This window comes from Enterobacter cloacae complex sp. P13B, assembly GCF_014895915.1.
Classification (GTDB): Bacteria; Pseudomonadota; Gammaproteobacteria; order Enterobacterales; family Enterobacteriaceae; genus Enterobacter; species Enterobacter bugandensis.
Map to the genome: position 1 here is coordinate 1 of NZ_JADBQN010000006.1, position 56,016 is coordinate 56,016.

A 56,016-nucleotide genomic window follows, 5' to 3' on the forward strand; every position below is an offset into this window, starting at 1 on the left:
AGTTTAACTTCTATAAACCAAATGGTTTTACTAGTATTAATCAGATTATAGTTATGCCAGATCAGGCAGACTACCTAAAGAACGTTATTGATCCTAACTATGTTCGTAAACATGAATACAAAGTGGTTCCATATAAAAATGCTAGGTTGACCAAGCAGGGAAACATATCACAATTAAAGAACAAGGATAAATACAAACGAGTGAAGAGTAAGAACGGGAAAGAGTATCTTATTGACACTTCCAAAAACTCTAGCAAACGCGATCCAGTAATGGCACGTAAGAAAAGGGTAGTTGGGTACTATGGAAGTGTAGGAAGAAAACCATTGTTTGATTTCTATGACGACACAGAAAAAAAAGTAATAAAACAACTACGAACATTACGCGGTACGTTTAACTACCGTTGGAGATAAAAATGAACTACTTAGAACAATTCCCATGTTATGACTATACAGTACTAGATAGCTTTGCTTTCCAAAGCATTCAACCAGTGAGTGTTACACTACCATATGATAAAGCACTATCAGGTAAGATGATTAAGAAACAAGTTGATAAGGCTAAAGGTGATTTAATTGCATTCAGTTTTGAATTGACTAAAACACCAAATGTTAATAATGGTGATGTACTAACTGTAGATCTAATCGATGGTAAAAGTACTGTAACCGTACTTACTTCTTTCCAGCAGGTATATAAAGGACACCGCGTAATGTCGTATATTTGCCAAAAGGAACTATAATGTTTAGCATTATCGCAGAACTAATATCTAAGGGGATGGACTTCTTTCTAAAGAAACAAACCATAGCTAAAGATGTACAAACTACTAATGCCGAAGGGCAGATTGAAGTAAACAAGGAAGAGATAGAAAAAGTATCATTTCATTGGCGTAATGCCCTTGGTTTCGTGATCACCCTAATCATTCTCTACAACTGGATTATCGTACCAGTACTAGACGCGTTTGGAATCGTCGTGATCCAAGTGCCACTAGGTCAACTTATGCAAGTCTTGCTTATCATGGTTGGTGGTAGCTAATTTAAAGCCCCTTATGGGGCTTTTTTTGTGAATGCAGAAATAAGCATTATAACTATCAAAATCGCCAGTGTTACCAAATAGGCAATGGTATCATTACCTTTGATCTGGTCAGTAAACACACCATAGATAACAGCAATAATACTTAGAGCAATACATGCCGCACCCCAGATATCAGCTTTACCATTTGGGGAGTTTATATATTGAATTTTTTCTTTTACAAAATCAGTACCAGGTAGAATAGTCATTGATAGTGATACAACACCTAATGCAACTGGTAGTGAAGTATATGCTAATATAGTATAAGAAATGCCACATAGTACTACTGTATAAAATGTAGCCTTAAGTACAAATACAGTCCAGCCCAAAATATTATCCATAAATACCCCAAGAATTTAAAAAAGGGTATTTTATGGCAAGAGTCACAAAAAGAGAATCTACAAATCATAATAGGGTAATGGAGCTAGTTCACTCAGATAAACAACTATCACAAGATGATAAAGAATTCATTCTCAATAACTATCAGGGTGATGGTATAGGGGCTACTGGTGCTTTCTTTACCCCTGAAATGCTTGCATGGGATTTCATACTTGATGCTGGGTGTACTGCTGACTGTATCGAACTATGTGCGGGTATAGGTCGCCTCAGCTACTACCAGTACTTAAGAAACAACCCAACACACATTACCTGTGTTGAACTAAATCCAGAGTACGTAATGATCGGGAAGAGGGTACTACCAGAGGCAGAATGGGTCATTGGTGACGCTCTCCAGTACTCACCAGACCGTTTCTATCAGGTTGCCTATGGCAATCCACCATTCGGAAAGATCAACACATCAGAAGCGTATACAGGCCGTTATAAAGGCTCAGAGTTTGAATACAAGGTGATTGAACATGCGAGTACTTTCTCATCCTATGGGGCATGGATTGTTCCGCAAGGTTCAGCAGGGTTCAAGTACTCTGGACATAGGTACTATGACGCTTCAGTACAGACAGCTAAGTACCAGAAGTTTGTTAATGATACGGGGTATACACTCCATCCTGGGGTAGGGATCGATACGAGCATATATAAGGATGAATGGAACGGTACAAAGGTGATATGTGAAAGCGTGCTAGTAGATTATGATGGCACAAACTTTTGACGCTTATGAAGCCTGTACAGGTTGTACAGGCTTTTCTTTTATTCCCAAAAAATTTCAGGTTCTTTACGTCGTTCATTTACTTCAGTTCTTTTAACTGTAGCTACTACTTCTTTGGTTTTTTTGTCAACAACTTCATAAGTAATTACTTCAATTGAATCTTGAAAACCACCTTCTTTACGGTGTACACGATTCAAATCAAAATCTTTTGTTGGATACTTTTTAAAAAATTCTGATTCAGTCATAGTTATTCCCTCTATATTATAAAATTTCACTTTCAGGCACATTCACAAAGTACTGATTAATCACTTTAGCTATTCCTGCTACAGTATTGTCACCAATAACCAAATCAGCACAGGCTTTCACTTCATCAACGGCGTTACCCATTGCCACACCTAAACCAGCACTTTGTAGCATACTTAAATCATTGAAGTTATCACCAAAGGCAATAACCTGATTCATAGATAAACCCTGTGAGTTTACCCATTGTTCTAATCGTTTTCCTTTGCTGTTTCCAGTTTGTGCGATATCAACTTGATCATGCCACGACCATTCACAAGTCAGAGCTAGTTCTCTCTCAACTACCTTTGTGAATGTCTCTAATTTCAGCGTATCGGTATCAGTCAGGGCAAACTTCCAGATAGAATTAACATCTTCAACAGCCCTACGTAGTGAGGGTACTTGGGTGAAAGTTGGGCGTTGTGATTCTGGTAGGGATTTAGCCCAATTTTCTGTACGGGTAATATGTCCGGTTGGTACTTGGTAGTACATGGCATCATCGGCATACATCAAGCTATGAACATTGTAACTATCAAGCAGATCAACTAACTGGCTAGCTTGTTCGGGTAACAGTGGATCAGCGGTTAGTACTGTTTTATTGCTGTAATCGTACAATAAAGCACCGTTACAACAGATAGCGGGTGTATTAAGGGCTAATGCCTGATAAAAAGGATGGATGGCTACAAAATGCCGTCCGGTCACAATAACTACTTGTGCTCCAGATTCACGGGCTTTCTGTAGTGCTGTTATGGACTCAGGCAGAATCTTTTTTTCGGGGGTTAGCAAGGTTCCATCTAGATCAAGGGCTATTACTTTATGGTTCATGTGGTTCACTGTGATTTGGGGTAAATGTTTTCCGATAGTACACCGCAAATCAGGTACGTCAAACGGTCACAGTGAGGATAGATTTACAGCATTGGCGAGAAGATATTAACCATGCTTTTTGTAATGGTAATTTGTTTGTTTACTTTAGCCGTTACTCAAATAAGTGCCATTACAACAAATTGCAGGTGTATCCAGCGCCAGTGCCTGATAAAAAGGGTGAATGGCAACGTGATGACGACCCGTTACGATAAGGAGTTGATATCCCACTTCCTGCGCGCGTTTAAGCGCTTCAAGGGAGGAGGGGAGCAGGGTTTTCTGAGGGGTAAGTAATGTTCCGTCTAAATCCAGTGCAATCACACGCGATGTCATTTGTTCTTCCGGGTTAATGTTGAATTTTAGGTCTCAGGGGATGTTACACCGAGAGTAAATCGCTGCAAAATTCCTGGCTAAAATTCAGCATTCACCGTTAAAAATAATCACTTTCACGTGCAGTGAGGAAAGGAGTATTCATGAAACAAACCGTTTATACCGCCAGTCCTGAAAGTCAGCAGATCCACGTCTGGCGCTTGAATGCAGAAGGTTCGCTCACGCTGGTTCAGGTTGTTGATGTGCCGGGCCAGGTGCAACCGATGGTCGTCAGCCCGGATAAACGTTTCTTATACGTGGGTGTGCGCCCGGAGTTTCGCGTGCTGGCCTACCGCATCTCTCCTGACGACGGCGCGCTGACCTACACCGCTGAAGCGCCACTGCCGGGCAGCCCAACCCACATCTCGACCGATCGTAAAGGACGCTTCATTTTTAGCGGTTCTTACAATGCCGGTTGCGTCAGCGTGACCCGTCTTGACGATGGTATTCCGGTAGAAACTGTCGACGTGGTGGAAGGGCTGGAAGGCTGCCATTCGGCGAATATCTCCCCGGACAACCGCACGCTGTGGGTGCCTGCGCTGAAGCAGGATCGTATCTGCCTGTTCACCCTGAGCGACGATGGTCACCTGGTGGCGCAGAATCCTGCTGAAGTCACCACCGTTGAGGGCGCAGGTCCTCGCCATATGGTATTCCACCCGAACCAGCAGTATGCCTACGTCGTTAACGAACTGAACAGCTCGGTGGACGTATGGGAGCTGAAAGATCCAAACGGCCAGATTGAATGCGTGCAGACGCTGGATATGATGCCATCTGACTTCTCTGACACTCGCTGGGCGGCAGATATTCACATCACGCCGGATGGTCGCCATCTGTACGCCTGCGACCGCACCTCCAGCCTGATTACCGTGTTTAGCGTCTCCGAAGATGGCAGCGTGCTGGCTATTGAGGGCTTCCAGCCAACGGAAACCCAGCCGCGCGGCTTTAATATCGATCACAGCGGTAAATACCTGATTGCGGCGGGACAGAAATCCCACCACATCGCGCTGTATGAAATCAAAGGCGAGCAGGGCCTGCTGGAAGAGAAAGGACGCTATGCGGTAGGTCAGGGGCCAATGTGGGTGGTGGTTAACGCGCACTAAGCGGCTTAAAACAAAAAACCTCGCGAATGCGAGGTTTTTTTATGCCCGGTGGTAGCCGGGTGAGCACATCAAAACGTAACCAACAGGGCCATCATAATGTCGACTCAAGGCGATGTAAATTCATCGTCAACGAACAAAGGAGAACACGGAATGATCGGTGAATAGTATATAAATAATAATCAGACACTTAAGTGCTTTTGCTTTATAAATTCCTAAATTGGTTTTAACTGTTTTTATGTACAGTAGTGATTTGATATCATTCTGTGCGTTGGTTCGATGTGTTGCAATTCCGCAATTCAGGATCCTTTTTAAGTCCTGGCTGTCGGGTGGTGCCGACGGTGCCTAAACTGCGGAGCACATCAAAACATAACCAACACACCTCTGGTGACAGGCAGCGGAAAGGTAAACCAGAGGAGAAGTGCTCTATACCAAAGGAGTGGCGTATGAGCGGTGTGGAATGGGCAATTCTGTTCCTGCAACTCATGGTTGCGATTATGCAACTATTGGATGCGTATCTTAAGTTTGGAGCCTGACGCATTCAGTCGCAGTAAAAAGGGGGATTAAACTCCCCCTTTTACTCTCATCTCGTTACTGCTTCGGCTCAGCAACCACGTTGCTGCCCAGACCGCGGTTGTTGTATTCCCACATGCGGTTGAAGCTAGCATCGTTCAGGTTGCGCTGCACGTTTCCTTTATCGTCCACCGCACCAGTGTTGCCGGAGAACGGACGTTTGGAGACAGCCGCATCAGCCCACGGCTTCGCCACGTTAAAGCCTTCGTTGATCACGCTGTCGCGAATAACGACCTGGCCGTTGGTCGCAGAGTCCATGTCCAGGGAGCGGCCCAGCTGCGCCACGCCGTCACCGGCCGCGTTAAAGCGGCTGTTCACGGCCAGGAAGCCGTAAAACAGGTTAGACTGGGTTGCCGGAGCAAACACATAGCCTTCCTGCTGGGTACGGGAATTCACCACGCGGAAATCGGTGTTATCAAACACCACCGCGCCGCGACCGGACACCAGATCCACGTCACCTTCAACGTAGCTGTTGGTCACCAGCGTGCGGGTCAGACGGTTGTTCTGCAGCGTGTTCTGTACGCCGCTGTTGGTCACGAAGAAGGTGTTCTGACGGCCCAGAATATTGACGTTGTTAATCTGCACCTTATCGCCGTCGCTACGCAGCGCCACGGCCTGATGGTTACCGGCATCCACGCTGTCACCCAGGGTATTCTGAATGGTCAGGTTCTGCAGTTGCAGGCCATTATTCTGCGACCAGAACACCGCCGAGCACATCACACCAATGGTGGCGGAACGCTTGCTCTGGCAGTTATCAAACATATACCACGCCGGTTTGCCCGGCATATATTTGCCTGCCGGGTTCACCAGGTGACGCCAGGCGGTGCTGTCGATTTCGGAATCAATCGCCAGGCCGATTTTTACGTCGATGGCTTTTTCACCCAGACCGTAAATCGTAATGCTGCCAGGAGCCGCCGGAACATACACGGTGCCTTCGTATTCACCCGGCAGGATCGCGATGTACTGGCGAGACGCGCTGTGTTTAGTGATTGCCGCGTCAACCGCTGCCTGGATAGTGGTATGCGTTACGCCCTGCGCGCCAGCCGGGCCAACAACGAAGTCAGGCTGTTTAGGCAGGTTAATAGAAGACGGTGTCCACGGCGCGGCGTTAGGATCCATCGCCGAGAAGTAATGGGCGCGGTCGAAATTCTTCGCTTCATCCGCGGACAAAATCGGGCGGGAGGCGTTACCGGGCGCTACCTGCTCAGAAGGACGCTGATCCGGTGGTGTAGAACTGCATGCGGATAATGTCACGCCAAAGGCGAGCGCTAACGCCAGACGGGAAATCCTGGAAATGTTCAAGGTGAAGCTCCTGGGTATGCAAGTCTTTACGGGATAGACGAAATAGCCTGCTTTTTTATACTAAGTTGAGCGAAACGGGAAGATAAAAAGGGTAAAAGTTGTATTTTTTGCCCGGAGGTGACGGGAAAGTCATCACAAATAAATAACATTTTCCCTTAAGGCGGTTGACAGCAGACGAAGGATGCAAATAAATGTCTATACAACCCATGACAAGTGGAATGCCCATGCAGCTTCAACCTGACGATGTTATATGGCGAAATGCGCGCCTGGCAACAATGGTTCCCGGTACATCCGCGCCTTATGGCCTGAAAGAGCAGCACGCGCTGGTCGTGCGTGGCCAAACTATCCTTGCCGTGCTTCCTGAATCTGACCTTCCTTCCGGACACCGTCACGTCATCGATCTTGAGGGACGTCTGGTCACGCCTGGCCTGATTGACTGCCATACCCATCTGGTATTTGGCGGCGACCGCGCGGCGGAGTGGGAACAGCGTCTGAACGGCGTCTCTTACCAGACCATCAGCGCTCAGGGGGGCGGGATTAACGCCACCGTGACGGCAACGCGCAGCAGTTCCCTGGAAACCCTGCTGAAACTGGCGCAGCAGCGGCTCCAGCGTCTGATGAATGAAGGTGTAACGACCGTTGAAATCAAATCGGGATACGGACTCAACGCCGAGGCCGAAGAGAAGATGCTGCAGGTTGCCCGCCAGCTGAGCCTCAATAACCCGGTTGATATCAGCCCAACGCTGCTGGCGGCCCATGCGGTTCCGCCGGAATACCGACAGGATCCGGATGCGTACCTCACGCTGGTCTGTGAGCAGATCCTACCCACGCTGTGGCAAAAAGAGTTATATGAAGCAGTAGACGTGTTTTGTGAAAACGTCGGCTTTACCCCGTCGCAAACCGAGCGCCTCTTCCAGGCCGCCGCCGCGCTCGGTATTCCGGTGAAAGGGCATGTTGAACAGCTGTCGAATCAGGGCGGAGCGGCGCTGGTCAGCCAATATAACGGACTGTCGGCCGATCATATCGAATATCTCGACGACGCGGGCATTCAGGCGATGGCGCAAAGCGGTACGGTTGCGGTACTGCTCCCCGGCGCGTTCTATTTTCTGCAGGAACGCCAGCGTCCGCCGGTTGATCAGCTCCGAAAACGTGGTGTGCCGATGGCCGTCGCCACCGACTATAACCCCGGCACCAGCCCGTTTGCCAGCCTGCACCTGGCGATGAATATGGCCTGCGTCCAGTTTGGCCTCACCCCTGAAGAGGCCTGGGCTGGCGTCACGCGGCATGCGGCGCAGGCGCTGGGCCGCGGCGCAACGCACGGGCAGCTGCAGCCGGGGTTTGTCGCTGATTTTATCGTCTGGGATGCTCACCATCCGGTAGAGATGGTCTACGAGCCGGGACGCAATCCGCTGTATCAACGTATTTTCCGTGGGGAGGCAGTATGAAGTTATGGCGGCCCGTCGCCGAAACGGTCTGGCAGGGGCGAGACGACAGCGCCGAAGCCAGCAATGCAACGCGCATTTTCCAGACTATCCAACAGCAGGCGCTGTTCACGCCGCTTTCATCCGGCATCGCGCTGATAGGCTTTGAATGCGATGCAGGGGTTAAACGCAATCAGGGCAGGCCCGGCGCCGCGCAGGCCCCTGATATTCTGCGCAAAGCGCTGGCGAATATGGCAAGCCATCAGGGACACGAACGGCTGGCGGATATGGGCTCGGTGTACGTTGAAAGCGATGAGCTTGAACCCGCGCAGCGGGCGTTAAGCGATGCCGTGACGGCCTGCCAGCAGACCGGGATGCGCACGCTGGTGTTTGGCGGCGGGCATGAAACCGCCTGGGCGCATGGACGGGGTGTTCTGGATGCGTTCCCCGGCGAGCGCGTGGCGGTGATAAACCTGGATGCGCATCTCGACCTGCGCAAGGCCGACCGGGCGACGTCCGGTACGCCGTTTCGTCAGCTGGCTCAATACTGCGATGAATGCGGGCGCGAGTTTCGCTACGCCTGCTTCGGCGTCAGCCGCGCGGCGAACACCCAGGCACTGTGGGATGAGGCCGAACGCCTGAACGTCACGCTGGTGGAGGATCTTCATTTCAGACGCGAGGCATTATCGGCGCTGGAAAAGGTGCTGGCGCAGGCCGATCGTATCTATCTGACGATCGATCTGGACGTCCTGCCCGCGGGCGAAATGCCTGCCGTTTCCGCCCCTGCGGCGTTAGGCGTCCCGGCAATGGATCTAATGCCGGTTATTGAACAAATCTGCCGCAGCGGTAAGCTGCAGGCCGCCGATCTGGTAGAGTTTAACCCGCAATACGATCGGGACGGACAGGGCGCAAAGCTCGCCGCCCGTCTGGCCTGGCAAATTGCTCACTGGTGGGCATAACACTATTAAAGGAGTCACGATGTTTTCACGCTCACCCCTGCCGCAACCGAGCCCGCCCGCGCCTTTCTATGAAAAGGTGAAGCAGGCGATCAGCGAAAAGATTGCTACCGGCGTCTGGCGCCCGCACGATCGCATTCCATCGGAGGCCGAGCTGGTGGCGCAGTTCGGTTTTAGCCGGATGACCGTCAACCGGGCGCTGCGCGAGCTCACCGACGAAGGACTTCTGGTGCGCCTGCAGGGCGTGGGGACGTTCGTGGCGGAACCGAAAGGGCAATCTGCCCTGTTTGAAATCCGCAGCATTGCCGATGAGATAACCTCGCGTAATCATCAGCACCGCTGCGAAGTGCTGGTGCTGGAAGAGACCCAGGCCAGCGCCGAGCAGGCCGTTGAGCTAAATGTCAAAGAGGGTAGCCGCATCTTCCACTCTGTGATGGTGCATTTTGAAAACGACATTCCGGTGCAGATTGAAGATCGCTGCGTCAACGCAGAGCGGATACCGGAATACCTGAACCAGGATTACACCCACACCACGCCGCACGCGTATCTCTCGCTCGTCGCACCGCTCACGGAAGGGGAGCACATTGTAGAGGCCGTACGCGCGACGCCGCAGGAGTGCGAGCTGTTGCGCATTAAAGAACACGATCCGTGCCTGCTGATCCGCCGTCGTACCTGGTCATCATCGCATATCGTGTCGCATGCCCGACTGCTTTTCCCGGGGAACCGTTACCGGCTGCAGGGCCACTTTATGTCATAAGTTTTATAAGCGTGATCGCTAACGCAATATAACAAAATTGTATCTTTTTTGTTAAATCCGACCTTGTGTGTGCTTGTCTATACAAGTATATCTAAATGCATCATCTGTCCCTTATGAGGAGCACACAATGTCGTCAGGTAAATACCGCCAGCAGGACGTCCGCGCCGCGCGCGGCACCACGCTTACTGCCAAAAGCTGGCTCACCGAAGCCCCGCTGCGCATGTTGATGAACAACCTTGATCCTGAGGTGGCGGAAAACCCCCACGAACTGGTGGTCTACGGCGGCATAGGCCGCGCCGCACGCAACTGGGAATGCTATGACGCAATTGTAAAATCCCTGACCGAACTCGAAAACGACGAAACCCTGCTGGTGCAGTCCGGCAAGCCGGTTGGCGTGTTTAAAACCCACAAGAACGCGCCGCGCGTGCTGATCGCCAACTCTAACATCGTGCCCCACTGGGCCACCTGGGAACACTTCAACGAGCTGGACGCGAAAGGGCTGGCGATGTATGGCCAGATGACCGCCGGGAGCTGGATCTACATCGGTAGCCAGGGGATTGTGCAGGGCACCTACGAAACCTTCGTGGAAGCGGGGCGTCAGCATTATAACGGCTCGCTGAAGGGGCGCTGGGTACTTACCGCCGGTCTGGGCGGGATGGGCGGCGCGCAGCCGCTGGCCGCCACGCTGGCCGGCGCGTGCTCGCTGAACATTGAATGCCAGCAGAGCCGCATTGATTTCCGTTTGCGCACCCGTTACGTCGATGAACAGGCCGACAACCTCGATGACGCGCTGGCGCGCATCAAAAAGTACACCGCTGAAGGCAAAGCGGTGTCGATTGCCCTGTGCGGCAACGCGGCGGATATTCTGCCGGAGCTGGTTGCCCGCGGCGTGCGTCCGGACCTGGTCACCGACCAGACCAGCGCCCATGACCCGCTGCACGGTTACCTGCCGAAAGGCTGGACGTGGGAAGACTACCAGCAAAAAGCGGAAACCGACCCTGAAGGCACGGTACTGGCGGCTAAGCGTTCGATGGCGGAACACGTCTCCGCGATGCTGGCCTTCAGCCAGTTGGGTATTCCAACCTTTGACTACGGCAACAACATCCGCCAGATGGCGAAAGAGATGGGCGTGAATAACGCCTTCGATTTCCCCGGCTTCGTGCCTGCCTATATCCGTCCGCTGTTCTGCCGCGGCATCGGCCCGTTCCGCTGGGTGGCCTTGTCCGGCGATCCGCAGGATATCTACAAAACCGACGCCAAAGTGAAGGAGATCGTCGCCGACGACGAACACCTGCACCACTGGCTGGATATGGCTCGCGAACGCATCAGCTTCCAGGGCCTGCCGGCGCGCATCTGCTGGGTAGGGCTCGAGTGGCGGCAAAAGCTGGGCCTCGCCTTTAACGAAATGGTGCGCAGCGGCGAGGTCTCCGCGCCGATTGTGATCGGCCGCGACCACCTGGACTCCGGTTCCGTCGCCAGCCCAAACCGTGAAACCGAAGCCATGCGCGACGGATCTGACGCGGTCTCCGACTGGCCATTGCTTAATGCCCTGCTGAATACCGCCAGCGGCGCCACCTGGGTCTCGCTGCACCACGGCGGCGGCGTCGGGATGGGCTTCTCCCAGCACTCAGGTATGGTCATTGTCTGTGACGGAACCGATGAAGCGGCCGCGCGCATCGCCCGCGTGCTGCACAACGACCCGGCAACCGGCGTGATGCGTCACGCGGATGCGGGTTACGAGATTGCCATTGACTGTGCCAAAGAGCAGGGACTGAACCTGCCGATGATCCCTGCCACACAAGGAAAGCATGCATGAACGCGTTAACACTCACTCCCGGCTCGCTGACGCTCAAACAGCTGCGTAACATCTGGCGCCAGCCGGTCACCCTTTCACTTGATGAAAGCGCCCACGCCGCGATAAACGACAGCGTCGCCTGTGTAGAAGCGATTGTTGCCGAAGGGCGCACCGCCTACGGGATTAACACCGGCTTTGGCCTGCTGGCGCAGACCCGCATCGCCACGCACGATCTGGAAAACTTACAGCGTTCGCTGGTGCTGTCGCACGCGGCAGGCGTCGGCCAGCCGCTGGATGATGAGATTGTCCGTCTGATGATGGTGCTCAAAATCAACAGCCTGGCGCGCGGTTTCTCGGGCATTCGCCTGAGCGTGATCCAGGCGCTGATGGCCCTGGTGAATGCAGAAGTCTATCCGTGGATCCCGGCAAAAGGTTCCGTCGGTGCCTCCGGCGATCTCGCTCCGCTGGCGCACATGTCGCTGCTGCTGCTGGGTGAGGGCAAAGCGCGCTGGCAGGGCGAGTGGCTCCCTGCGAAAGAAGCACTGGCAAAAGCCGGCTTAACGCCAATCACCCTCGCGGCAAAAGAGGGGCTGGCGCTGCTCAACGGCACGCAGGCGTCGACGGCCTTCGCGCTGCGCGGCCTGTTTGAAGCGGAAGATCTCTTCGCCTCCGCGGTGGTGTGCGGTGCGCTGACCACCGAGGCGGTGCTCGGCTCGCGTCGTCCGTTTGACGCGCGTATTCACGCGGTGCGCGGCCAGCGCGGGCAGATTGATGCCGCCGCCATGTACCGCCACGTGCTCACCGACACGAGTGAGATTGCGGATTCACACCATAACTGCGAGAAGGTACAGGATCCGTATTCTCTGCGCTGTCAGCCGCAGGTGATGGGCGCGTGCCTGACGCAGCTGCGCCAGGCAGCAGAGGTGCTGCTGGTGGAGGCCAATGCGGTCTCCGACAACCCGCTGGTATTCGCCGAGGAAAACGAGGTGGTCTCCGGGGGCAACTTCCACGCCGAGCCGGTGGCGATGGCGGCGGATAATATCGCGCTGGCGATTGCCGAAGTCGGGGCGTTGTCGGAGCGCCGCATCGCGCTGATGATGGATAAACACATGTCCCAGCTGCCCCCATTCCTGGTGCGTAACGGCGGGGTTAACTCAGGCTTTATGATCGCTCAGGTGACGGCCGCAGCGCTGGCAAGTGAGAACAAGGCGCTGTCGCACCCGCACAGCGTGGACAGCCTGCCAACCTCGGCGAATCAGGAAGATCACGTTTCGATGGCCCCGGCTGCTGGGCGTCGTCTGTGGGAGATGGCCTCCAACACCCGCGGCGTGCTGGCGGTGGAGTGGCTGGCGGCGTGTCAGGGTATCGATCTGCGCGAAGGGCTTAAATCCAGCCCGCTGCTGGAGCAGGCGCGCCATGTGCTGCGCGAGCACGTCACGCATTACGATGATGACCGCTTCTTTGCGCCGGATATTGATAAGGCGATGCAGCTTCTGGAAGAGGGACGCCTTGTAGGACTGCTACCTTCGGTGCTGTGATGTTTTGCCCGGCGGCGCTGCGCTTACCGGGCCTACGAATGCGAGATCCAGGCCGGGTAAGGCGTAGCCGCCACCCGGCTTTTTTCAGGAATACATCGCCGTAATCGACGCGCTCCCCAGGGAATGGAAATGCACGTTAAACCCGACCATCGCGCCGCTCGCCCCTTCATCGACCTCAATCTTCTCCACATCCAGCGCGTGCACCGTGAAGATATAGCGGTGGGTTTCCCCTTTTGGCGGCGCCGCGCCGCCGTAGCCCGCTTTACCAAAGTCAGTGCGCGTCTGAATGGCACCTTCAGGCAGGGCAACCAGGTCTGAACCGGAACCCTGCGGCAGCACGCGCGTGTCGGCGGGCAGGTTCGCCACAACCCAGTGCCACCAGCCCGAGCCGGTCGGCGCGTCCGGGTCGTAGCAGGTCACGACAAAGCTTTTGGTTCCTGCAGGAACGTCGTCCCACGCCAGGTGCGGGGAGATATTATCCCCCTGATAGCCCATGCCGTTGAAAACGTGGCGTTCCGGGAGTTTTTCACCGTCGCGCAGATCTTTACTGATGATTTTCATACGGTTTACCCTCGTTATTCACTCGTTCAGGAAGTGTAACGCATGGGATTAAATCGCGAAATGCGCGGGAATGTTAACGGCTGTTACGACCGCGTCGGTTAATTTACGCAGCTGCTCCGGCGTAATGCTGTACGGCGGCATCAGGTAGATAAGCTTGCCGAAAGGCCGCACCCAGACGCCCTGCTCAACGAAGAAGCGCTGCAGCGCCGCCATGTTCACCGGGCGGGTGGTTTCAATCACCCCGATGGCACCGAGCACGCGCACGTCCGCCACAAAATTCGCTCCCGAGGCGGCGCTCAGCTCTCCTTTCAGCTGTGCCTCAATCGCCGCGACCTGCGTCTGCCACTCGCCGCTCTCCAGAATGGCGAGGCTTTCGCTTGCCACGGCGCAGGCCAGCGGGTTGCCCATAAACGTTGGGCCGTGCATAAAGCAGCCCGCCTCGCCGTCGCTGATGGTGTCGGCAACCTGACGAGTGGTGAGGGTGGCGGAGAGCGTCATGGTGCCGCCGGTCAGCGCTTTGCCGAGGCACAGAATATCCGGGGCGATACCCGCGTGTTCGCAGGCAAACAGCTTGCCGGTGCGGCCAAAGCCGGTGGCAATTTCGTCGGCAATCAGCAGAATGCCCTCGCGGTCGCACATCTTGCGGATGCGCCTCAGCCATTCCGGATGGTACATCCGCATTCCGCCCGCGCCCTGCACGATCGGTTCGAGAATAACGGCGGCGATTTCATGGCGATGTGCCGCCATCAGCCGCGCGAAGCCCACCATGTCCATCTCGTTCCATTCGCCGTCGAAGCGGCTTTGCGGCGCAGGGGCAAACAGGTTTTCTGGCAGATACCCCTTCCACAGGCTGTGCATGGAGTTGTCCGGATCGCAGACCGACATCGCCCCGAAGGTATCCCCGTGATAGCCGTTGCGGAAGGTGAGGAACCGCTGGCGCGTTTCGCCCTTCGCATGCCAGTACTGCAGCGCCATCTTCATCGCCACTTCCACCGCCACCGAGCCGGAATCGGCCAGGAAAACGCACTCCAGCGATTCAGGCGTCATCGCCACCAGACGGCGGCATAAATCCACCGCGGGCTGATGGGTGATCCCGCCAAACATCACATGCGACATCTGGTCAATCTGGGCCTTCATCGCCGCGTTCAGGCGCGGATGGTTGTATCCGTGAATGGCCGCCCACCAGGAGGACATTCCGTCAACCAGCCGCTCGCCGCTGGCGAGATGCAGCTCGCAGCCGTGGGCAGAGGCTACCGGATAGACGGGAAGGGGGCGGGTAGTGGAGGTGTAAGGGTGCCAGATATGCTGCTTGTCGAAGGCGAGATCGTCCTGGGTCATAATCGACTTGTAAACCATTTTGAAAAGTTTTAGGTTTACGAGTATAAACCGAACCGAAAATTAACAAAACCCTTTGGAGAAGCCCAATGGCTCACCACGCACGCTGGACGATGTCGCAAGTTACTGAATTATTCAATAAACCTTTCCTTGAGCTGATGTTTGAAGCGCAACAGGTGCATCGTCAGCACTTCGATCCTCGCCATGTTCAGGTCAGCACGCTGCTGTCGATCAAGACCGGCGCCTGCCCCGAAGACTGCAAATATTGCCCGCAGAGCGCGCGCTACAAAACCGGTCTCGAATCCGAGCGTCTGATGGAAGTGGAGCAGGTGCTCGACTCCGCGCGCAAGGCCAAAAACGCGGGCTCAACCCGCTTCTGCATGGGCGCCGCGTGGAAGAATCCACATGACCGCGACATGCCCTATCTGGAGCAGATGGTGAAGGGCGTGAAGGAGATGGGCCTCGAAGCCTGCATGACCCTCGGCACGCTCAACGAGGAGCAGGCGCAGCGCCTCTCGGCCGCGGGGCTGGACTACTACAACCACAACCTGGACACCTCCCCGGAATTTTACGGCAACATCATCACCACTCGCACCTATCAGGAGCGTCTGGATACGCTGGACAAAGTGCGTGATGCAGGGATCAAGGTCTGCTCCGGCGGCATCGTGGGCTTAGGCGAAACGGTGAAAGACCGCGCGGGCCTGCTGCTGCAGCTGGCGAACCTGCCGACCCCGCCGGAAAGCGTGCCCATCAACATGCTGGTGAAGGTCAAGGGCACGCCGCTGGCGGATAACGAGGATGTGGATGCGTTTGATTTTATCCGCACCATCGCAGTGGCGCGCATCATGATGCCAACCTCTTACGTCCGCCTTTCTGCCGGTCGCGAGCAGATGAACGAGCAAACTCAGGCAATGTGCTTTATGGCCGGCGCCAACTCCATCTTCTACGGCTGCAAGCTGCTGACCACGCCGAACCCGGAAGAGGACAAAGACGTCCAGCTGTTCCGCAAGCTGGGGCTGAACCCGCACCAGACCGGGGTGCTGACGGGCGATAACGAGCAACAGCAGCAGCTGGAGCAGCAGATTCTCAACGCCGATACCGACCAGTTCTACAACGCGGCAGCCGTATGACCTGGCAGGCACGGATTAATGCCGCGCTGGAAGAACGCCGGGCGGCAGAGGCGTTTCGCGTTCGCAGAGTGGTGGAAAACGGCGCGGGCCGTTTTCTGACCCGCGAGGGACGGCAGTTTTGTAATTTCTCCAGCAACGACTATCTCGGGCTGAGCCAGCATCCGGCCATTATCCGCGCCTGGCAGCAGGGCGCGGAGCGATTTGGCGTGGGCAGCGGTGGCTCGGGGCACGTCAGCGGATACACCACGGCGCATCAGGCGCTGGAGGAAGAGCTGGCCGACTGGCTGGGCTACCCGCGTGCGCTGCTGTTTATGTCCGGCTTTGCCGCCAATCAGGCGGTCATCGCGGCCATGATGGGGAAAGAGGACCGCATTGTCGCCGACCGTTTAAGCCACGCCTCGCTGCTGGAAGCGGCAAACTTAAGTCCGGCGCAGCTGCGGCGTTTTGCCCATAACGATGCGTCACAGCTCGCCTCGCTGCTGGACAAACCCTGCGACGGGCAACAGCTGGCAGTCACGGAAGGGGTGTTCAGCATGGACGGCGACAGTGCGCCGCTTGCCGCGCTTCACGAGGCCGCAAAGCGGCAAAACGCCTGGCTGCTGGTCGATGATGCTCACGGTACTGGGGTGATGGGAGATGAAGGACGCGGCAGCGCCCATCAACAAAACGTGAAGCCGGAACTGCTGGTGGTTACCTTTGGCAAAGGCTTTGGCGTCAGCGGCGCCGCCGTGCTGTGCAGCGAATCTGTCGCCGACTATCTGCTGCAGTTTGCCCGTCACCTCATCTACAGCACCAGCATGCCCCCGGCGCAGGCCGTGGCGCTGTCGGCGTCGCTGGCGGTGATCCGCAGCGCAGAAGGGGATGAACGCCGTCAGCAGCTGGCAGAACACATCTCCTGCTTCCGTCAGGGACTGGCGGCGCTTCCCTTCCAGAGTCCCGATTCGCAGAGCGCCATCCAGCCCGTGATTGTCGGCGAAAATGGCCGCGCGCTGGCGCTGGCCCAGGCGCTGCGCGAGCGGGGGATGTGGGTAACGGCCATTCGTCCGCCAACCGTTCCGCCGGGCACCGCGCGTCTGCGCTTAACCCTGACGGCGGCGCATGAGGCGCAGGATATCCAGACGCTGCTGGAGGCGCTTCATGATGCCGGTGAATAAGCAGGCCGTTGCGGCGGCGTTTGGCCGGGCCGCGCGGAGCTATTCGCAGCACGATGAACTCCAGCGCCAGAGCGCGCAGGGGCTTCTGGCCGCGCTTGGCGAGAACCGCTTCCCGCAGGTGCTGGACGCCGGCTGTGGTCCCGGCAGCAACAGCCGCTACTGGCGCGAGGCGGGGAGCGAGGTGACAGCCATCGACCTGTCGCCCGCCATGCTGGACGAGGCGCGCCAGCAGCAGGCTGCGCACCACTATGTAGTGGCCGATATCGAGGCGATCCCGCTGGCGGACGCGCAGTTCGATCTGGTCTGGAGCCATCTGGCGGTGCAGTGGTGCAGCAGCCTGCCGCAGGCGTTACGCGAGCTTTATCGCGTCGCACGACCGGGCGGAAAGGTGGCCTTTACCACCTTGCTGGAAAGTTCGCTGCCGGAGCTGAATCAGGCGTGGAAAGCGGTGGATGAGCAGCCGCACGCGAACCGCTTTTTATCGTATGAGCAGGTGACGCAGGCGCTGGCTGGCTTGCGCTGTCGCAGCACGGTGCAAACCATCACGCTTAATTTTAGCGACGCGTTCAGCGCCATGCGCTCTCTGAAGGGCATCGGCGCCACGCACCTGCACGCCGGGCGGGAGAAAAAACCGCTGACCCGGGGGCAGCTGCAACGCCTGGAGCTGGCCTGGCCGCAGCAGCGGGGCCTTTTCCCGCTCTCTTATCAACTTTTTCATGGGATTATCGAACGTGACTGAACGTTATTTTGTTACCGGCACGGATACGGAAGTGGGCAAAACGGTTGCCAGCGCTGCGCTGCTGCAGGCGGCACGACGGCTCGGAAAAAACACCGCCGGATATAAGCCCGTAGCTTCCGGCAGCGAGATGACGGCGGAAGGGTTACGCAACACCGACGCGCTGGCGCTCCAGCGTAACAGTAGCCTTGAGCTTGCCTATTCGGCGGTGAACCCCTATACCTTTGCCGAGCCGACGTCGCCGCACATTATCAGCGCTGACGAAGGCCGTCCAATTGATTTCGCCGTGCTGTCTGCCGGGTTACGGACGCTGGAAAGCCAGGCCGACTGGGTGCTGGTGGAAGGCGCAGGAGGCTGGTTTACGCCGCTTTCGGACACGCAGACCTTTGCTGACTGGGTGCAGGCCGAGCGGCTTCCGGTCATTCTGGTCGTCGGCGTGAAGCTGGGCTGCATCAATCACGCCATGCTGACGGCGCAGGCCGTTCAGCAGGCAGGGCTGACGCTGGCAGGCTGGATAGCCAACGACGTGGTTGCGCCGGGCAGGCGGCATCAGGAGTATCTGGCGACCCTCAAGCGCGTGCTCCCGGCACCGTTCCTCGGGGAAATCCCCTGGATTGCTGGCGATGCTGAGCAGGCCGAAACCGGGCGTTATCTCGACCTCAGCGTCTTGCTTCCCGCGACATCCAGTGGGCGATAAGCTCATCGTTCAGCTCGCTAACGTGGCCCTGAGCCACGTTACGCCCGCGATAAAGCATGCAAAACCGATCCGCCACCCGGCGGATAAACGACAGCTGCTGCTCCGCCAGCAGCACCGTCATGCCTAACTCCCGGTTTAAGCGCACCAGCAGCTGCGCCAGCTTCTGGGCAAATCCGTGTCCTGCCCCATGAGTAGGCTCATCCAGAATCAGCATCCGCGGGCGGTTGACCAGTGCATTCGCCAGGGCAAGCTGATACTGATCCTCTGGCGAAAGGGCATTGCCCCGCGTCTGACGTCGCGCGTAGAGTTCCGGGAACAGATCGTATACGTCGCTTTTCGCCGCCGGGTCGGGTTTCCCCATCGCCCGCATGGCAATATGCAGATTCTCCTCAATCGTCAGTTGAGAGAAAATACGCCTGTCCTGCGGCACATAGCCTATTCCCGGCTCTGAACGTTGTTCCGGTGCCGGGCTGAGCAAATCACGCGGCGGTGCGCCCGCTTCATGCCAGATAATCGTGCCGCTTTCGACGGGGATGTTTCCGGTAATACAGTTCATCAGGGTGGTTTTGCCCATCCCCGGCAGGCCTATGACGCCTGTACACATCCCTTGCGGAAAATCCAAATTCACGTTCCATAGCGTATGTTGGCTTCCGTAAAACTGATTCACTGCACGCAGACTCAACATCTTTCTCTCCTTAAAAATGCGTAGGGATAGGCCTGACGTGAAGCTGCAAAACGCTTGCCAGAAACCTGAAATCGATTAAAAAAACGACTTTTTTAGGAATAAGCCACAGGAGAGCAGGGTAAAAACGCGTGGCTTGCACATCGACGGTGCCGGGAATGGTGAGTTGTGGTGCAGGACGAAAAATGGCTGAAATGTGAGCAGGATCGCATCTGTTGGTTATGAATGACTCAACTGTTTATCGTCAAAAAAGAGCTATAAAAATTTTTTGTTGCCGCCTCGTGGGAAAATCCGGGAATTTGCTGAGCGGCGGTCTACACGGGCTGGAAGCAGTTATCCACTATTCCTGTGGATAACCATGTGCATTAGAGTTAGAAAACACGCGATAAGCGAGAGAAGACGCGGCTTTCGCCCAAATTGACGCGAAACGCGGCTTTAGAAAATATCGTTTAAAATTTAATTGCTTAGATAAAAGCAATTACCGTAATGAAAGTGTCACTCGTTGCCATAAAACTATCATTACCTGGCTTGACAAATGTTAAAAAAGAAAAAATTCTGGGGATAACCCAACCTGGCTGGTTTTTTATCTCGTCAGAGCCTAAATTTTGTCCGCTAACGCGCTAATGACTCCGCCGCTACGCTAAATATCCTGACACGCTACTGGTTTTTCATCCAGTGTTTTTTACTGGCATTCCTGGCAACAACGAGTAAAATTACTCACCTGCCGCTTATAACGTCATCAGGTCGTCGCCCATGAGTAAACCGTTCAAACTGAATTCTGCTTTCCGCCCCTCTGGCGATCAGCCTGAGGCGATCCGTCGTCTTAAAGAAGGGCTGGAAGACGGGCTGGCGCACCAGACGTTGCTGGGGGTAACCGGCTCGGGCAAAACGTTTACTGTCGCCAACGTGATCGCTGACCTGCAGCGCCCCACGATGGTGCTTGCACCCAATAAAACCCTCGCGGCACAGCTTTACGGCGAGATGAAAGAGTTCTTCCCGGAAAACGCGGTGGAGTATTTTGTCTCCTACTACGATTACTACCAGCCGGAAGCCTATGTGCCGAGCTCTGATACCTTCATCGAGAAAGATGCTTCGGTGAACGAACACATCGAACAGATGCGACTGTCGGCGACCAAGGCGCTGCTTGAGCGTCGCGATGTGGTTGTGGTCGCGTCTGTTTCGGCGATTTACGGCCTGGGCGATCCGGATCTCTATCTGAAGATGATGCTGCACCTGACGCAGGGGATGATCATCGATCAGCGCGCAATTTTGCGCCGTCTGGCCGAGCTGCAGTACACCCGTAATGACCAGGCCTTCCAGCGCGGGACGTTCCGCGTGCGTGGTGAGGTGATCGACATCTTCCCGGCGGAATCGGACGATATGGCGCTGCGCGTCGAGCTGTTTGACGAAGAGGTCGAGCGTTTGTCACTGTTCGACCCGCTGACCGGCCACGTTGAGTCGGTGATACAGCGTTTTACCATCTACCCTAAAACGCACTACGTGACGCCACGAGAGCGTATCGTGCAGGCGATGGAAGAGATCAAAGAGGAGCTTGCAGAGCGCCGTAAGGTGCTTCTGGCTAACAATAAGCTGCTGGAAGAGCAGCGCCTGAGCCAGCGCACCCAGTTCGATCTGGAGATGATGAACGAGCTGGGCTACTGCTCGGGTATCGAAAACTACTCGCGCTTCCTCTCCGGGCGCGGGCCGGGCGAGCCACCGCCGACGCTGTTTGACTACCTTCCGGCCGACGGTCTGCTGGTGATCGACGAATCCCACGTCACGATCCCGCAGATCGGCGGGATGTACCGCGGCGACCGCGCGCGTAAAGAGACGCTGGTGGAGTACGGCTTCCGCCTGCCGTCAGCGCTGGATAACCGTCCGATGAAGTTTGAAGAGTTTGAGGCGCTGGCGCCGCAGACCATCTACGTGTCGGCCACGCCGGGCAACTACGAGCTGGAAAAATCCGGCGATGAGGTGATCGATCAGGTGGTCCGTCCGACAGGGCTGCTGGACCCGATTATCGAAGTGCGCCCGGTGGCGACCCAGGTGGACGATCTGCTCTCTGAGATCCGCGCCCGTTCCGCCATCAACGAGCGCGTGCTGGTGACGACGCTCACCAAGCGCATGGCGGAAGACCTGACCGAGTATCTTGAAGAACACGGTGAGAAGGTGCGCTATCTGCACTCGGATATCGACACCGTGGAGCGCATGGAGATTATCCGCGATCTGCGTCTGGGCGAGTTTGACGTGCTGGTGGGGATCAACCTGTTGCGAGAAGGTCTGGATATGCCGGAAGTTTCGCTGGTGGCGATTCTGGACGCCGATAAAGAGGGCTTCCTGCGCTCTGAACGCTCCCTGATCCAGACCATTGGCCGCGCCGCGCGTAACGTCAACGGGAAAGCGATTCTGTACGGCGACAAAATCACCCCGTCGATGGCGAAAGCGATTGGCGAAACGGAACGCCGACGCGAGAAGCAGCAGCGCTACAACGAAGAGCACGGCATTACGCCGCAGGGGTTGAACAAGAAGGTGGTGGATATTCTGGCACTGGGTCAGAACATTGCGAAGACCAAAGCGAAAGGCCGCGGCAAGGCGCGTTCAGTGGTGGAAGAAGATACCGTCGTACTGACGCCGAAGGCACTGCAGCAGAAAATCCACGAGCTGGAAGGGCAGATGATGCAGCACGCCCAGAACCTGGAGTTTGAAGAGGCGGCGCAGATCCGCGACCAGCTGCATCAGCTGCGGGATCTGTTTATCGCGGCATCATAGGTAAAGCGGCGTGTATTCCCCCTCTCCCCGTGGGAGAGGGCTGGGGTGAGGGCATCAGGCCGCACAAAGCGAACCTAACCCAACGCCTGAATCGCTTTCTCCAGCGCCTCGCGCAGCAGGTGGCGGTCGTGACGATATTTAATATCGCTGGCTTCCAGCGGCTCCTGCACCACCACGCGATCGCCAATCCCTGTCACATCCACTTTTGGCCCAACCACGACACCGTCGATAATTTTCTTACTGACGTACTGCTCCATCAGGTCCAGCTTGTCCGCCAGCGACAGGCTCGCCGCTGCCGGGCTCAGCTCACGGCCCAGGTTACCGATATAGACCATCGGGGCAGGGGTGCGACGCAGCGCCTGCGCCAGCTCTTTTACCAGCAGAATGGGCATCAGGCTGGTATAAAAACTGCCTGGACCGATCAGGATAAGATCCGCTTCACCAATGGCCTCCACCGCTTCTCGCGTGGCGGGCACGCTCGGATAGGTCATCAACTCCGTTGGCGGCAGGAGGAGCTGGTCAATATTCACCTCGCCGTAAACTTCATGCCCTTCGGCATCGATTGCCATCAAGTCAACCGGTTGTTCAGACATGGGGATCAGGAATGCATCCACCTTGAGCAGATTACGGATTAAGTTGATGGCTTCCAGAGGCCGTACGCTCAGGTGATCCAGCGCCTTTAACATCAGATTTCCGAGGTTATGCCCGGAAAGTTCGCCATTGCCGCCAAAACGGTACTCAAACATCGCCGACGCGACGCTCGGCTCGGTAATTAACTGGTTCAGGCAGTTGCGCATATCTCCCCAGGCAATGCCGCCTTCAGCCCGCCTGATCCGCCCGGTTGAGCCGCCGTTGTCGGTGGTTGTCACTATCCCTGTCAGCCGTGAGCCCAGTGACGACAAAGAGGACATGACGCGGCCCAGGCCGTGGCCTCCGCCAAGAGCGACCACTCGGTCAAGATCCGCAAAAGTGCGATTGCGCATACGTATTCCTTATCACGTTCGATCGCGTAACAGTAACCTAACTACCCCCAAAAGACGATGCCTCACCCAATGCAAAATGACGTATATCAATGCGAAAATGCGGTTTTTAGGTATTCTGTAGCGAAAATGCAGGACTGAATCGCTATATACATAATTATATAGCGAAAAGCGACAATGGCGGAGTGTCGATTTCCACGCTACTATCGCCATAACCACGTTTTCAAAACTGAAAACATACACTCTAGCCCTGGCGCCTGTGTCGAATGATATGGCGCCTTGGCCGTGGCGGATTTGCCACCAGGGTACAGAAAGAAATGACTGTGCCTCCCGATCTGGAAAGGTGTACATGGCTTCACAACTTACTGATGCTTTCGCGCGTAAGTTTTACTACTTGCGTCTGTCGATTACCGATGTGTGCAACTTCCGTTGCACCTACTGCCTGCCCGATGGCTACAAGCCGGGCAGCGTCACCAATAATGGCTTTCTCTCCGTGGATGAAGTGCGCCGCGTCACGCGTGCGTTCTCGGAGCTCGGTACCGAAAAAGTCCGTCTGACCGGTGGAGAACCCTCCCTGCGCCGCGATTTCCCCGACATCATTGCCGCCGTACGCGAAAACGAACGCATCCGCCAGATCGCGGTGACCACCAACGGTTACCGCATGGCGCGTGACGTGGCCACCTGGCGCGACGCTGGCTTAACCGCGATCAACGTCAGCGTGGACAGCCTTGATGCCCGGCAGTTTCACGCCATTACCGGTCAGGACAAGTTCCGCCAGGTGATGGACGGCATCGATGCGGCGTTTACCGCCGGGTTCGAAAAGGTCAAAGTCAACACGGTGCTGATGCGCGACGTTAACCATCATCAGCTCGATACCTTTCTGGCGTGGATTAAATCCCGTCCCATTCAACTGCGTTTTATCGAGCTGATGGAAACGGGCGAGGGCAGCGAACTGTTCCGCCGCCACCATATTTCCGGCATGGTGTTGCGCGACGAGCTGCTGAAACGCGGCTGGATCCACCAGATCCGCCAGCGCAGCGACGGCCCGGCACAGGTCTTTTGTCACCCGGATTACGAAGGCGAAATTGGCCTGATCATGCCCTATGAGAAAGACTTCTGCGCCAGCTGCAACCGCCTGCGCGTCTCTTCCGTCGGCAAACTCCATCTCTGCCTGTTTGGCGACGGTGGCGTGGATCTTCGCGATCTGCTGGAAGACGATGCGCAGCAGGCCGCGCTTGAAGCGCGCATTTCTGAAGCGCTGACGCACAAAAAGCAGACCCACTTCCTGCATCAGGGCAATACCGGCATTACTCAGAACCTGTCCTACATCGGCGGGTAATCAGTCTTTAGAAGGAACCAGAAGATGAGTCAGGTCAGCGCAGAATTTATCCCGACACGCATTGCTATTCTTACCGTTTCCGACCGCCGTGGAGAAGAGGATGATACCTCCGGCCACTGGCTGCGTGAGGCGGCCCATGACGCGGGGCATACCATTGTCGATAAAGCGATTGTGAAAGAGAACCGCTACGCCATTCGCGCGCAGGTCTCGCAGTGGATCGCCAGTGCTGAGGTGCAGGTGGTGCTGATCACCGGCGGCACCGGCTTTACCGCGGGCGATCAGGCCCCCGAGGCGCTGATCCCGCTGTTTGACCGCGAGGTAGAAGGCTTCGGCGAAGTGTTCCGCATGCTCTCCTTTGAAGAGATTGGCACCTCCACGCTGCAGTCGCGCGCGGTGGCCGGCGTGGCAAACAACACGCTGATTTTCGCCATGCCGGGCTCGACCAAAGCCTGCCGCACCGCATGGGAAAATATTATTGCCCCGCAGCTGGATGCCCGTACCCGTCCGTGTAATTTTCATCCCCATTTGAAGAAGTAAACTATGTCACAACTGACCCACATTAACGCCGCTGGCGAAGCGCATATGGTGGATGTCTCCGCCAAGGCCGAAACGGTGCGCGAGGCGCGTGCTGAGGCATTCGTCACCATGCTGCCGGAGACGCTGGCGATGATTATCGACGGCAGTCACCATAAGGGCGACGTCTTTGCCACCGCCCGCATCGCCGGTATTCAGGCTGCAAAACGGACCTGGGACCTCATCCCGCTCTGCCATCCGCTGATGCTAAGCAAGGTGGAAGTGAACCTGCAGGCGCAGCCGGAGCACAACCGCGTGCGTATTGAGTCCCTCTGCCGCTTAACCGGCAAAACCGGCGTGGAGATGGAAGCCCTGACGGCGGCCTCCGTCGCCGCGCTGACCATCTACGACATGTGCAAAGCGGTGCAGAAAGATATGGTGATTGGCCCGGTTCGTCTGCTGGCGAAAAGCGGCGGCAAATCCGGTGATTTTAAGGTGGACAGCCATGATTAAGGTGCTCTTTTTCGCCCAGGTGCGTGAGCTGGTCAATACCGACAGCCTGACGCTGGACGCCTCTTTTGAAAACGTCGCCGCCCTGCGCGCGCACCTGGCGGCACAAAGCGACCGCTGGGCGCTGGCGCTCGACGAAGGCAAGCTGCTGGCGGCCGTTAACCAGACGCTGGTGGAGTTCACCCACCCGCTGACTGAAGGGGATGAAGTGGCCTTCTTCCCGCCGGTCACAGGGGGCTAAGATGGCTGAAACCCGAATTCTGGTCGGTCCCGAGCGCTTTAACGTCGGTACAGAATATGACTGGCTGGCGGAGCGCGATGAAGACGGCGCGGTCGTTACGTTCACCGGTAAAGTGCGTAACCACAATCTCGGCGACAGCGTAAAAGCGCTGACGCTGGAGCACTATCCGGGCATGACGGAAAAATCGCTGGCGGCAATTGTGGATGAAGCGCGAGGCCGCTGGCCGCTCGGGCGGGTCACGGTGATCCACCGCATCGGCGAGATGTGGCCCGGCGAAGAGATTGTCTTTGTCGGCGTGACCAGCGCGCACCGCGGCAGCGCCTTTGCGGCAGGGGAGTTCATTATGGATTACCTCAAAACCAAAGCGCCGTTCTGGAAGCGCGAAGCCACGCCGGAAGGTGATCGCTGGGTGGAATCTCGCGACAGCGATAAACAGGCCGCCAGCCGTTGGTAGTCGGTTTACGTGGATGTGTTACTCTTAATGTGTGTGTCTCTTCTTAACCTTAATCAGGAGTGAATCATGGACCGATTTCCGCGTTCCGATTCAATAGTACAGCAGACCCGTAGCGGGCTGCAGACGTATATGGCGCAGGTGTACGGCTGGATGACGGTCGGCCTGCTGCTTACCGCGTTTATCGCGTGGTATGCGGCGAACACGCCTGAGCTGATGATGTTTATCTTCTCCAGCAAAATCACCTTCTTTGGGCTGATTATCGCACAGCTGGCGCTGGTGTTTGTGCTTTCCGGCCTGGTGCAGAAACTCAGTGCCGGAATGGCGACCACGCTGTTTATGCTCTATTCGGCGCTGACCGGTTTGACGCTCTCCAGCATTTTCATCGTCTACACCTACTCCTCCATCGCCAGCACCTTCGTGGTGACCGGCGGGATGTTCGGCGTGATGAGCCTGTACGGTTACACCACCAAACGTGACCTGAGCGGCTTAGGTAATATGCTGTTTATGGGGCTGATCGGGATTGTGCTGGCATCGCTGGTGAACCTGTGGCTGAAGAGCGACGCGCTGATGTGGGCCGTGACCTATATCGGGGTGGTGGTCTTCGTTGGCTTGACGGCCTACGACACTCAGAAGCTGAAAAACATCGGCGAGCAGATCGACGTGCGCGACAGTTCCAACCTGCGCAAATACTCGATTCTGGGTGCGCTGACGCTCTATCTGGACTTTATCAACCTGTTCCTGATGCTGCTGCGGATTTTCGGCAACCGTCGCTGAGGTTGCTTTGCTGGGTGGCGGTGCGGTCTGGTGCCCTCACCTTGACCCTCTCCCACGGGAGAGGGAACAAACACTAAAAACGGCAACAAAGTTGCCGTTTTGCTTTTATTTCGCCATTGCCTTCTCATTTTTCGCCCGTAACTTTTTCGCCCGGCTCTCCAGCACCAGATAACAGACCGTTGCCAGCGCCAGCGGCAGGAAGTAATAGAGCATGCGGTAGGCGAGCAGGGCGGCAATAATCGTCCCCTGTGAAACATGTTCTCCGGCCAGCAGCGCGATAAACACCGCCTCCAGCACACCAATTCCCGCCGGAATATGCACGATAACCCCGGCGATACTGCTCACCAGCAGCACGCCCAGCACGAAGAAGTAGTTCACGTCCTCGCCAATCAATAGCCAGATGATTGCACCCATCGCCATCCAGTTGGCGCTGGATACCGCCATCTGCAGCACCGCGAACTTCCACGACGGCAGTACCAGTTTCTGCCCTTTAATGGTCATATGGCGGCGTTTGGCAAAGGCGCAGGCCCACAGATACACGGCGATGATCAGCAGCAGCACGATGCCGAGAATGCGCAGCGTGGCCTCGTCGATATACCAGTGCGCGGGCAGCTGCACCACGCCGATGGTGAAAATCACTCCACCCAGCAGGATATACCCCAGCCAGTTGGTGGTAATACTCAGCGAGAAAATGCGGGTGATGGTTCCGCCCGGTAATCCGAGACGCGAGTACAGGCGATAGCGCATGCCGATGCCGCCCACCCAGGTGCTCAGCGTCAGGTTGAAGGCGTAGCAGATAAACGACACCAGCATCACCTGACGTTTAGCCAGCTTGTGGCCGCAGTAGGCGCGACCGAGCAGGTCGTAGCAGCCGTACATCAGGTAGCTGACGATAACCAGCCCTACGGCGCCCAGCAGCACCAGCCGGTTATAGTTTCGGATAACCTTCCACACCTCTTCCCAGTCCACTTTCTGCGCGTAGACCACCAGCAGTACAGCGACCGCGATAAAGAATACCCAGGTGAGGATTTTTTTCGCCAGCCGCCAGCGAGGATGAGATTTTGACATCAGGGTTTGCCTCCATCTTCCGCTTCAACGCGGTCCTGGGTTTCCATTTCAGGTTGTACCGGCGGATCAACCTGCGCCAGCTTTGGCGTATGCGCCGGCAGCCAGCCGACCATCGCCGGGAAGTGGCGCAGGAAGTGGAACACCACCACGCCGATGCCAACGTTCCACCAGCTCCGTTTCGGCACCATGGACTCATCCACCCGTACGCAGTCCTTATGGATAAGTCCCTGAAGGTTATCCCGCAGGGTCTGGTTAAACTGACGGTCGTGGATGATCAGGTTCGCTTCCAGGTTAAGCGACAGGCTCAGCGGATCGAGGTTACTGGAGCCGACGGTTGCCCAGTGGTCATCCATGACGGCCACTTTGCCGTGCAGCGGGCGGCGGCGGTATTCATATATCTGCACGCCGCTTTTCACCAGGTAGCGGTAGAGCAGGCGCGCGCCCACCTTCACAATCGGCATATCCGGCTCGCCCTGCACAATCAGTTTAACGCTCACGCCGCGTCGGGCCGCGTTGCGCATGGCGTGCAGAATACGGTAGCCGGGGAAGAAATAGGCGTTGGCGATAATCACTTCGCGCTTCGCATTGGCCAGCATCTTCAGGTAATGACGTTCAATATCGTCCCGATGCTCCTCGTTGTCCCGCCAGACAAACAGCGCCTGCGCTTCGCCGGGCTTGCGGTTCTCTTCCGGGCGATGACGGCGTCGCCACCAGCGGCGAGCGGCCTCTTTACCGGGCAAGTTTTCCAGCACGAACAGCTGGATGTCCTGAACTACCGGTCCCTCAATGCGGATCGCGTAGTCCTGCTTGGCCTCCGGGCCGTAATCCGACATATGCTCGGCGGAGTAGTTAATGCCGCCCACGAACGCCACCGTTTCGTCCACTACGACTATTTTGCGGTGCATGCGCCGGAACAGGTTGGTGCGCATGCCGAACAGACGCGGACCGGGATCGTAATAGCGGAACACCACGCCGGCGGCGGTGAGCTCGTTAACAAATTCATCGCTAAGATCCGGCGAGCCATATCCATCGAGCAGCGCCTCGATTTTTATCCCGCGCCGGGCGGCATGCAGCAGTACGCTGTGCAGCTGCCTGCCAACGTCGTCTTCAAACCAGATAAACGTTTCAAGGTAGACTTTCTGCTGTGCGTGGCTAATCGCCTCAAAGACCGCCGGATAAAAGTTATCGCCGTTTTCCAGCAGCGTAATACGGTTACCTTCCTGCCAGGTGCATTTCATAAGTGGATCTCCGCGCTCAGCGGGGCATGGTCGGAAAGATGTCGCCAGTTCAGTAACGCCAGCGCCGTCGGGCTGCTGGCATGCGCATTTTTCACGTAGATGCGGTCCAGGCGCAGCAGGGGGAAGCGCACCGGAAACGTCCGTGCGGGACGACCATGTGCCCGGGTGAAAATTTCCTCCAGTCCCGCTTTGACCTTCAGCGGATGGTTGGCGCGCTGCCGCCAGTCGTTAAAATCCCCGGCGACCACCACGGGTTCGCCTTCCGGCAGCGCATTGGCCCAGTCCGCCAGCATCTGCAGCTGCGCCTGGCGGTGGGCTTCACGCAGTCCCAGGTGAACGCAGCCCACGTGAACCGGAACGTCAAGTTCCGGCGGCGTGATGCGGCAGTAAAGCAGCCCGCGCTTTTCGCTCTCCCCGACGGAAACGTCCCGGTTCTCATAATGTTCTATAGGAAAACGCGACAGCACCGCATTACCGTGATGGCCTTCCGGATAGACCGCATTGCGGCCGTAAGCGTAATCGCTCCACATGGTGTCGGCCAGGAATTCATAGTGCGGCGTATCGGGCCAGTTTTCGAAATGCATGGGGTGTACCTCGTGCGCGCCCATCACCTCCTGCAGGCAGACAATGTCCGCGCTGACGGTGCGTACCGCGTCGCGCAGCTCCGGTAAAATGAAGCGGCGGTTAAATGCTGTGAAGCCCTTATGAATGTTTATCGTCAGCACCTTAAGCGAGAAATGCTGCGTTTTTTTGCTCATAAACACCTTCCTGGGTGACTATCCCGATGAAAATAAAGTGTAGTCGGCGTCACAAAAAGATGCGGCGTTACGGAATTTTCCGTAAAGTGCGGTAGTCTGATTAAGCAGAGAAAAATCCTTCAGGAGAGAAGCCATGAAGTGGCAACAACGTGTTCGTGTCGCAACGGGTTTGAGTTGCTGGCAGATAATGTTGCATTTACTGGTCGTGGCCGTACTGGTGATGGGCTTAATGAGCGGCACGCTGGTGCGTGTTGGCTTAGGGCTATGCGTCCTCTATGGCGTCACCGTGCTGTCGATGCTGTTCTTACAGCGCCACCATGACGCGCGCTGGCGCGAGGTGGGTGATGTGCTCGAAGAGCTCACCACCACCTGGTACTTTGGTGCCGCGATGATCGTGCTGTGGCTGCTGTCACGCGTGCTGCAAAACAACCTGCTGCTGGCCCTCGCGGGTCTGGCAATCCTTGCAGGGCCAGCGGTAGTGTCGCTGCTCACTAAAGAGAAAAAGCTACGCAATGTTCCGTCTAAACATCGCATAGGCCACTGACCCCGTCGTGGCCGCTATGACCAGTAGCGGCCACAAACTTCCCCAGACAATGTCCAGACTCGCATCCTTCAGATAGATCTGCTTAGTGATATCCGTAAAGTGTCGAATCGGGTTTATCCACGTTAAATCCTGCAGCCACACCGGCATGTTCTCGACGGGCGACACGTACCCGGAGAGCAGAATCGCCGGCATCATAAAGACGAATACCCCGATAAACGCCTGCTGCTGCGTGGAGCAGAGCGCTGAAATCAGCAGCCCAAACCCCACCAGCGACAGCCCGTAAATCACCATCGTGAAGTAAAACAGCGCCAGCGATCCGGCGAACGGGATCTCGTAGGCCCAAATTCCCACTCCCAGCACGATGGTGGCCTGGAAGGTGGCGACGATCAGCGCCGGTACCGCTTTGCCGACGAAAATCTGCCAGGTGGCGAGCGGGGAAACCAGCAGCTGATCCAGCGTGCCCTGTTCGCGCTCGCGGGCCACGGACAGGGAGGTCACGATCATCACCCCGATGGTGGTGATCATGGCGATCAGCGACGGCACCACAAACCACTTGTAGTCCAGATTCGGGTTGTACCAGTTGCGCACCACCAGCTCGCTGTTATTCGGCTTCGGTTTGCCCTCCATCAGCTCCTGCTGATACTCCTTCACTATCTGCTGCAGGTAGTTGGCCGCTATCTGGGCGCTGTTGGAGTTGCGCCCGTCGAGGATCAGCTGCATCGGCGCGGTCTGGAAGGTATCCAGATTGCGGGAGAAATCCGCCGGAAAACGCACCAGCAGCAACGCTTTTTGCGTGTCGATAGTGGGCTGGATCTCCTGCGGGCTTTTCAGCAGCAGGACGTGGGTAAAGGCCTTCGCCCGGGCAAAACGCTGCGTCAGCTCGACGGCGTGTTTGCCGTTGTCTTCATTATAAATGGCAATGGTGGCGTTAGTTACCTCAAGGGTGGCGGCAAACGGGAACAATAAAACCTGAAGCAGCACCGGCAGCACCAGAATGGCGCGGGTTTGCGGCTCGCGCAGCAGGGACTGCAGCTCTTTGCGGATCAATGTCCATAAGCGGTGAAACATGTGCGCTCCTTAATCCAGTCGCCGTTTGGTTTTCAGCCACGTCAACCCGATAAACATCACTGCCGACGCCAGCAAAAACAGGGTATTGATAATCAGCACCACCGGGATATTCCCCGCCAGGAACAGGCTTTGCAGCGTGCTCACGAAGTAGCGCGCCGGAATGATGTAGGTCACGGCGCGGATCACCGCCGGCATGCTGTCTATCTGGAAGATAAACCCGGAGAGCATAATCGATGGCAGGAAAGCGGCGTTGAGCGCCACCTGCGCGGCGTTAAACTGGTTGCGGGTGATGGTGGAGATGAGCAGCCCCATCCCCAGCGTGCTGAGCAAAAACAGGCTGGTGATAAAGAACAGCACCACCAGCGAGCCGCGATACGGCACGCCAAGAATAAATACCGCGACCAGCATGCAGAGCAGCATCGCCAGCATGCCGAGGAAGTAGTAGGGGATGAGCTTGCACAGCAGCAGCTCAACCCGCGTCACCTCGGTGGAGAGCAGCGCCTCCATGGTGCCGCGCTCCCACTCGCGGGCGATGACCAGCGAGGTGAGGATCGCGCCAATCACCGTCATAATGATGGTCACCGCCCCCGGAATAATAAAGTGCTGGCTGATGGCGGCGGGGTTAAACCAGTAGCGCGTCTGCACATCGATGAGCGGTTCAAACGTCTCGCCCCGGTCTTCGGCGCGCTGCATCTGCCAGAGCTGCCAGATCCCCTCCGCATAGCCCTGCACGAAATTGGCGGTGTTCGGCTCGCTGCCATCGGTAATCACCTGAATCGGCGCATCGGCGCCCGGGCGCGCCATGTTGGCGGCGAAATCCACCGGGATGACGATCAGGCCGCGAATTTTCCCAGCCTGCATTTTCTGAATCAGTTCCTGCCGGTTGTCGCTGACGGTGGCGTCAATGTAGGGTGAGCCGGTCATGGCGTGGGTGAAGTCCAGCGCCTCTTCGCTCTGCTGCTCCAGCAAAACACCGACCCGCAGCTTGCTGGAGTCGAGGTTAATGCCGTAGCCAAAGATAAACAGCAGCAGCAGGGGGATCACCACCGCAATCAGCCAGCTGCTGGGATCGCGCACGATCTGCCGCGTCTCTTTGATGCACAGGGCGCGCACCCGGCGCCAGGAAAGGGCGTTACTGCGCATGAGCATTCTCCTTATCCCAGTCGTGGATGAGGGTGATAAACGCCTGCTCCATGGTCGGGTCTGGCTGTGCGTCGTCGGCGGCCTGCGCTTTCAGGTCGTCCGGCGTGCCGTGGGCAATCAGCTTGCCGCGATAGACCAGCCCGATGCGGTCGCAGTATTCCGCCTCATCCATAAAATGGGTGGTGACCATCACGGTCACGCCTTTTTCCACCATGCTGTTGATATGCAGCCAGAACTCGCGGCGGGTGAGGGGGTCCACGCCTGACGTGGGTTCATCAAGAAACAGGATATCCGGCTCGTGCATCAGCGAGCAGGCCAGCGCCAGCCGCTGCTTAAAGCCGAGCGGCAGCTCGTCGGTGGCGTGGGACGCAATATTCGTTAACCCGAAGGCGTCGCTCATGCGGCGGATTTTTTCATTCTGCGCCCGCCCGCGCAGGCCGTACACCCCAGAGAAAAAGCGCAGATTCTGCTCGACCGTCAGGTTGCCGTACAGCGAGAACTTCTGCGCCATATAGCCGAGATGCTGGCGCGCCTTTCCGGAGCTGACTTTAAGATCCATGTCCAGCACCAGCGCCTTGCCGGACGTCGGCACCAGCAGGCCGCACATCATCTTAAAGGTGGTCGATTTTCCCGCCCCGTTCGGCCCGAGCAGGCCAAATATCTCGCCGCGCTTCACGGCAAAATTGACGTTGTCGGTGGCGGCGAAGTCCCCGAATTTTTTGGTGAGCGATTTTGCTTCGATCACCGTTTCGCCCGGCGTGCCTTCCACCGTGTGCAGGATCGCGCCAAGGGGCGATTCCGACGTGCCTGCACCGCCCAGCAGGTCGATAAACGCATCTTCAAAGCGCGGGGCGGTCTCGTCCATTTCAATCTCAGGCATGCCCGGCGCACGGCGAATATCGTCGACGGTGGCCTCTTTTTTGAGGATCACGCGTACCGAGCGGCCCTGAATCATCCCGTCGCTCACCTGCGGCAGCTTCAGCACCCGCTGCAGCAGCCTGCGGTTGGACTCCTGCGGGCTGTGCAGCAGAAAACTGCGCCCGGCCATGGTGTGCGTCAGCTCGGTCGGTTCGCCCTGATAGAGCAGTTCGCCTTCGTTCATCAGCAGCACGTCCCGGCACTGCTCCGCTTCGTCGAGGTAGGAGGTGCTCCAGAGGATCAGCATCCCGTCGCCCGCCAGCTCGTGCACCATCTGCCACAGCTCGCGGCGGGAGATCGGGTCTACGCCGACGCCGGGCTCATCGAGCAACAGCACCTTCGGCTCGCCCACCAGCGTGCAGGCCAGCCCCAGCTTCTGCTTCATCCCGCCGGAAAGCTTGCCCGCCAGCCGGTCGGTGAACGGGCCGAGGGAGGTAAATTCGAGCAGTCGGGCGAAGGTTTTCTGCCGGGTTTCACCGGTGACGCTGCGCAGGTCGGCGTACAGATTGAGGTTCTCCATCACCGTCAGATCTTCGTACAGGCCAAACTTCTGCGGCATATAGCCGAGCATGGCGTGGAGCGCGCCGTCGTCTTTTATCGGGTCAAGGCCAAGCACGCTGGCCGAGCCTTCATCCGGCTTCAGCAACCCCGCCAGCATCCGCATCAGCGTGGTTTTACCCGCGCCGTCCGGGCCCACCAGTCCGGTCACGTAGCCTTTCTGAATGGTGCAGTTCAGCGGCGCGACCGCCGGTTTATCCATTCCGGGGAAGCGTTTGACCAGATTGTTGAGCTGGATAACCGCATCATTCATGTCGTTCCCCGTCGTTTAAGGTCACGGTAACAGGCATGCCCTGACGCAGCGCGTCGTCCGCGTCGGTGACGATGATGCGCAGGCGATACACGAGGTCGGTACGCAGGTCCGGCGTTTCAACGGTTTTCGGGGTGAATTCGGCGGTAGGGGAGACAAAGCCCACTTTACCGTGATACGGCTTATCCGGGCGACCGTCGGTATAGAGCAGCAGCTCGCGGCCCGGCTGCATCTGGCCGAGATTCGGCTCATCAATGTAGGCCCGCACCCATACCGGACGGGTTAAGGACAGCGTCAAGACGGTGCTGCCCGCGCTGAGCATGCTGCCCGGCTCTACCGCGCGGGTCATCAGCGTGCCGTCAGACGGGGCGGTTAAGATAGTGTCGCGCAGATCCAGCTCCGCCTGAGCCAGCTGCGCCTGCGCCTGCTCGAGGCTGGCTTTCGCCTGGGCGATGTCCTGCTCGCGGTTACCGGAGCGGTACTGGCTTAATTTATCCTGCGCGGATTTCAGCGTCGCCTGCGCCTGGTCGCGGGATGACCGCGCGTTTTCCAGATCGTTGGCGGAAATGGTGCGGCTTTTCCACAGCCCCTGCTGGCGGTTATAGAAGTTCTGCGCGTAGTCGTAGGCGGCTTTCGCCTGCTTAACGGCGGCAGCGGCCTGGGCAATCTCCTCATCGCGATAGCCTGCCAGCATCAGGTCATACTGCGCCTGGGCGACGGAGACGCCGGCTTTTGCCTGCATCAGCGCATTCTCAAAGGGGGCTTTATCCAGCACGCCCAGCGTCTGCCCGGCTTTGATGGCATCGCCTTCGTCAACGCTCAGCGAGGCGAGACGCCCGCCGACGCGGAAGCTCATATTCACGGTACGAATATCCACGTTACCGTACAGCGTCAGGCCCCGATCCTGCTGGCTCTGATACCACAGCCAGCCACCGATTCCCGCGGCAAGCAAAACAACAACCACCAGAACGATGGTGACAGGTTTTTTCATCACTTCAGGCTCCTTTGCGTTAAGCCTTGCAGGATCAGATCGAGATGACAGGTGATGACCTGGCTAATCTGCGCGGCTTTATCCTCATCGAATTGTGCCCAGCCCGTGCGTAACAGGATGGTTTCACGCCCCAGACGGAAGGCGAGAATTTCGCCCAGCAGGGCGTGGGTATGCAAAATGGTGTCGGTATCGCTGGCGTCCCGCCCGGTGTAGGCGGCAATCAGCCGGGTCAGATGGGTGTGCATCGGGGCAATCACCTGATCGTGTACCAGCTGATAAGCGGCAGTGGGGGAGAGCTGCTCGCGGGAGATAAATTTGCTCAGGTTGAGCGTATCGTCGTGCGTCAGCAGGCGGATCATATTGTGGCAGGCATTGAGGATAAGTTGCCTGATAGCGGTACGATCCGGCGTCGGCTGGCTCAGCAGCGCGGTGGCCTCCTCAACGTGCGGGCGAAAATTGTTGCCAATAAAATCGGCAATCCACTGGGCGCAGGCGAGGTATAAATCCTCTTTTGAGCCAAAATAGTAGGTAATGGCCGCGATGTTTTGTCCGGCCTGGGCGGCGATATCCCGCGTGGTGGCATGCAGGCCATACTCGCCAAACTGCGCCAGCGCGGCGGCGATAAGCTGGCTTTTGGCCTGTTCACCTTTGGTTGTCGTCGGTGTCGTATTCATGTCGGCATTAAAAATTAATCAATCGATTGATTAAAATTATACCTGAATCGCTAAATCGTCGAGGGATACGACAGGGATATTTTATGCGCCACGTCACAAAAGCTGCTACACTCCGCACCTTCGCGACATTGTGGTTTTTGTCCTTCTATTCGTGATATCTCCCTGAAAACTACACCTGTGATGGTCGGGGCGGTTCGGAGTTTTTATGTCTTTTGATTCCCTTGGCCTGAACCCGGAAATTCTGCGCGCGATCGCAGAGCAGGGCTACGTTGAGCCAACCCCTATCCAGCAGCAGGCTATTCCGGCCGTGCTTCAGGGCCGTGACCTGATGGCCAGCGCCCAGACCGGCACCGGTAAAACCGCGGGCTTTACCCTGCCGCTGTTAGAGCTGCTGGTAAAAAACCAGCCGCACGCCAAAGGCCGTCGTCCGGTGCGCGCGCTGATCCTCACCCCAACCCGCGAGCTGGCAGCCCAGATTGGCGAGAACGTGCGTGAGTACAGCCGCTATCTCAACATTCGCTCGCTGGTGGTTTTCGGTGGCGTGAGCATTAACCCGCAGATGATGAAGCTGCGCGGCGGCGTGGACGTGCTGGTGGCAACGCCGGGCCGTCTGCTGGATCTGGAACACCAGAACGCGGTGAAGCTCGACAGCATTGAAATTCTGGTGCTGGACGAAGCCGACCGCATGCTCGATATGGGCTTCATTCATGATATTCGTCGCGTGCTGGCGAAGCTGCCGCCGCGTCGCCAGAACCTGCTCTTCTCCGCGACCTTCTCCGATGAGATCAAGGCGCTGGCCGAAAAGCTGCTGCATAACCCGCTGGAAGTGGAAGTGGCGCGCCGCAACACCGCTTCCGAGCAGGTGACGCAGCACGTTCACTTTGTGGATAAAAAGCGCAAGCGGGAGCTGCTCTCCCAGATGATCGGTCAGGGCAACTGGCAGCAGGTGCTGGTCTTTACCCGCACCAAGCACGGCGCGAACCACCTGGCGGAACAGCTGAATAAAGACGGCATCCGCAGCGCGGCGATCCACGGTAACAAGAGCCAGGGCGCGCGTACCCGCGCGCTGGCGGACTTCAAGTCCGGCGACATCCGCGTGCTGGTGGCGACCGACATCGCTGCCCGTGGCCTCGATATTGAAGAGCTGCCGCACGTGGTGAACTACGAGCTGCCAAACGTGCCGGAAGATTACGTTCACCGTATCGGTCGTACCGGCCGTGCGGCAGCAACAGGTGAGGCGCTCTCTCTGGTCTGCGTGGACGAGCACAAGCTGCTGCGCGACATCGAACGCCTGCTGAAGAAAGAGATCCCGCGCATCGAAACCCCGGGCTATGAAGTGGACCCGTCCATCAAAGCCGAGCCGATTCAGAACGGTCGTCAGGGTGGTGGTCGCGGTCAGGGTGGCGGTGGTCGCGGCCAGCAGCCGCGTCGTGCTGAAGGTGGCGCGCCGAAGTCATCCGGCAAACCGCCGCGTCGTAATAACGACGGCAAGCCGGCCGGTGAAAGCCCGTGGCGCAGCGGCGAAGGGAAACCGGCAGGCGAGGGGCAGCGCCGACGCCGCCCGCGCAAGCCTGCTAATCCGCAGTAATCTGGAAGCCCGGTCGTAAAGCCGGGCTTTTCTTTTTGCGACGGCGAAGAGAAAGTGCCACAATAGTGTCTGTTTATACAGTATTTCAGGTTTTCCAATGGCTTTAACCGCGGCGCTGAAAGCGCAAATAGGCGCCTGGTATAAGGCGCTTCAGCAGCAGATCCCCGATTTTATCCCCCGAGCGCCGCAGCGGCAGATGATTGCCGACGTGGCAAAAACGCTCGCCGGGGACGACGGGCGACATCTGGCGATTGAAGCCCCGACCGGCGTCGGGAAAACCCTGTCGTATCTCATTCCCGGCATCGCCATCGCGCGGGAAGAGGACAAAACGCTGGTAGTCAGCACTGCGAACGTGGCCTTGCAGGATCAGATCTTCAGCAAAGATTTGCCGCTGCTGCGCAAAATCATCCCCGATCTCCGCTTCACCGCCGCCTTTGGGCGCGGGCGCTACGTCTGTCCGCGTAACCTGGCGGCGCTGGCCAGCAGCGAGCCCTCGCAGCAGGATCTGCTCGCCTTTCTGGATGACGAGCTGACGCCAAACAACAAAGCCGAGCAGGAGCAGTGCGCAAAGCTGAAAGCCGAGCTCGACGGCTATAAGTGGGACGGCCTGCGGGATCACACCAGCCTGGCGATTAGCGACGACCTGTGGCGCAGGCTCAGTACCGATAAAGCAAGCTGCCTGAACCGCAACTGTCACTACTACCGGGAATGCCCGTTCTTCGTCGCCCGGCGCGAGATCCAGGAAGCGGAGGTGGTTGTCGCCAACCACGCGCTGGTGATGGCGGCGCTGGAGAGCGAAGCGGTGCTGCCGGAGCCGAAAAACCTGTTGCTGGTGCTCGACGAAGGCCACCACCTGCCTGACGTGGCGCGGGACGCGCTGGAGATGAGCGCGGAAATCACCGCTCCGTGGTTCCGACTTCAGCTGGATCTGTTCTGCAAACTGGTGGCGACCTGCATGGAGCAGTTTCGCCCGAAAACCACGCCGCCGCTGGCGGTCCCTGAGCGGCTGAGCGACCACTGCGAAGAGGTTTACAGCCTTATCTCGTCTCTGAATAACATCCTCAATCTTTATCTTCCGGCAGCCCAGGAGGCAGAACACCGCTTCGCGATGGGCGAGTTGCCGGAAGAGGTGATGGAGATCTGCCAGCAACTGGCGAAGCATCTCGAAAAGCTGCGCGGGCTGGCGGAGATGTTCCTGAACGACCTCAGCGAGAAAACTGGCTCGCACGACGTGGTGCGGCTGCACCGCATTCTGCTGCAAATGAACCGCGCGCTGGGGATGTTCGAAGCGCAAAGCAAGCTCTGGCGGCTGGCCTCGATGGCGCAGGCGTCGGGCGCGCCGGTCACCAAATGGGCCACCCGCGAAGTGCGCGACGGGCAGGTGCATCTCTTTTTCCACTGCGTGGGCATCCGCGTGGCCGATCAGCTGGAAAAGCTGATCTGGCGCAGCGTGCCGCACGTGGTCGTTACCTCTGCGACGCTGCGCTCTCTGAACAGCTTTTCACGGTTGCAGGAGATGAGCGGCCTGAAGGAGAAAGCGGGCGATCGTTTTGTGGCGCTGGACTCGCCGTTCAACCACTGCGAGCAGGGCAAGCTGGTCATTCCACGCATGAAATACGAGCCGCTTATCGACAACGAAGAGCAGCACATTGCGGAGATGGCGGCCTACTTCCGCGAGCAGGTCGAAAGCAAAAAATATCCCGGCATGCTGGTGCTGTTTGCCAGCGGGCGGGCGATGCAGCGCTTCCTGGAGCACGTCACCGACCTGCGTTTACTCCTGCTGGTGCAGGGCGACCAGCCCCGTTACCGGCTGGTGGAAACGCACCGCAAACGTATTGATAACGGCGAGCGCAGCGTGCTGGTGGGATTACAGTCCTTCGCGGAAGGGCTGGATTTGAAGGGAGATTACCTGACGCAGGTGCATATCCATAAGATCGCCTTCCCGCCTATCGACAGCCCGGTGGTGATCACCGAGGGCGAGTGGCTGAAAAGCCTCAACCGCTATCCGTTTGAGGTGCAGAGTTTACCCGCAGCGTCGTTTAACCTGATTCAGCAGGTCGGGCGTCTGATTCGTAGCCACGGCTGCTGGGGAGAGGTGGTGATCTATGATAAACGTCTGCTCACCAAAAATTACGGCCAGCGGCTGCTGAACGCGCTGCCGATCTTCCCGATCGAACAGCCGGAGGTGCCGGAGGTAAAAAAACGCCCGGCAAAACTGGCCGCCGGGCGCAGGAAAAGCATCCGTGCTAAGGGGCGCGGTCCTACTGGTAAGTAAAGGTCACCTGCACCACGCTGCTGAACGTGCCTGCGGAGACGGGCATAGACGTGGCGTAATAGCGGGCGGAGAGCGGAAACGTGGCCGTGTGGTCAGCCGGGTTAATCGGCACGTTAAATGCCGCCTGCGGGGCGATCAGGATCTTGTCCTGACGGTCGGCCAGCTCCAGCGCCAGCCCCTTCGCGCTGCCGGTGTTGGCGAATTTTGTCGGGTGTACGCTGTCTGCCTGGCCGTAGAAATAGGCCGTGGCAAGCGCCAGCGTGGCGGGACAGTGCGACACCGAGAGCGAAAAATCTTTCCACTCGCCGGTATCCCCTACATCTTTGAAATTACCTGATACCGCCTGACCTAAATCCACCGTCAGGTTGCGGCTGGCGCTGTCAATGACGCAGGTGTTGGCGTAAATATTCCCTGTCATCTGGATCTCAATATCATCGGCGTGGGCCTGGGCTATCAGGCCCAGCGCCAGCATCAGAGCTGTCTTTTTCATGAGCGTCACTTATAAGCGAGGGTAACGGTGGCGACGGTATTGGCGGGGCCTGGCGTCACGACATCACTGGTTTGTTCGTAGCGAACCTCGAACGGGATCGCCAGCGTCTGGTTGGCGATGGCCTGGCTTTGGGTGTTCACGTAGGTATCAAAGGTGGCAGGATGGTTGTCAAACAGCATTCTGACCCCGACGCCAGTTGCCATGCCGGGCTGCCGGGTGAGTTTGATCACCCCATCTGACCCCGGTTCATAACCATTTGAACTGGTGATCTTCACTTCAGGCTGCACGTTGCTGTTGCAGTTCACCGTCACGTCAAAGTTTTGCGCCGGGCTGGATAGCATCCCCACGCTGACAAAATCGCTGACCGGGAAGTTGCCCAGATTAATGGTCAGGTTTTTTGGGGAGACGGAGCAGGTGACGTTCTGGAAGTTAACGTTTCCTGCGTAGGCGATAACATTGGGTGAACCAATGCCGTCGTAGCCATATACGCCAATACCGAACTCTGTTTGCGCCTGAAGCAGCGTGCCGGACTGTACCACATCACTGGTTTTAACCAGCTCAAGCGTGACGTTAAAATCAAACGACAGGTATCCATCGGTCGAGACATAGCCGATGGGCGTACTGCGGGAATCGCAGGCGACTTTTCCCCCACCTGAAATGCGCTGGCCCTGGTCGTTCTTTAAGGCAATGCCGACTCCAGGCACGCCTGTGTCATAAACGCCGGTCAACCCGGGGATCTCCGAACCACTTCCGTAATAGCAGGAGATGATTTCCAGCCCGCTCTCGTAAGGAGAGTTGCAGTTACCCGCGACGTGTACAGTCTGCTCCGTCCCGGGAATGGTAGCGCCTACTGCCAGCGTCGTCGGGACCGAAATGGTGGCAACGTTGATCATTTTCGGCATATCGGGCGTAGTGCAGCCAGCCTTCGCATGCGGCATAAATAACGCCGCGGTGCCCAGAATCAGTAAGAAAAAGCACTGTTTTATCATTTGCATAGTCGTTAGCCTGAAGGGTGAATCAATGACACTGCGCGGCAGCGTTAATGATGCTGGTTTTCTCTTTCTCATCCGTTAGCGCATAGTCAGCGATGCAGTGCTCGCTCGCGTCCTGTCCCCAGGAAACGGCGAGATGCCCCTGCTGCGGCAGACCCGAAAGATAGGTCTGGCCGTCATTACCCACAATAAACTCGCTGTCCTTATCCTCTGTGGTGACCGTCGCGCCGAACGGCAGCGGTTTGCCGTTGTGCGTCAGCGTCATCAGCACGCGGTTGCCCACGCGGGTGTTAAAGCTGGCGCGCACCACGGCCCCGCGAGTTGGGGTGACGACCTGCGCGGCGTGGGTGACGTCGGCATTGTCCGGCAGCGTTTCGGTATCCAGCGCAATGGTGTTGTGGCGATACGCGGTCACAAACGGGACGACGGTGTAGCCGCGGAAGTCGGTTTCAACGCCGGTCTGATTAGTGATATGCGTCCCGTGCGTACCCGGCGCTTTCACCAGCGCGATGGTCTCACCGAGCGGCTGGCTCAGGGTGATGCCGTTCGCATGAGCAACCACGCCGCCCTGCAGGCCGACGTTCACGGTCTGCTGATATTTGTCCTGGCTGACGCCGCCGCTGAGTTCGCCGTACGTTGCTTTGTAATCGGCGTTGAGGCTGGTGGAGTTGCCGCTGCCGGTACTGCTCACCCCCTCCTGAATATTCCAGTTGAGGTTATCTTCTTTCAGCGCCGTACCGTTCAGACCGATATTCTGCGTGGTGCCATCTTTGGTGTTGTTCAGGTTGTAGGTGGCCCAGGTGTTATGCATCCAGTGGTCCAGCGGCACCGAGACGCTCAGCGCGAACTGGTTGTCGTTCGTCACCTCATTGCCGTCTTCGTCGCTGTCGCGGGTGTTTTTGTTCATGCTATAGCTGAGGCTGTAGCTCACGCCGTGCCAGCTGTTGTTGTAGCTGACGCTCACCGAGGTCATGTCCTGGCTCTGGGTCCAGTAGGTCTCTTTCACCAGGCTCAGGGTTACGGAACCCCAGCCTTCCGGCAGCGTCTGGTCGACGGTGGCTTCGGTACGGGCGCGGCGCTGCTGCGGTTCAGACCAGTCGTCAGAGCGGGTATACGACTCCATGGTGTCTTCCAGGGTGTAAAACCCTTTGCTGTTATAGCGGTAGCCGGCCAGCGAGAAGTTGGTGCCTGACTGGGCGATATCTTTGCTGTAGCGCACGCGCCACGACTGGCCTTTGCTGGCCTGCTGTTTTTTCAGCAGGGCTTTGGCGCGAGTGACGTCAATGGAGAAGGCGCCTAAATCGCCCATGTTTTTCCCGACGCCCACCGCCTGAGACTGATAATGGCTGCTCTGCTGAACGCCACCGTAGGCGGTGATACCGTAAGGTAAACCGTAGATGGCGCTGCCCTGGGCAAACGGAGTCTTTTCGACATTGTTGTCATAGGAACGATAACGCCCGGCGGTCACGCTGTAGCGCAGGTTTTTTTCACGCTGCAAGACCGGCACGGAGGCAAACGGCACGACAAAATGGCTTTCGCTGCCGTCGGTCTCTTTCACGGTGACCTGCAGATCGCCGCTGCTGCCGGTGGGGTAGAGATCGTTAATTTCGAAGGCGCCCGGCGCGACCGTGTTCTGATAAATGACGTAGCCGTTCTGGCGAACCACCACCAGCGCGTTGCTGTGGGCCGTGCCGCGAATAATCGGCGCGTAGCCTTTCTCGCTGTCCGGCAGCATGTCGCTGTCGGATTTCAGCTCCACCCCGGTGTAGGGAACGCTGTCAAACACGTCGGCAGGGGATGAGCTCTGGCCGACGGTGATGTCGCTTTTCATTGCCACGATATCGCGTTGCGCATAGGTATAAACGGAGGTGAATTTCTGCTCCTCCTCGTGGCCCGTGGTGCTGCGATTCCAGGTGGAATAGTTGCGAATGCGCCATGCGCCAACGTTCAGGCCTGGGCGCAGGTTTACGTACTGGCTGCTGTTATCCTGCTCACCGTGCTGTCGCGCGCGGCTGTGGCTGGCATTGGCGCTGTAATTAAGCAGGCCCGCAGTGATCCCTTCGTCAAACTCTTTCGGGTCAATGTAACCGCGAGGCACCTGGCCCAGCGCCGTTTGAGGGATGCTCATCAGCAGCTGCTGGTTGCGAACGCGAAAGGTGGCGGATGCCGCAGGAATGACATGTAAATCAGCACACTGGCCTTTGGCCATCAGCTGCGGAAATTTTTTGGTTTTGATGCCGAGGCTTTTTAATTCCTCAAGGCTAAAGCAAGGCTGCAGCGTGTTGTTGCCCTGCGAATCTTTCTGAAGCGTAAAGGTCACGTTGCGGGTATCAATTTTATTATTATTGATAAATACCGCGACCTCATATTTCCCCGGCGCCTGACCTGGCCCTTTTTCATAGATGGACAGATCGGTTTTACCCTGCTGGGGATTATCAATATCCAGCAGGGCAGGGTTAAAATAATCATCAGCCATAACCTGCTGCGCAAAGATCGCCATTGCCAGGCCACAGAGAATGACCAGCAATGAAGACAATCGGCAGGTGAACGGCTTTTTATGGCTGTACATAATTATTTTATTACCGGGAAAAAAATTAATGAACGGATTTCGACCAGGTATGGCTGATGCTTCCGTAGTCGGTAATAATGGAATACGTCACGTCCGCGCCCCCGACATTACCCGGTAAGGCAAAATGTGTTTCCGTTTTCGGAACAGCCCAGGTGGCTTTCGCGACTTTATGACCGTTCAGCGTGACGGTCTGGAAATTCATATAAAACGGCGTGAGGTTATTCACCACGAGGTCGTTCCCTTCGCGGCGCCATTCAAGCTTATCCGCCACATCTTCTGGTCTGCCTTTTACCGCAGACGGGCGATACAGTAATTTGATTCGAGTATTAATGGCGATTTGCAGCGTATTTACCCCCTCAACGTGTTTTGAGGAAGGGATTGCTTTAATGTTCAACCAGTACAGGGATTCCCTGTCTTCCGGTAAATTTCCGCCCGTACGCACCACGCGCAGAACGTTATCTTCGTGCGCATCCAGACGGAAAAGCGGCGGGGTGATCAGGAACGGGGCTTTGGCCAGGTTTTTACCGCCGGAATCAACCCAGGACTGCACCAGATAATCCGTCGCATCTGGATTTGAAAGACCAAGAGAAGATTCCTTTTTATCTCCCTGATAGACCAGTCGGGTGCCGTTAATAATGACCCCAGCATGTGAAGCAGTTGCTACCAGTAAAAGCGTGCTCAGTAAATAACCGTGGCGCATAAAGATTTCTCAATGAATAGAGAAGATATTAATGCTCGCGAAAGCATTAATATCTCCGGATTGATAAGATCAGTTATAAATAACGGTGAAGGTTGAAACGGAGTTAGCGGGGCCAGCGGTAATTGCCGGGCCGGTTTGGATATAGCGTGCGCCGAACTCCAGATCGTTAACCGCCGTGCCGGAGGTTAACTGATACTGCTGAGACGGCGAATACAGGCTGACAGGCTGCTGCGAGGCATCCACCAGCTGAATCGCCACCCCTGTCGCCGCATCGGTATCTGGCGTTAAGGCAAGCGTTGAATTGTTATTCGCATCCGGTGTTCCGCCAAAGTTAATGGCGGCGGAGGTGACCGTGTCAGGACAATTCGTTAATTGAATATCAAACTTCGTTAAGGTGCTGGTAGAGCCTGCACCGGTAAATACCGTTTTAGACACTTTGCCCAGCTGTACATTTAATGGATTACTTAATCCATTTACGACCTGACAAGCAGAATCGATAATTTCGCCGGTGAAGTTTATTTGTCCTTCACCGTTCGTTGCCGCAAACGTGGATGCAGAACATCCCACCGCTGCGGCGATGATTAAACCTAAAGCAACCTTGTTCATAGCAAATCCTGATATGTTTCGGGTGAGAGCGTTGCCTGGACGTTTTCACCGTTGACCCTTAATGACTTTCCGCTGGTTATTTAATCAAAAAATGTATGAATACGAATCTGCTATAGAAATCACAAATAATTGAAAAAAAGCTTGTGTTTATTTTTTGCTATTAAAACAGAAGGTTGTCTTAAGGGATAAAAAACTAACGGATAGCCATTCATCAGAGCTATAGTGTTAACAAGATAGGCTGTCAGGAGGAATGTCGTGGATTATCGCAAAATTATCAAAGAGGTAGGACGTGGGAAAAACCACGCCCGCGACCTGGACCATGAAACCGCTCGCGCGCTTTACACCCGTATGCTCAACGGCGAGGTACCGGACCTGGAAATGGGCGGCATCCTGATTGCGCTACGTATCAAAGGCGAAGGCGAAGCGGAGATGCGTGGTTTCTACGAGGCGATGCAGGCGCAAACGCTGCGCTTAACACCGCCAGTGGCAAAACCGATGCCGATTGTGATCCCGAGCTATAACGGGGCGCGCAAGCAGGCAAACCTGACGCCGCTGCTGGCGATATTGTTACATAAGCTGGGGTTCCCGGTGGTGGTACATGGGGTCAGCGAAGATCCCACGCGCGTACTGACAGAAACCATCTTTGAACTGCTGGGCATTGAACCGACTCTCCATGCCGGCCAGGCGCAGGCAAAGCTGGAGGGGAACCAGCCGGTCTATATTCCCGTTCGTGCGCTCTGCCCGCCTTTGGAAAAGCAGCTGGACATGCGCTGGCGCATGGGCGTGCGTAACAGTGCGCACACCCTGGCGAAGCTGGCAACGCCGTTTGCTGAGGATGCCGCACTGCGCCTTTCCAGTGTTTCTCATCCGGAGTACGTGACGCGCGTCGGTCAGTTCTTTGCCGAAATCGGTGGACGCGCACTGCTGATGCACGGAACAGAAGGGGAGGTGTACGCCAACCCGCAGCGTTGCCCACAGCTGATGCTGATCGATTCTGCCGGTACGCGCGTTGTGCTTGAACGCGGGGAAGAAAACAGCGATGTGATTCTGCCGGAGTCAAAAGATCCGCAGGTTACCGCGCACTGGATTACGCAGTGCCTGGCCGGAAATGTGCCGGTCCCACAGTCGATCAAGCTGCAAATGGCCTGCTGCTTGCTGGCGACAGGGGAGGTAGAGACGGTGGAAGCGGGGTTACAGCGGGTGGCACAGTCGTTTTAAGCAAAAAAAAGCCCGTCCAGTGGCGGACGGGCAAGCAAGGGTAACAAACAACAGGGTCAATGAGGGTTGGAGCAGCTCACCAGAGGGTTTGGCGAGGGTACAGCATTCATTTCAGGCGATTATTTGTAGATAACCGCAGTACCGCTCAGCTTGTTATTGGTGTTAGCGGAGGTGATGGTGTATCCGCTTGCACCGGCAGCAGCGGCTTTCTCAGCCAGCTTGGCTTCCAGGCCGTCCAGCGTGGTCGCGCCTTCTGCACTTACCACACCGATTTTATTCATGCTCTGGGCCTGAGTGGATGAAACAGGCTCTACGGCGAATGCGCCGAAAGACAGAGCGGACAGGGCAACAGCAGCTACAGCATATTTGATGGTTTTCATAATTAATCTCTCGCAGGTGTTTTCTGTTAAGGGGACGATGTTCCGTCGATGTGATAAGTATCACGTTTTTTCCTGAGTGATAAAATCGAAGAGAATTGACGTGGTCAGTCAAAAAAATTGAATGACAAATAACTTATTGAATATTAATAAATTCAAACCAGCGCTTTACACTTCTTGTGCATGCGCTTTACAGAAGAAAGATGAAGGGCACATTTTGCTACGCGGTTCGCTAAAAACCGTGAGCGTAAAGGTAAGTGCAGGCAGGGTTAACTTAGGTAAAGGAGAGTCAGCGTAACTGGCTATCTTTCGATCCTCTGCGATTATAACCTGAATGTGAGGCATTTTTTGAATCTTTATCCTGCTGGCAGGCAATGCATAACCTTACGCCTGGAATGGCTTTACGCCGCGCCTCCGGGATCGGCTCTCCGCATTCTTCGCACTCCTTCAAACTTTCGCCGCGCGGAATCTCACCGCGAGCGCGCGCAACCGCATCTTCAATGGTACTGTTGATCTGTTCGTTAACGGCGTCGTCATTCGCCCAACCGGAAGCCATGGCATCCTCCTGAATCGGTTTAGACCCTGTTTTTAATATGGGGTTAAAAAATGAACAATCAAGATAAAGCGGAAATGAACTGCATCCGGCAGGCAGATGCAGTCTGGTTGTGGAGGAAAAAAATTATTTATAGATGGTTGCTGTGCCGTACATATGGTTATCTCCGCCAGCGGAGTTCACGACAAAGCCTTTCGCACCTTCCTGGCGGGCTTTTTCGGCCAGTTTATTCTGCAGATCGTCCAGGTTACTTGCGCGACTTACCGAGACGGTGCCCGCCGGATGCAGCTGGCTAGTATCGGTACTTTCATTCAGTGGCTGAACGGCCATCGCAGAAAATGAAGCCGTTGCCAGGGCGCCGGCGATAACAGCAAGGGTCAGGTACTTTTTCATAATCACATCCTCATGAGGAAACAACAGGTGATTCCCTTTAAGTTTAGAAGCCTGACGAGTGTGACTTAGCGCAAATATTTGATGATGTTCTGCTTATTTTTTGAACGATAAAAACTGACAATTCGCTGACAGATCATAGACGTAGAGGTGTTTGATTTACGGTGTTTTTTTAAGCGCCGCAGAGAAAGATTTACCGCTGGGCCAGCACAGGGTATCTTACGCCGCTGTTTAAAGGAGAACGCCATGACTTCCCAAAAGCCGGGATTGCACCCACGAAATCGCCACCGCAGCCGCTACGACATGAACGCCCTGTGCCAGAGCTGCCCTGCGCTGCAGGACTATATTGTCCAGACCCCAGCGGGTGAGCCGACCGTCAACTTTGCCGATCCGCAGGCGGTGAAAACGCTGAACAAAGCCCTGCTGGCGCATTTTTACGGTGTGGCTCACTGGGATATTCCGGAAGGCTTTCTCTGCCCCCCTGTGCCGGGCCGCGCTGATTACGTTCATCACCTTGCCGATCTGCTTGCCGAAGATCGTGACGGCGCTGTACCGCAGCAGGCTTCCATCCTGGATATAGGCACCGGGGCAAACCTGATTTACCCGCTGATTGGCGTACATGAATATCACTGGCGCTTTACCGGGAGCGAAATCGGCGCCGAGGCCTTTGCCAGCGCGCAGGCGATTATCAGCGCGAACCCTGGCCTGAGCCGCTCCATTCGTCTGCGTCGTCAGAAAGAGGCGGCTTCCATCTTCAACGGCATAATTCATAAAAACGAAAGCTATGACGCTACGATGTGCAACCCGCCGTTTCATGATTCGGCGGCAGCGGCTCGCGCGGGCAGCGAGCGTAAACGCCGTAACCTCGGTCAGGCAGAAGATGCCGCGCTAAACTTCGGCGGACAGCAGCAGGAGCTGTGGTGCGAAGGCGGTGAAGTGGCGTTTATCCTGCGCATGATTGCGGAAAGCAAACAGTTTGGCCGTCAGGTGAAGTGGTTCACGACGCTGGTTTCCCGTGGGGATAACCTGCCGCCGCTCTACCGCGCGCTGAGCGAAGGGGGTGCCGTAAAAGTAGTGAAAAAAGAGATGGCGCAGGGCCAGAAGCAGAGCCGCTTTATCGCCTGGTCGTTTATGGACGATAACAAACGTCGCAAATAATGTGTTTCGTAGGCCCGGTAAGCGCAGCGCCACCGGGCAACCCGGCTACAGCGTCGGCTCCTGCGGTGGGAGCGGCGCTGCGGGCGGCGGCAGTACCTGATACGTTTGTACCGGCATCCGCACGTTTGCCAGATCGAAGTGTTTTTTCACCATGCTGTCGAGCGCAAAGCGCACCGTCCACTGCTTCAGAGGCTGGGTGGTGAACGACACGCGCAGGGTGAACGCCGTGTTGGTCAGCCCAACGATGCCGGCAAAGGACGGCTCGCCAATCACCAGCCCGCGAATATCCTCCATTTCCATCAGCTCTTCCACCGCATCCCGCAGCGCCTGCTTCGCTTTGTCGGCATCCTCATGACGGTCCACATCGTAGTTCGCCACCACGGAACCTATCCCGCGCACAAAGTTGGCGAAGGTAGTGATGGATGACCACGGAATGATGTGATATGCCCCGGTATCCTGACGCACGCCTACCGAACGAATCGACATCCGCTCCACGGTACCGGTCAGCGGCCCGATGGTCACCAGATCCCCTGTGTTCATCCCGTTCTCAAACTGGATAAAGATGCCGGTAATAATATCCTTCACCAGCGTTTGCGAGCCGAAAGAGATCGCCAGCCCCAGCGCGCCTGCACCTGCCAGCAGCGGGGCGATATTCACGCCGATTTCCGATAGCACAATCATGATGGTGATGGTGCTGATGATCACCGCCAGCGCATTGCGGAACAGGGTTAACAGCGTGCGCGCGCGGGCGCTGGGGAGCGGTCTGCCGTGAATATCCGATACCAGACGGTTCTCGATAAGGCTCGCCAGCAGCGTCCAGCCGACGGCGGAGAAGAACAGAATCAGCGCGATACGAATTAAAATATCGACGGTCTTCTCGCCTGCGCCGTTATGTAGCCAGTTCCAGAAATCAAACAGGCTCCACGCGTTCAGCAGCAGCATGATGGCCACGCAGACGGTCAGAATACGTGCCACCTTAAGCGATACCGACATCCAGCCGTTCACCCGTTTTTGCAGTTCCGGGTAATTACGCTGCACCTGCGGCGACAGGGTGATGGTTTTCGAGATCCAGCGGGACAGCAGCCCGGACACAAACGCCGCGATGCCGATAATCGCCAGGCTTTTAAACGTCGCCCCCATCATAAATTTCAGGCTGTTTCCCGGGTCGAACAGCGAGAAGAAGCACAGCACAATAAAATACGCGCTTGCCAGCCAGTGCCACACCAGCGCGAAGGCGCGGATAAACAGACTGAAGAAAGAGAGGGAACGGTCGGCCAGATGCAGCAGACTCTCGGTGATCGCCCTTTTATTGTGAAAGATAAGGTACAGAGACCAGACGGTTATACAGAGCATAATCAGCACGTTCGCCAGCGCGCCAAACTGCACGTTGACCTGGTTGGAGATAATCGGCACGGCAACCAGTAGGCCGTATCCTATCAGCCCGCTGAGCACGCTTAGCCGCACGGCCCAGTATTTCGCGCTGTCGTCGTTGATGTTGAAAGGGCGAAGTTCAGGCACGCGCGGGCAAAAGATGACGCGCAGCACCGCTTTAAAAAATTCGATGAGCGCAAACGCATTCAGGAAGAGCGCCTGCTGGAAGGCAATGGTTTTGTTGCCCGTATTGAGGCGGTCCGCCAGCACCTGACCGACAAACAGCGTCAGGGCCAGCAGCAGTAAATCGATGATAAACGCCCCGGTAATCATGGCCGGGAGGTGCAGCCAGCTGCTTTTATGCTGATTTTTTTTCCGTCCCCAGTGGCCCATCTTCCGGTAGAGCGGCCAGGCACACAGGCGCAGCAGCCAGTAAAAAATGAATACGGCACCCGCCAGAATTGCAAACTGCGTGGCGGCTGCGGTGAAGGTGTGGGGATTAAAAGGTTTATGCGAGGTGCCAACAAGATTTCGATAGAGCTGGGCAAAACGCGACGACAGGGCTTCCCCGTAGCGGCGGCTGATGTCGGTGACGTTTTCCAGTACCGTCTTTTCCTCTTCGATCTGCGGTGGCGTAATGGTCGGAACCGGATCCTGAGGCGGCGTGGCGGCCACCTTCCTCAACTGATCGATCAGCTCCTGCCGGGAGGTGTCATTCTCAAGGACGTCGGCAAGTGCGCTATAGGCCGCTTTTTTTTGTTCTGCATTCGGCTCCGGAGGCGGCGTATTTTGCTGAGTAGCAGTTGTTCCGGTAGTGACGCCGGGGATTGCCACGGCGAGGGATGGCGCACTAAACAGGCTTATCAACAGCAGCATGATCCACGGCACGGCGTCCTCCGACAAAAATATCGTGCAAAATGATAAGTATAGAGGGCGAGAGGCGGAGGGGAGTTTTTGGGAACAATCTGGCGTAAAAAAGCCGGGCAAGCCCGGCTCGGTATGTAGCGAGGGATCAGGAGACGTGCTGCAGGAACTCCTGCAGACGCTGGCTAGGCGGATTGGCGATCAATTCCTGCGGGTTACCGTCTTCGGCGATGCGGCCTTTATCAATAAAGATCAGGCGGGAAGCCACTTTCTCAGCAAAGCCGATTTCGTGGGTCACGATCACCATCGTCATCCCTTCTTCCGCCAGATCCTGCATGACTTTCAGCACCTCGTGGCGCAGCTCCGGGTCGAGTGCGGACGTCGGCTCATCAAACAGCATCATCTTCGGTTTCACCGCCAGCGCGCGCGCAATTGCCACGCGCTGCTGCTGGCCACCGGAGAGCTCGGAAGGGTAGTGGTGCGCACGCTCCGCCAGGCCAACCTTCGCCAGCAGATCTTTTGCCAGCGCTTCCGCCGCCGCTTTGTTGGCACCGCGCACGCGCAGTGGGCCAAACATCACGTTTTCCAGCGCCGTCAGGTGCGGGAACAGGTAGAACTGCTGGAACACCATGCCCGCTTCCTGACGAATCAGACGCTCGTCCACTTTCGGGTCGTTTACCTTCAGACCGTCAACGATCAGATCGCCGCTGGTGATCTCTTCCAGCTTGTTGATGCAGCGCAGCAGGGTCGATTTACCGGAACCGGAAGGCCCGATAATCACCACCACTTCACCCTGCTTGATATTCAGATCGATATTGTGCAGCACTTGGGTTGGGCCAAAGTGCTTGGAGACGTTTTTAAATTCAATCACAGGATTTTCATCCTTCTTTCAAGACGGCGCAGAACGAAGCTCAGTACCAGCGTAATGATCAGATAAACGACGGCGACCGCACTCCAGATTTCCAGCGCGCGGAAGTTGCCCGCAATAATTTCCTGGCCCTGACGGGTCAGTTCGGCCACGCCGATAACGATGAACAGCGATGTATCTTTAATGCTGATGATCCACTGGTTACCCAGCGGCGGCAGCATGCGGCGCAGCGCCAGCGGGAGAATAACGTGGCGGATCGTTTCGCGACGAGAAAGACCTAATGCCAGACCGGCTTCGCTGAAACCTTTATGAATCGACAGCACCGCCCCGCGGGTGATTTCCGCGATGTAGGCGCCCGAGTTGATCATAATGGTCACGACGGCCGCGCTGAACGGATCGATGCGCAGGTCGGTGAAGGCCATTGGCAGGGCGAAGTAGATAAACATGACCTGCACGACAATCGGCGTGCCGCGGATCACTTCGATGAAAACCAGTGCGATGTGGTTTGCAATCCAGCCACCGTAGGTGCGGGCGAAACCGGCGACAAGACCGATAATCAACCCGCCAACCAGACCCAGGACCGAAATCCACAGGGTCATTTTAGCGCCTTCAAGCAAGAGTGGAATGGCAGGCCAGATGGCGCTCCAGTCAAACTGCATGATGTATTCCTGTATACCGTGGTGAAAAACGAAAAATGTAGGCCCGGCAAGCGTGAGCGCCGCCGGGCGCTATAAACCTGAATTCAGGTAAAATTATTTAGGCTCAGTACCGAACCATTTTTTATAGATTTCGTTGTAAGTGCCGTTCTCTTTCAGCGTTTTCAGCGCGCCGTTAACTTTGGTGCGCAGATCGTCGCTGCCTTTCGGGAACGCGATACCGTACTGCTGAGCTTCCAGAGAGTCGCCCACGGCTTTGAACTTGCCGTTACCAGCCGTTTTAATGAAGTACAGGATGTTCGGCGTGTCGTGCAGAACAGCGTCAGCACGGTTGGTGCCGAGTTCCATATACGCGTTGTCAATGTTCGGGAACTGGCGCAGGTCTTTGGTTTTGATGTTCGCTTTCGCGTAATCCACGGAACCGGTGCCGCTCTTCACTGCCACCACTTTACCGTCGAGGTCTTTCACGCTTTTTACGTCGTTATTATCCGCTTTGACCATCACCAGCAGGCCGCTTTTGTAGTAGCCGTCAGAGAAGTCGATCGCTTTTTTACGTTCTTCGGTAATGGTGATGCCCGCCAGCGCCAGATCGACGTTTTTGGTTTGCAGCGCCGGGATGATGCCGCTGAAGTCCATCGGCTTCAGGGTGTAGTCCAGTTTGAGTTCTTTGGCGATAGCGGCCCACAGATCAACATCAAAACCAACGTATTTGTCACCCTGTTTGAATTCAAACGGAACGAACGCCGTGTCGGTCGCCACAACCAGTTTGTCGGCAGCCTGAGAGGACACCGCAAAAGCCAGGGTAAGTGCAGCCAGTGAAACTTTTAATACAGACTTCATAGCATTTCCTTTTATATCCACGGGGCGATCCCCTGCGAGAACGACTGGCACAATGAAAAAATCGTGCCAACTTTACAAGCTGTTGTTTTACAAAGGGGATGAAATCATCCATTGCACAAAAAGCGTGGCAATGATGTCGTGTTGCACCAGCATGGAGCACCATTTTGGTGCGCTTCGTTTGGGTCAACTGACGGGGAGATATTAAGCGTAAATTCTGACGAAAAAACAATCTTCCATTAACGGTTGTGTGAGGTGATTATTACAATTTATTCACTTTTGCACCGTCTCAGGCAAAAACTGTGCACCATAAATGTGCAAAACCCTCACCAGAGGCGAGGGTTTGACAGGAAAGTCTTATGGATTACTCGATGTTAGATTCGATAAACCACAGGAACTGATCCAGGTCGCGGGATGCGGCGGTGAAGATGTCTGCGGTATCTTCATCCTTGGCTTCGCTAATCGCTTTGCGCACGTCATTGGCCACAATCGCGTAGCGGTCCGCCAGCTCTTTCAGGTGATCCTGAACGGTGTGGATATCCAGCGGGTAGCTTTTCAGCGGCGTTTTGCTGTTGATCACCTGCGTGGTACCAAGCGCAACACCACCCAGCTGAACGGCACGTTCAGCCATCGTATCGAGGTGTGTCACCAGTGCTGTGCGGAAGCCATCCAGCATTTCATGGACGGCAATGAAGTTTGCACCGCGCATATTCCAGTGGGCCTGTTTGGTGATCAGCGAAAGATCGATGAACTGGATCACCTGGCGATTCAGCAACTCAATGGTCGCTTTTTTGTCGCTATCCGATACATCGTTACGGGTATAAAGCAGATTAGACGCTTTCGTTTTCACCAGTTTAGCGGTACTCATAATCTCATATCCTCTTGATGTTTATGTCCCAGGTAATTACGGAACTAAGTATAGCACCGGATTTTTTCTCTGCGGTCTGGCTGTGCCTATCGGTTTAATAGCAAGAAGGAGGTTGATAATTTAATTTATTGAAATTAATGGATAATTTTAAAATTGATACAGATCAATCTTAATTCGCATAGAGGAGAATGGGTGGGGAAGGATATTTCGGTTATATGACAAACTATGTAAGAAATTATAACGGATGGCATTCTGGCCTTTATTCTGCATGGCCGTGAAGCCATGCAGAATATATGGCATTAGCCGATGTCGATTTTCTCAACTTTAGGTTCAGGGCGCATGGTGAGCGTTGACCCCATTGACGCCGCGATAATTGAGCAGAGCGCCAGCGTCTGGGTGAACGTCAGCGTTTCGCCCAGGAACACCATCCCGGAGATCGCCGCAAGGGCGGGCTCCATGCTCATCAGAGTGCCAAAAATGCGCGTCGGCAGACGCGTCAGGGCAATCATCTCCAGAGAATAGGGGAGTGCCGTTGAAAGAATAGCGACCGCCAGCCCGATGGGCATGACTGACCATTGCCAGATAGACTCCGTTGCCTGCGCCATACCGATCGGCACAAAAACGATAGCCGCAATCACGGAACCCAGGGCGACCGTTGCCGGGCCATGCTCTTCACCCGCTCGCTGCCCGGTGAGTATATAGACGGCCCAGCAGGCTCCTGCTCCCAGCGCCAGCGCTGCGCCCGTGAGATCAATCTCAGAGACATTCTGGCCGAGCGGCAGCAGGAACCATAAGCCCAGAACGGCCAGCACGACCCAGATAAAATCCACCGGACGACGTGACGAGAAAAGCGCGACCGCCAGCGGGCCGGTAAACTCCAGCGCGACGGCAATCCCCAGCGGGATGGTCTGGATGGAGAGGTAGAACATATAGTTCATTGCCCCGAGGGACAGACCATAAAAAAGCAGGGGAAGACGTTGCTCTTTTTTGAAGCGCAGACGCCAGGGTTTGAAGATGACGACCAGTATCGCCGTTCCCAGCACGATACGCAGGGCTGTTACCCCGGGCGCACCCACCAGTGGAAAAAGCGATTTTGCCAGCGAAGCACCGCTTTGGATGGACAACATGGCAATAAGTATGACGGCTACCGGCAACCAGACCGACGACGTGCGGGATAACCCAGGCATCCTTTCTCCTGTCAGCTAATGTCAAGTGGAGTAAAGGTTGCAGTGTAAAGGAAATATACAGCTACGGTTGAGACTAGGTTGAAAAAAAAGACCCGTGAAATCCGTAAAATGGTTAAGCGCTGGTGGATTTATCACCTGAAAGATTAGGAATAATCTGGATGAATGTAACGGCGCAGACGCGCAATATGGGCGTTTAGTAGGAAAAATCGCATGTGATTTGAAAGAGTTAGCTGAGGTTGGAAACGTTCTGTTACA

General features: G+C 56.4%; 56 protein-coding genes, 2 pseudogenes and 1 riboswitch. Of the genes and pseudogenes, 27 read left to right on the plus strand and 31 right to left on the minus strand.

All coding sequences use genetic code 11. The annotated features are described in order from the left end of the window. From IM273_RS03465 to IM273_RS03475, 3 genes and pseudogenes are all read left to right on the plus strand, one after another. A pseudogene (locus IM273_RS03465) lies at window positions 1–410 on the plus strand (hypothetical protein); the annotation flags it as partial. 2 nt (window positions 411–412) lie between these two features. Continuing rightward, entirely contained in the window at window positions 413–733 is a 321-nt protein-coding gene (locus IM273_RS03470; protein ID WP_050861058.1) for a hypothetical protein, read from the plus strand. After that, window positions 733–1,026, plus strand: a complete 294-nt coding sequence (locus IM273_RS03475; protein WP_063432159.1) for a 3TM-type holin — start codon at window positions 733–735, stop codon at window positions 1,024–1,026. Before IM273_RS03470 ends, IM273_RS03475 begins: the two co-directional genes overlap by 1 nt. Window positions 1,027–1,037: 11 nt before the next feature. Here IM273_RS03475 and IM273_RS03480 read toward each other — a convergent pair whose 3' ends face one another. After that, the gene (locus IM273_RS03480) at window positions 1,038–1,403 is read right to left on the minus strand and encodes a hypothetical protein (RefSeq protein ID WP_193055533.1); all 366 of its coding nucleotides are present in this window, start codon (window positions 1,401–1,403) and stop codon (window positions 1,038–1,040) included. A 32-nt stretch (window positions 1,404–1,435) separates the two neighbouring features. On the opposite strand from IM273_RS03480, the gene IM273_RS03485 reads away from it, so the two are divergent. Further along, complete coding sequence (locus tag IM273_RS03485; protein ID WP_193055534.1) at window positions 1,436–2,164, plus strand: methyltransferase; 729 nt, start codon at window positions 1,436–1,438, stop codon at window positions 2,162–2,164. Window positions 2,165–2,202: 38 nt separating this feature from the next. Here IM273_RS03485 and IM273_RS03490 read toward each other — a convergent pair whose 3' ends face one another. The 3 genes and pseudogenes from IM273_RS03490 to IM273_RS03500 form a co-directional block, all read right to left on the minus strand. Continuing rightward, window positions 2,203–2,406 carry a hypothetical protein gene (locus tag IM273_RS03490; RefSeq protein WP_193050309.1) on the minus strand — a complete coding sequence of 68 codons (204 nt, stop codon included), beginning with the start codon at window positions 2,404–2,406 and terminating at the stop codon, window positions 2,203–2,205. A 16-nt stretch (window positions 2,407–2,422) separates the two neighbouring features. Next, window positions 2,423–3,265, minus strand: coding sequence for a pyridoxal phosphatase (locus IM273_RS03495; protein WP_193050311.1), 843 nt, complete (start codon window positions 3,263–3,265; stop codon window positions 2,423–2,425). A 156-nt stretch (window positions 3,266–3,421) separates the two neighbouring features. Continuing rightward, window positions 3,422–3,634 (minus strand): annotated as a pseudogene (locus IM273_RS03500) (HAD-IIB family hydrolase); the annotation flags it as partial. A gap of 140 nt (window positions 3,635–3,774) precedes the next feature. Between IM273_RS03500 and pgl the strand changes: the two are divergent. Together pgl and tisB are read left to right on the plus strand one after the other, a co-directional pair. Next, window positions 3,775–4,770: a 6-phosphogluconolactonase gene (gene pgl / locus IM273_RS03505; RefSeq protein WP_041910746.1), complete on the plus strand. Its 996-nt coding sequence runs from the start codon at window positions 3,775–3,777 to the stop codon at window positions 4,768–4,770. Between the two features lie 443 nt (window positions 4,771–5,213). Next, window positions 5,214–5,303 (plus strand): type I toxin-antitoxin system toxin TisB, encoded by a 90-nt coding sequence (gene tisB, locus IM273_RS03510; RefSeq protein ID WP_023332440.1) that lies wholly within the window; start codon window positions 5,214–5,216, stop codon window positions 5,301–5,303. A 55-nt stretch (window positions 5,304–5,358) separates the two neighbouring features. Here the strand turns inward: tisB and IM273_RS03515 are convergent, their stop codons facing one another. After that, complete coding sequence (locus IM273_RS03515) at window positions 5,359–6,642, minus strand: putative acyl-CoA thioester hydrolase (RefSeq protein WP_193050313.1); 1,284 nt, start codon at window positions 6,640–6,642, stop codon at window positions 5,359–5,361. Between the two features lie 224 nt (window positions 6,643–6,866). Here IM273_RS03515 and hutI point away from each other — a divergent pair, with 224 nt between their 5' ends. From hutI to hutH, 5 genes are all read left to right on the plus strand, one after another. Then, on the plus strand, window positions 6,867–8,087 hold the full coding sequence (gene hutI / locus IM273_RS03520) for an imidazolonepropionase (RefSeq protein WP_226841092.1): 1,221 nt from the start codon (window positions 6,867–6,869) through the stop codon (window positions 8,085–8,087). Then, window positions 8,084–9,022, plus strand: coding sequence for a formimidoylglutamase (hutG, locus tag IM273_RS03525; protein ID WP_193050315.1), 939 nt, complete (start codon window positions 8,084–8,086; stop codon window positions 9,020–9,022). The genes hutI and hutG overlap by 4 nt, the downstream gene beginning before the upstream one ends. Window positions 9,023–9,041: 19 nt before the next feature. After that, window positions 9,042–9,776, plus strand: coding sequence for a histidine utilization repressor (locus IM273_RS03530; protein WP_047367758.1), 735 nt, complete (start codon window positions 9,042–9,044; stop codon window positions 9,774–9,776). 127 nt (window positions 9,777–9,903) lie between these two features. After that, entirely contained in the window at window positions 9,904–11,592 is a 1,689-nt protein-coding gene (gene hutU / locus IM273_RS03535; protein ID WP_193050316.1) for a urocanate hydratase, read from the plus strand. Beyond that, a complete protein-coding gene (hutH, locus tag IM273_RS03540) occupies window positions 11,589–13,109 on the plus strand; it encodes a histidine ammonia-lyase (RefSeq protein WP_028012411.1) in 1,521 nt (506 codons plus the stop codon). The genes hutU and hutH overlap by 4 nt, the downstream gene beginning before the upstream one ends. Window positions 13,110–13,193: 84 nt before the next feature. On the opposite strand, the gene IM273_RS03545 is transcribed toward hutH, so the two are convergent. Together IM273_RS03545 and bioA are read right to left on the minus strand one after the other, a co-directional pair. Continuing rightward, window positions 13,194–13,670 (minus strand): kinase inhibitor, encoded by a 477-nt coding sequence (locus IM273_RS03545; RefSeq protein ID WP_028012412.1) that lies wholly within the window; start codon window positions 13,668–13,670, stop codon window positions 13,194–13,196. A 48-nt stretch (window positions 13,671–13,718) separates the two neighbouring features. Beyond that, window positions 13,719–15,026 carry an adenosylmethionine--8-amino-7-oxononanoate transaminase gene (gene bioA, locus IM273_RS03550; protein WP_088204423.1) on the minus strand — a complete coding sequence of 436 codons (1,308 nt, stop codon included), beginning with the start codon at window positions 15,024–15,026 and terminating at the stop codon, window positions 13,719–13,721. Between the two features lie 68 nt (window positions 15,027–15,094). Between bioA and bioB the strand changes: the two genes are divergently transcribed. From bioB to bioD, 4 genes are read left to right on the plus strand one after another with little or no spacing between them, the layout of a single operon-like run. Beyond that, the gene (gene bioB / locus IM273_RS03555) at window positions 15,095–16,135 is read left to right on the plus strand and encodes a biotin synthase BioB (RefSeq protein WP_028012414.1); all 1,041 of its coding nucleotides are present in this window, start codon (window positions 15,095–15,097) and stop codon (window positions 16,133–16,135) included. Further along, window positions 16,132–17,289 (plus strand): 8-amino-7-oxononanoate synthase, encoded by a 1,158-nt coding sequence (gene bioF / locus IM273_RS03560; RefSeq protein ID WP_193050317.1) that lies wholly within the window; start codon window positions 16,132–16,134, stop codon window positions 17,287–17,289. The genes bioB and bioF overlap by 4 nt, the downstream gene beginning before the upstream one ends. Further along, window positions 17,273–18,028, plus strand: coding sequence for a malonyl-ACP O-methyltransferase BioC (bioC, locus tag IM273_RS03565; protein WP_028012416.1), 756 nt, complete (start codon window positions 17,273–17,275; stop codon window positions 18,026–18,028). The genes bioF and bioC overlap by 17 nt, the downstream gene beginning before the upstream one ends. Continuing rightward, a complete protein-coding gene (gene bioD / locus IM273_RS03570) occupies window positions 18,021–18,722 on the plus strand; it encodes a dethiobiotin synthase (RefSeq protein ID WP_028012417.1) in 702 nt (233 codons plus the stop codon). Before bioC ends, bioD begins: the two co-directional genes overlap by 8 nt. On the opposite strand, the gene IM273_RS03575 is transcribed toward bioD, so the two are convergent. After that, a complete protein-coding gene (locus IM273_RS03575; RefSeq protein WP_193050318.1) occupies window positions 18,685–19,407 on the minus strand; it encodes an ABC transporter ATP-binding protein in 723 nt (240 codons plus the stop codon). The two genes, bioD and IM273_RS03575, sit on opposite strands and share 38 nt — an antisense overlap. A gap of 750 nt (window positions 19,408–20,157) precedes the next feature. Here IM273_RS03575 and uvrB point away from each other — a divergent pair. Further along, window positions 20,158–22,173: an excinuclease ABC subunit UvrB gene (gene uvrB, locus IM273_RS03580; protein ID WP_028012419.1), complete on the plus strand. Its 2,016-nt coding sequence runs from the start codon at window positions 20,158–20,160 to the stop codon at window positions 22,171–22,173. A gap of 74 nt (window positions 22,174–22,247) precedes the next feature. Here the strand turns inward: uvrB and yvcK are convergent, their stop codons facing one another. Then, entirely contained in the window at window positions 22,248–23,156 is a 909-nt protein-coding gene (gene yvcK / locus IM273_RS03585; RefSeq protein WP_193050319.1) for a uridine diphosphate-N-acetylglucosamine-binding protein YvcK, read from the minus strand. Between the two features lie 225 nt (window positions 23,157–23,381). Then, window positions 23,382–23,515, plus strand: a riboswitch (molybdenum cofactor riboswitch). Between yvcK and moaA the strand changes: the two genes are divergently transcribed. The 6 genes from moaA to IM273_RS03615 all read left to right on the plus strand — a co-directional run bounded on the left by moaA (window position 23,503) and on the right by IM273_RS03615 (window position 26,984). Continuing rightward, window positions 23,503–24,492, plus strand: coding sequence for a GTP 3',8-cyclase MoaA (gene moaA, locus IM273_RS03590; RefSeq protein WP_088204427.1), 990 nt, complete (start codon window positions 23,503–23,505; stop codon window positions 24,490–24,492). Its footprint overlaps the riboswitch before it by 13 nt. Before the next feature lie 24 nt (window positions 24,493–24,516). Further along, entirely contained in the window at window positions 24,517–25,029 is a 513-nt protein-coding gene (gene moaB / locus IM273_RS03595; RefSeq protein WP_028012422.1) for a molybdenum cofactor biosynthesis protein B, read from the plus strand. A 3-nt stretch (window positions 25,030–25,032) separates the two neighbouring features. Continuing rightward, complete coding sequence (gene moaC, locus IM273_RS03600; protein ID WP_008501142.1) at window positions 25,033–25,518, plus strand: cyclic pyranopterin monophosphate synthase MoaC; 486 nt, start codon at window positions 25,033–25,035, stop codon at window positions 25,516–25,518. Next, entirely contained in the window at window positions 25,511–25,756 is a 246-nt protein-coding gene (moaD, locus tag IM273_RS03605) for a molybdopterin synthase sulfur carrier subunit (protein ID WP_045259953.1), read from the plus strand. Before moaC ends, moaD begins: the two co-directional genes overlap by 8 nt. 1 nt (window position 25,757) lies before the next feature. After that, window positions 25,758–26,210, plus strand: coding sequence for a molybdopterin synthase catalytic subunit MoaE (moaE, locus tag IM273_RS03610; RefSeq protein WP_028012424.1), 453 nt, complete (start codon window positions 25,758–25,760; stop codon window positions 26,208–26,210). Between the two features lie 66 nt (window positions 26,211–26,276). Next, a complete protein-coding gene (locus IM273_RS03615) occupies window positions 26,277–26,984 on the plus strand; it encodes a Bax inhibitor-1/YccA family protein (protein WP_010428846.1) in 708 nt (235 codons plus the stop codon). A 105-nt stretch (window positions 26,985–27,089) separates the two neighbouring features. Here IM273_RS03615 and IM273_RS03620 read toward each other — a convergent pair whose 3' ends face one another. Genes IM273_RS03620 through IM273_RS03630 form a run of 3 tightly spaced genes read right to left on the minus strand, consistent with a single transcriptional unit; the run spans window position 27,090 to window position 30,048 of the window. Further along, entirely contained in the window at window positions 27,090–28,052 is a 963-nt protein-coding gene (locus tag IM273_RS03620; protein ID WP_028012425.1) for a YbhN family protein, read from the minus strand. Further along, the gene (clsB, locus tag IM273_RS03625) at window positions 28,052–29,290 is read right to left on the minus strand and encodes a cardiolipin synthase ClsB (RefSeq protein ID WP_045259955.1); all 1,239 of its coding nucleotides are present in this window, start codon (window positions 29,288–29,290) and stop codon (window positions 28,052–28,054) included. Before clsB ends, IM273_RS03620 begins: the two co-directional genes overlap by 1 nt. Continuing rightward, window positions 29,287–30,048 carry an endonuclease/exonuclease/phosphatase family protein gene (locus IM273_RS03630; RefSeq protein ID WP_028012427.1) on the minus strand — a complete coding sequence of 254 codons (762 nt, stop codon included), beginning with the start codon at window positions 30,046–30,048 and terminating at the stop codon, window positions 29,287–29,289. The genes clsB and IM273_RS03630 overlap by 4 nt, the downstream gene beginning before the upstream one ends. Before the next feature lie 133 nt (window positions 30,049–30,181). Here IM273_RS03630 and IM273_RS03635 point away from each other — a divergent pair, with 133 nt between their 5' ends. Then, window positions 30,182–30,592: a YbhQ family protein gene (locus IM273_RS03635; protein WP_193050321.1), complete on the plus strand. Its 411-nt coding sequence runs from the start codon at window positions 30,182–30,184 to the stop codon at window positions 30,590–30,592. Here IM273_RS03635 and IM273_RS03640 read toward each other — a convergent pair. From IM273_RS03640 to cecR, 5 genes are read right to left on the minus strand one after another with little or no spacing between them, the layout of a single operon-like run. Further along, a complete protein-coding gene (locus IM273_RS03640) occupies window positions 30,554–31,660 on the minus strand; it encodes an ABC transporter permease (RefSeq protein WP_193050324.1) in 1,107 nt (368 codons plus the stop codon). The genes IM273_RS03635 and IM273_RS03640 overlap by 39 nt on opposite strands. A 9-nt stretch (window positions 31,661–31,669) precedes the next feature. Then, window positions 31,670–32,803 (minus strand): ABC transporter permease, encoded by a 1,134-nt coding sequence (locus IM273_RS03645; RefSeq protein WP_193050325.1) that lies wholly within the window; start codon window positions 32,801–32,803, stop codon window positions 31,670–31,672. Continuing rightward, window positions 32,793–34,532, minus strand: coding sequence for an ATP-binding cassette domain-containing protein (locus tag IM273_RS03650; RefSeq protein ID WP_041910725.1), 1,740 nt, complete (start codon window positions 34,530–34,532; stop codon window positions 32,793–32,795). The genes IM273_RS03645 and IM273_RS03650 overlap by 11 nt, the downstream gene beginning before the upstream one ends. Further along, the gene (gene hlyD / locus IM273_RS03655; protein WP_048956994.1) at window positions 34,525–35,520 is read right to left on the minus strand and encodes a secretion protein HlyD; all 996 of its coding nucleotides are present in this window, start codon (window positions 35,518–35,520) and stop codon (window positions 34,525–34,527) included. Before hlyD ends, IM273_RS03650 begins: the two co-directional genes overlap by 8 nt. Continuing rightward, the gene (gene cecR, locus IM273_RS03660; protein WP_028012433.1) at window positions 35,520–36,194 is read right to left on the minus strand and encodes a transcriptional regulator CecR; all 675 of its coding nucleotides are present in this window, start codon (window positions 36,192–36,194) and stop codon (window positions 35,520–35,522) included. Before cecR ends, hlyD begins: the two co-directional genes overlap by 1 nt. Before the next feature lie 205 nt (window positions 36,195–36,399). Between cecR and rhlE the strand changes: the two genes are divergently transcribed. Then, window positions 36,400–37,782 (plus strand): ATP-dependent RNA helicase RhlE, encoded by a 1,383-nt coding sequence (gene rhlE, locus IM273_RS03665; RefSeq protein WP_028012434.1) that lies wholly within the window; start codon window positions 36,400–36,402, stop codon window positions 37,780–37,782. A gap of 97 nt (window positions 37,783–37,879) precedes the next feature. Then, on the plus strand, window positions 37,880–40,057 hold the full coding sequence (gene dinG / locus IM273_RS03670) for an ATP-dependent DNA helicase DinG (RefSeq protein WP_063449288.1): 2,178 nt from the start codon (window positions 37,880–37,882) through the stop codon (window positions 40,055–40,057). On the opposite strand, the gene IM273_RS03675 is transcribed toward dinG, so the two are convergent. The 5 genes from IM273_RS03675 to IM273_RS03695 form a co-directional block, all read right to left on the minus strand. Further along, the gene (locus IM273_RS03675; RefSeq protein WP_045259961.1) at window positions 40,044–40,547 is read right to left on the minus strand and encodes a fimbrial protein; all 504 of its coding nucleotides are present in this window, start codon (window positions 40,545–40,547) and stop codon (window positions 40,044–40,046) included. The two genes, dinG and IM273_RS03675, sit on opposite strands and share 14 nt — an antisense overlap. A 5-nt stretch (window positions 40,548–40,552) precedes the next feature. Then, window positions 40,553–41,542, minus strand: a complete 990-nt coding sequence (locus tag IM273_RS03680; protein ID WP_126326677.1) for a fimbrial protein — start codon at window positions 41,540–41,542, stop codon at window positions 40,553–40,555. 22 nt (window positions 41,543–41,564) lie between these two features. Then, a complete protein-coding gene (locus IM273_RS03685) occupies window positions 41,565–44,108 on the minus strand; it encodes a fimbria/pilus outer membrane usher protein (protein ID WP_193050327.1) in 2,544 nt (847 codons plus the stop codon). 25 nt (window positions 44,109–44,133) lie between these two features. Then, window positions 44,134–44,808, minus strand: a complete 675-nt coding sequence (locus tag IM273_RS03690; RefSeq protein ID WP_193050329.1) for a molecular chaperone — start codon at window positions 44,806–44,808, stop codon at window positions 44,134–44,136. Window positions 44,809–44,877: 69 nt separating this feature from the next. After that, the gene (locus IM273_RS03695; protein WP_193050331.1) at window positions 44,878–45,414 is read right to left on the minus strand and encodes a fimbrial protein; all 537 of its coding nucleotides are present in this window, start codon (window positions 45,412–45,414) and stop codon (window positions 44,878–44,880) included. A 255-nt stretch (window positions 45,415–45,669) separates the two neighbouring features. Between IM273_RS03695 and ybiB the strand changes: the two genes are divergently transcribed. Continuing rightward, window positions 45,670–46,632, plus strand: a complete 963-nt coding sequence (gene ybiB / locus IM273_RS03700; protein WP_048999192.1) for a DNA-binding protein YbiB — start codon at window positions 45,670–45,672, stop codon at window positions 46,630–46,632. 119 nt (window positions 46,633–46,751) lie between these two features. Here ybiB and ybiJ read toward each other — a convergent pair whose 3' ends face one another. The 3 genes from ybiJ to mcbA form a co-directional block, all read right to left on the minus strand. Further along, window positions 46,752–47,012, minus strand: a complete 261-nt coding sequence (gene ybiJ / locus IM273_RS03705; RefSeq protein ID WP_014883102.1) for a DUF1471 family protein YbiJ — start codon at window positions 47,010–47,012, stop codon at window positions 46,752–46,754. A 286-nt stretch (window positions 47,013–47,298) separates the two neighbouring features. Beyond that, window positions 47,299–47,565 carry a DksA/TraR family C4-type zinc finger protein gene (locus IM273_RS03710; protein WP_045259965.1) on the minus strand — a complete coding sequence of 89 codons (267 nt, stop codon included), beginning with the start codon at window positions 47,563–47,565 and terminating at the stop codon, window positions 47,299–47,301. A 123-nt stretch (window positions 47,566–47,688) separates the two neighbouring features. Next, window positions 47,689–47,955: a DUF1471 family periplasmic protein McbA gene (gene mcbA / locus IM273_RS03715; RefSeq protein ID WP_193050333.1), complete on the minus strand. Its 267-nt coding sequence runs from the start codon at window positions 47,953–47,955 to the stop codon at window positions 47,689–47,691. Between the two features lie 243 nt (window positions 47,956–48,198). On the opposite strand from mcbA, the gene rlmF reads away from it, so the two are divergent. Next, window positions 48,199–49,110: a 23S rRNA (adenine(1618)-N(6))-methyltransferase RlmF gene (gene rlmF / locus IM273_RS03720; protein WP_193050335.1), complete on the plus strand. Its 912-nt coding sequence runs from the start codon at window positions 48,199–48,201 to the stop codon at window positions 49,108–49,110. A gap of 45 nt (window positions 49,111–49,155) precedes the next feature. On the opposite strand, the gene ybiO is transcribed toward rlmF, so the two are convergent. The 6 genes from ybiO to rhtA all read right to left on the minus strand — a co-directional run bounded on the left by ybiO (window position 49,156) and on the right by rhtA (window position 55,761). After that, the gene (gene ybiO, locus IM273_RS03725; RefSeq protein ID WP_226841096.1) at window positions 49,156–51,357 is read right to left on the minus strand and encodes a mechanosensitive channel protein; all 2,202 of its coding nucleotides are present in this window, start codon (window positions 51,355–51,357) and stop codon (window positions 49,156–49,158) included. A gap of 136 nt (window positions 51,358–51,493) precedes the next feature. Further along, on the minus strand, window positions 51,494–52,216 hold the full coding sequence (gene glnQ / locus IM273_RS03730; RefSeq protein WP_028012446.1) for a glutamine ABC transporter ATP-binding protein GlnQ: 723 nt from the start codon (window positions 52,214–52,216) through the stop codon (window positions 51,494–51,496). Next, window positions 52,213–52,872, minus strand: coding sequence for a glutamine ABC transporter permease GlnP (gene glnP, locus IM273_RS03735; protein WP_003858462.1), 660 nt, complete (start codon window positions 52,870–52,872; stop codon window positions 52,213–52,215). The genes glnQ and glnP overlap by 4 nt, the downstream gene beginning before the upstream one ends. A 93-nt stretch (window positions 52,873–52,965) precedes the next feature. Beyond that, on the minus strand, window positions 52,966–53,709 hold the full coding sequence (glnH, locus tag IM273_RS03740) for a glutamine ABC transporter substrate-binding protein GlnH (protein WP_014831177.1): 744 nt from the start codon (window positions 53,707–53,709) through the stop codon (window positions 52,966–52,968). A gap of 361 nt (window positions 53,710–54,070) precedes the next feature. After that, entirely contained in the window at window positions 54,071–54,574 is a 504-nt protein-coding gene (gene dps, locus IM273_RS03745) for a DNA starvation/stationary phase protection protein Dps (RefSeq protein WP_008501171.1), read from the minus strand. A 299-nt stretch (window positions 54,575–54,873) separates the two neighbouring features. Further along, complete coding sequence (rhtA, locus tag IM273_RS03750) at window positions 54,874–55,761, minus strand: threonine/homoserine exporter RhtA (RefSeq protein ID WP_041910716.1); 888 nt, start codon at window positions 55,759–55,761, stop codon at window positions 54,874–54,876. Between the last annotated feature and the right edge of the window lie 255 nt (window positions 55,762–56,016).

Excerpts from the sequence above, each read along its gene's own strand:
- bioB (WP_028012414.1), top strand. The coding sequence starts at position 15,095 with ATGGCTCACCACGCACGCTGGACGATGTCGCAAGTTACTGAATTATTC.
- uvrB (WP_028012419.1), top strand. The coding sequence starts at position 20,158 with ATGAGTAAACCGTTCAAACTGAATTCTGCTTTCCGCCCCTCTGGCGAT.
- IM273_RS03475 (WP_063432159.1), top strand. The coding sequence starts at position 733 with ATGTTTAGCATTATCGCAGAACTAATATCTAAGGGGATGGACTTCTTT.
- IM273_RS03615 (WP_010428846.1), top strand. The coding sequence starts at position 26,277 with ATGGACCGATTTCCGCGTTCCGATTCAATAGTACAGCAGACCCGTAGC.
- IM273_RS03545 (WP_028012412.1), bottom strand. The coding sequence starts at position 13,670 with ATGAAAATCATCAGTAAAGATCTGCGCGACGGTGAAAAACTCCCGGAA.
- moaA (WP_088204427.1), top strand. The coding sequence starts at position 23,503 with ATGGCTTCACAACTTACTGATGCTTTCGCGCGTAAGTTTTACTACTTG.
- moaB (WP_028012422.1), top strand. The coding sequence starts at position 24,517 with ATGAGTCAGGTCAGCGCAGAATTTATCCCGACACGCATTGCTATTCTT.
- hutH (WP_028012411.1), top strand. The coding sequence starts at position 11,589 with ATGAACGCGTTAACACTCACTCCCGGCTCGCTGACGCTCAAACAGCTG.
- IM273_RS03480 (WP_193055533.1), bottom strand. The coding sequence starts at position 1,403 with ATGGATAATATTTTGGGCTGGACTGTATTTGTACTTAAGGCTACATTT.
- IM273_RS03690 (WP_193050329.1), bottom strand. The coding sequence starts at position 44,808 with ATGCGCCACGGTTATTTACTGAGCACGCTTTTACTGGTAGCAACTGCT.
- bioC (WP_028012416.1), top strand. The coding sequence starts at position 17,273 with ATGATGCCGGTGAATAAGCAGGCCGTTGCGGCGGCGTTTGGCCGGGCC.
- bioA (WP_088204423.1), bottom strand. The coding sequence starts at position 15,026 with ATGGTTTACAAGTCGATTATGACCCAGGACGATCTCGCCTTCGACAAG.
- IM273_RS03650 (WP_041910725.1), bottom strand. The coding sequence starts at position 34,532 with ATGAATGATGCGGTTATCCAGCTCAACAATCTGGTCAAACGCTTCCCC.
- IM273_RS03685 (WP_193050327.1), bottom strand. The coding sequence starts at position 44,108 with ATGTACAGCCATAAAAAGCCGTTCACCTGCCGATTGTCTTCATTGCTG.
- dps (WP_008501171.1), bottom strand. The coding sequence starts at position 54,574 with ATGAGTACCGCTAAACTGGTGAAAACGAAAGCGTCTAATCTGCTTTAT.
- rlmF (WP_193050335.1), top strand. The coding sequence starts at position 48,199 with ATGACTTCCCAAAAGCCGGGATTGCACCCACGAAATCGCCACCGCAGC.
- moaD (WP_045259953.1), top strand. The coding sequence starts at position 25,511 with ATGATTAAGGTGCTCTTTTTCGCCCAGGTGCGTGAGCTGGTCAATACC.
- IM273_RS03680 (WP_126326677.1), bottom strand. The coding sequence starts at position 41,542 with ATGCAAATGATAAAACAGTGCTTTTTCTTACTGATTCTGGGCACCGCG.
- tisB (WP_023332440.1), top strand. The coding sequence starts at position 5,214 with ATGAGCGGTGTGGAATGGGCAATTCTGTTCCTGCAACTCATGGTTGCG.
- mcbA (WP_193050333.1), bottom strand. The coding sequence starts at position 47,955 with ATGAAAAAGTACCTGACCCTTGCTGTTATCGCCGGCGCCCTGGCAACG.
- pgl (WP_041910746.1), top strand. The coding sequence starts at position 3,775 with ATGAAACAAACCGTTTATACCGCCAGTCCTGAAAGTCAGCAGATCCAC.
- IM273_RS03640 (WP_193050324.1), bottom strand. The coding sequence starts at position 31,660 with ATGTTTCACCGCTTATGGACATTGATCCGCAAAGAGCTGCAGTCCCTG.
- IM273_RS03490 (WP_193050309.1), bottom strand. The coding sequence starts at position 2,406 with ATGACTGAATCAGAATTTTTTAAAAAGTATCCAACAAAAGATTTTGAT.
- ybiJ (WP_014883102.1), bottom strand. The coding sequence starts at position 47,012 with ATGAAAACCATCAAATATGCTGTAGCTGCTGTTGCCCTGTCCGCTCTG.
- hutU (WP_193050316.1), top strand. The coding sequence starts at position 9,904 with ATGTCGTCAGGTAAATACCGCCAGCAGGACGTCCGCGCCGCGCGCGGC.
- rhtA (WP_041910716.1), bottom strand. The coding sequence starts at position 55,761 with ATGCCTGGGTTATCCCGCACGTCGTCGGTCTGGTTGCCGGTAGCCGTC.
- IM273_RS03620 (WP_028012425.1), bottom strand. The coding sequence starts at position 28,052 with ATGTCAAAATCTCATCCTCGCTGGCGGCTGGCGAAAAAAATCCTCACC.
- cecR (WP_028012433.1), bottom strand. The coding sequence starts at position 36,194 with ATGAATACGACACCGACGACAACCAAAGGTGAACAGGCCAAAAGCCAG.
- IM273_RS03495 (WP_193050311.1), bottom strand. The coding sequence starts at position 3,265 with ATGAACCATAAAGTAATAGCCCTTGATCTAGATGGAACCTTGCTAACC.
- glnP (WP_003858462.1), bottom strand. The coding sequence starts at position 52,872 with ATGCAGTTTGACTGGAGCGCCATCTGGCCTGCCATTCCACTCTTGCTT.
- IM273_RS03675 (WP_045259961.1), bottom strand. The coding sequence starts at position 40,547 with ATGAAAAAGACAGCTCTGATGCTGGCGCTGGGCCTGATAGCCCAGGCC.
- ybiO (WP_226841096.1), bottom strand. The coding sequence starts at position 51,357 with ATGCTGCTGTTGATAAGCCTGTTTAGTGCGCCATCCCTCGCCGTGGCA.
- clsB (WP_045259955.1), bottom strand. The coding sequence starts at position 29,290 with ATGAAATGCACCTGGCAGGAAGGTAACCGTATTACGCTGCTGGAAAAC.
- hutG (WP_193050315.1), top strand. The coding sequence starts at position 8,084 with ATGAAGTTATGGCGGCCCGTCGCCGAAACGGTCTGGCAGGGGCGAGAC.
- IM273_RS03635 (WP_193050321.1), top strand. The coding sequence starts at position 30,182 with ATGAAGTGGCAACAACGTGTTCGTGTCGCAACGGGTTTGAGTTGCTGG.
- IM273_RS03630 (WP_028012427.1), bottom strand. The coding sequence starts at position 30,048 with ATGAGCAAAAAAACGCAGCATTTCTCGCTTAAGGTGCTGACGATAAAC.
- IM273_RS03575 (WP_193050318.1), bottom strand. The coding sequence starts at position 19,407 with ATGTTGAGTCTGCGTGCAGTGAATCAGTTTTACGGAAGCCAACATACG.
- IM273_RS03530 (WP_047367758.1), top strand. The coding sequence starts at position 9,042 with ATGTTTTCACGCTCACCCCTGCCGCAACCGAGCCCGCCCGCGCCTTTC.
- rhlE (WP_028012434.1), top strand. The coding sequence starts at position 36,400 with ATGTCTTTTGATTCCCTTGGCCTGAACCCGGAAATTCTGCGCGCGATC.
- dinG (WP_063449288.1), top strand. The coding sequence starts at position 37,880 with ATGGCTTTAACCGCGGCGCTGAAAGCGCAAATAGGCGCCTGGTATAAG.
- IM273_RS03695 (WP_193050331.1), bottom strand. The coding sequence starts at position 45,414 with ATGAACAAGGTTGCTTTAGGTTTAATCATCGCCGCAGCGGTGGGATGT.
- moaC (WP_008501142.1), top strand. The coding sequence starts at position 25,033 with ATGTCACAACTGACCCACATTAACGCCGCTGGCGAAGCGCATATGGTG.
- moaE (WP_028012424.1), top strand. The coding sequence starts at position 25,758 with ATGGCTGAAACCCGAATTCTGGTCGGTCCCGAGCGCTTTAACGTCGGT.
- bioF (WP_193050317.1), top strand. The coding sequence starts at position 16,132 with ATGACCTGGCAGGCACGGATTAATGCCGCGCTGGAAGAACGCCGGGCG.
- hutI (WP_226841092.1), top strand. The coding sequence starts at position 6,867 with ATGCAGCTTCAACCTGACGATGTTATATGGCGAAATGCGCGCCTGGCA.
- hlyD (WP_048956994.1), bottom strand. The coding sequence starts at position 35,520 with ATGAAAAAACCTGTCACCATCGTTCTGGTGGTTGTTGTTTTGCTTGCC.
- IM273_RS03645 (WP_193050325.1), bottom strand. The coding sequence starts at position 32,803 with ATGCGCAGTAACGCCCTTTCCTGGCGCCGGGTGCGCGCCCTGTGCATC.
- glnH (WP_014831177.1), bottom strand. The coding sequence starts at position 53,709 with ATGAAGTCTGTATTAAAAGTTTCACTGGCTGCACTTACCCTGGCTTTT.
- yvcK (WP_193050319.1), bottom strand. The coding sequence starts at position 23,156 with ATGCGCAATCGCACTTTTGCGGATCTTGACCGAGTGGTCGCTCTTGGC.
- IM273_RS03485 (WP_193055534.1), top strand. The coding sequence starts at position 1,436 with ATGGCAAGAGTCACAAAAAGAGAATCTACAAATCATAATAGGGTAATG.
- IM273_RS03470 (WP_050861058.1), top strand. The coding sequence starts at position 413 with ATGAACTACTTAGAACAATTCCCATGTTATGACTATACAGTACTAGAT.
- IM273_RS03710 (WP_045259965.1), bottom strand. The coding sequence starts at position 47,565 with ATGGCTTCCGGTTGGGCGAATGACGACGCCGTTAACGAACAGATCAAC.